Here is a 57,671-nt window from a genome sequence, read left to right on the forward strand (position 1 = left end):
CAGAATTTGCCTGGCGGCTGTAGCGCGGTGGTCCCACCTGACCCCATGCCGAACTCAGAAGTGAAACGCCGTAGCGCCGATGGTAGTGTGGGGTCTCCCCATGCGAGAGTAGGGAACTGCCAGGCATCAATTAAAGTGAAGAAGCCCATCCTGACGGATGGGCTTTTTTGCGTCTGTGCGGGGTAAAAACCGCCGGACTGAACGTATTCTGCAGGCCTGATAAGCGCAGCGCATCAGGCAACACATCTGCACATTGCCGGATGCGGCGTATTGCCTTATCCGGCCTACAGGCGCTGGACTGAATGTATTTTGTAGGCCTGATAAACGTAGCACATCAGGCAATCCCGCATCATACTGCCGGATGCTGCGCACAGCCTTGTCCGGCCTACAAAAGCCTACGCTATTTCTGACCGATAACTTGGATCTCTCCCTCGAAAATATCTGAATCCTTTCTCTGCTAATTAAAATCGTGATCTTTCCCGCACAATAAGATATAACAATTATATAACATTTAATTCACTAAAAAACACACAACCATCATTGATAAATTCACGCGATCGTTGGCAGGGGTACAATTCTAATGGCTGATAGTAGTGTAACTGAGAACGGGGCGCTGGCAGACGGCGATACCCGTCGTCGTATATGGGCGATTGTCGGAGCATCCTCAGGGAATCTGGTCGAATGGTTTGATTTCTATATCTATTCATTCTGTTCTCTTTATTTTGCTCATATCTTTTTTCCCTCCGGAAATACCACCACGCAACTCTTACAAACCGCGGGCGTGTTTGCCGCAGGCTTCTTGATGCGACCAATTGGTGGCTGGCTGTTTGGTCGCATCGCAGATAAGCACGGGCGTAAAAAGTCTATGTTGCTGTCAGTTTGTATGATGTGTATGGGATCGTTGGTGATCGCTTGTCTTCCTGGATATGAAACTATCGGTACCTGGGCTCCTGCGCTATTACTGCTGGCCAGACTATTCCAGGGGTTATCTGTCGGTGGTGAATACGGAACCAGCGCGACCTATATGAGTGAAGTAGCCGTTGAAGGTAAGAAAGGTTTTTATGCTTCATTCCAGTATGTAACGTTAATTGGCGGACAGTTACTGGCATTGCTGGTTGTGGTCATATTACAGCAAACGTTAGAAGACTCAGCGCTCAGAGAGTGGGGTTGGCGTATTCCATTTGCGTTGGGCGCCGTGCTGGCTATTGTTGCGCTATGGCTGCGTCGCCAGTTGGATGAAACCTCTAAACAGGACGTTCGCGCGCTGAAAGAAGCGGGCTCTCTGAAAGGTCTGTGGCGTAATCGCAAAGCCTTTGTCATGGTGCTTGGCTTTACCGCCGCGGGTTCGTTGTGTTTTTACACGTTCACAACCTATATGCAGAAGTACCTGGTTAACACAGCCGGTATGCATGCCAACGTAGCCAGCGGGATTATGACGGCGGCACTGTGTGTGTTCATGCTGGTACAACCGCTGTTCGGCGCCTTGTCAGATAAAATAGGCCGACGTACTTCAATGCTGTGTTTTGGCGCGTTGGCCGCGATTTTCACCGTTCCCATTCTGACAGCATTGCAAAGCGTGACATCCCCTTACATGGCTTTTGCTCTGGTGATGTGTGCCCTGTTAATCGTGAGTTTCTATACGTCAATCAGCGGTATTTTGAAGGCCGAAATGTTCCCGGCGCAGGTGCGCGCTCTGGGAGTTGGCTTATCTTATGCGGTGGCCAATGCGCTGTTTGGCGGTTCAGCTGAATATGTGGCGTTGTCCCTGAAGTCTGTTGGTATGGAAACGACATTCTTCTGGTACGTCACTGCGCTGGCAGTAGTTGCGTTTTTAGTATCGCTAATGCTGCATGGGAAGGGGAAAGGTCTGCGCCTCTAGTAATGTGCCAGTTGCCAGACAGCATAGCCGGTAGACGCGCCTGCAACATCCCAGGCGAAGTCCTTCCAGCTCCAGCCGCTCCCAGCTGGACGGCTGTCCCACAGCTCTTTTGACGCGCCCAGGCTGACTGAGAACATCAGGCCGATAGCCGCACTGCGATTGCGGCTGTTGCCCTGATGTTGGGCATATTCATTGCCGGCTGCGGCAAGCATGGCAGAGGCGATGAAGTGTTGAGCTTTGTCTTGCCCGCTCCACTGGTCGTTAGCCATGTGGCTGCAGCCAGAAATGGCCAGGATACTGGTAAGAATGAACAGGCGCACCGTTGCCTCCATATGAAAAACCCCGTCACTGGACGGGGTCTTGATTACAGAATTCGGCTAATCAATCTGTCGATACGAATACGGCGTAGTCGACGGATGAGCTTGCGTACTTTTACCGGATAGTCGGCAATGCTCTGCAGGTCGCGATAGTGCTTAACCACTGTCGTATGCGTACGGATAAGCTCCAGCTCTTTATCGCGCTGAGCGGTGAGCTCTTGCTTAGGATCGTGGATAAGGATGGCGTTTTCCAGATCCAGACGCCAGGCGCGAGGGTTAAGGTTGTTGCCGGTGAGCAGCATCCATTTATCATCAACCCACATACCTTTCAGATGATAGGTGTTGTCATCATCTTTCCATAGGCGTACGACCAACTGGTCGGTATTCACATAATACTGCAATCTGCTCAGGAAGCGGCGCAGATTTATTTCATACAGATAAGGCAGCGCGCCGATGATCTTGAATGGCTCATCTTCCGGAATGAAAAAGTCGTTGGCAGTTTTATCACCGACAATGATTTCAACCTTTTTCCCTTCACGCAGCAGTTGAATGATATTGCGCACGAGTATGGCGGGCAGGTTGAAATAAGGGGTACAGATTGTGAGCTTGTGCTCCGCGCAGGGCATAAGATGGAAAATGGTCTTATTTAACAGACTGGATTTCCCAAGGCCCACCAGAGGCGTCACCGAAAGCTGTTCGTTATCAGCATCACCCTGAAAATGGAATGACGCATCGCGCAGTTCCTGACGGTATAAGCGGATGTCGTTTTTAATTTCCGGGCTTTTCGGGCGATTAACATCATCAAGGCGGTTAACGCCGCGACCCTTCATCAGGTTCTGCGCGACCCAATCGAACATGATATCGGCCATTTGCGCATTGCGAATCAACTGATAACGGTCATATCGATATTTATCATGCTGATGCAGGTAAACATCGTTCAGACTTGCCCCGCTGTACAGGACGCTGTCATCGATAATAAAGCCTTTGAAATGCAGGACGCCAAGCGCTTCACGGGTGTTAATCGGAACGCCATAGACAGGAATATCGATACCAGGGTTTTCTTGCGCCATTCGGCAATACCAGTCAGCATTGGTATTGGATGCCGCAGCCCCAATACGACCGCGCTGGGCTCGGTGCCAGTCGACAAGCACTCGGACATCCAGTTCAGGACGCTGCCGTTTTGCCGCATAGAGAGCGTCAAGTATGCCTTTACCACCGTCATCCTGTTCCAGGTACAGCGCAATAATGCAGATCCGTCGCGTCGCGCTGGCTATTTTTTCCAGCAGAGTCTCCCTGAAATTAGCGGGAGCATAAAAGAAATCTACATCATCAACTGACTGAGAAATCTTGGGTAGTTGGGCAAGGTGTTGTTGATGTTTATTACGCTTAAATTTTGACAACATCACAGTGCATTTCTTCTCTGTTCATTGAAGGGTCCTCTGTGCTATGCAGACGACATAAGCGGGCAATGATACCACCAGTGCCCATTAATGTGGTCAACATTTCCAGTACCTTACTCACGATTCCTCACATTGGGCCAGATTAAGCGTTAGCCCAACAATTCCCTCTTCGAGCTGGACGTCAACAACAAACCCGAGTTTTCGGGCCAGGGCGACCATCCCACGATTGTTCGGCATCGTAATACCATTCAAACGTATAAGTCCGTGATCTCGAGTGTAGGCAATTAATTTTTCCATCAATCGGCGACCCAGTCCAAGCCCTTTGAGATCGGAACGAACCAATACGGCAAACTCGGCGTCAACGTTATCAGGATCCGAGATCGCTCGCGTTACGCCGAGGATCTCTTCATGATTATCTTTACAACGCACCGCAACAAAGGCCATTTCCCGATCGTAGTCGATCTGCGTCATATTGGCTAAATCTTCGTGGGTAAATTCGTTGATCTCACTGAAATAGCGATAATAAAGATCTTCTTTTGTCACTTGAGAAATGAACTGCTGTAGATGAGGTTCATCCTCCGGCAAAATGGGGCGGAACAGACAGCGCTCGCCGTTTTTCAACTCCACCCACTCTTCAAGCTGATGGGGGTAGGGACGTACAGCCAATCTGCTTTCGTTATCTCCCGTGAAAGGGGCAATGTCCAGTGTGACATCCAGTGCGGTAAATTCACCGGCGGAGGCCAGCAGCGGATGAATATCCAGACGCTGAATTTCCGGACAGTCGACGATCAGGTTGGAGACCTGCACCAGAAGTTGGCTCAACCCGGCGATATCCAATGGGCGCAGTGCGCTACGCGCGCGGATCTTTTTATTTTTGATCCCCTGGATCACCAGATAACGCGCCAGATTCATATTTAATGGCGGCAATGCCACCACGGCTTGATCTTCCGGTCGCCACTCAACACCACCTTCACCCAGCATAATCAACGGGCCAAATACCGGGTCGTGTTCAACGACGACGCGAAGTTCCTGAGCACCAGCGCGATTCGCCATACTTTGTACTAATAAACCGTGAATGCGTGCTTGTGGCCAGGCCATTTTTACCCGATCGAAAATGGCATTGGCAGCCTGCTGCACTTCTGTTGCTGTACGCAGGTAGAGCATTACCCCCTGAACTTCCGACTTATGCGGGATATCAGGAGAGCGCAGCTTGAGCGCCACAGGGTAGCCGATTTGCTCCGCGATGTGTACGGCTTCCGCGCTGTCGCTGGCGATCCACGTTGGCAGCGTATGTAAGCCATAAGCCTGTAAAATCGGCTGCACTTCATGGGTATCAAGCGATGTTGCGCCTTCAGCAATCGCCCGCTGTAACAGATTATGCGCTTCGGCGGTGTTGGAGGTCAGGCTGTCAGGCAGCGCAGGCGTTTCCCGCAGCTGCTTCTGGTTACGCCGATACTCCACCATATGCATAAATGCGGTGATAGTCCCTTCTGGCGTACGGTAGGTAGGCAGTCCGGCTTCGCTAAACAGTCTGCGGGCTTCCTGAGAGGAAAACTCTCCGCACCAGTTGGTCAGCAACGAGACGAATTTTCCTCGCGGATGATGCTTTACCGCTTCAATCAATGCCTGTGCGCTTTCGGTTCCGGGAGCGGCTGCGCTGGGTGAATGAATCACCATCAACGCGTCGAAATCCTGGCTGGCGAGCAAAATATCCAGCGTCTTAACGTAGTGTTCGCTGCTGGCGTCATCACGCAGATCCAGCGGGTTGGCGATATCAACATGTTCAGGCAATGCATCGCGTAATTTCTGGCAGGTGTCTTCACTCAACGTTGCCAACTTGCCATTTTTTGACCACAGTTCATCTAATGCCAGTGCGGCAGGCGCGGCCCCATTGCTGATGATCATCAGCCTGTCGCCACGTAGTGGACGCATGTGGCTCAAGGTTTCGACTGCTGAGAACAGCTCATGAGTGTCTTGTACGCGTAATAAACCGGCGCGCTGAATAGCTGCATCCCACGCAGGATCCATCCCGGCGCTGGTATGCAGTAAACGCTGCGCTGCAGGGCTGCGGCCGCTCTTAATCACCAGAATAGGTTTATTGCGCGAGGCGCTGCGGGCGGCGGAAACAAAGCGCCGGGCATCACTTAAATGTTCGAGATACAGCAATATCGCGCTGGTTTTGCTGTCGCGCGCGAGGTAATCCAGCAACTCATCAACGTCGATATCCAGGCTATCACCCAGCGCGATAAAGTAAGAAAAGCCCATTTCTCTCTGCTGTGCCCAGTCGAGTATGGTATTGGATACGGCGGCGGATTGAGAGATAAAAGCCAGCTTGCCGCGCTTAATCGGGACGGGGGAAAAGCTGGCGTTAAGTCCCTGCCAGGGCGCGAGAAGCCCCAGGCTGTTGGGGCCCAGCAAACGTATGTTGTAGCGTGATGCGCAGGCCAGCAGTTCTGCGTGCTGCGCCGTGGGAGCTGAGAGAATAATGCAGGTTTTACAGCCTTTCTCGCCAAGCGCTTCGAGTAACGCCAGGTTACGGCTGGCATTGGTACACAACACGGCGAGATCCGGGCTAAAAGGCAGGCTGTTGATATTGGGCCACGCCAGTACGCCCAACACCGCTTTCCATGCGGGCGTCACCGGTAAAACAGGTCCATTGAAACCGCCGGCAAGCAGGTTACGCATCATCAGGTAACCCGCGCGATTAGGCTTCATTGATGCCCCAATCACCGCAATGGATTTCGGTCGCAGTAGTGCTTCCAGACCACGCTGACTCATATCGGCTTCCTTAATGACACCAGTGACCGAATGATTTTAAACGTTTTCTGATGAATCTGCTGTGACGCTTCCCTGATGTTGAGTTTTTCCTGCCAGGTAGCGGGTTTTAAAGCGAGTAAAATGATCGCTTAACCCTTCCGCAGCTTGCGTATCTCCCGCCAGATCCAACAAGGCGATGGCCACTTCGGCAGTGCAATATTGCCCTTCGGCGTGAACGCCACGCAGGTGGTAAGCAGAAAGGCGTGATAAATCAACGGAGATTACCGGCAGGTTATCAAGGTACGGGCTTTTGCGGAACATTTTACGTGCCTCAGGCCAGGTACCATCAAGCATAATAAATAACGGTGGTTTACCGGCTGGTGGCGTGAAAATTACTTCACGCTCTTCACCCGCATAGGAGGCCGGGAATACAACCATCGGCTGGTAATCCGGATTTTTCACCAGTTCCAGCAGCGCCTGCGGCGGCTCGGTGCGTGACCACTGAAAAGCCGTGGTATCGGGCAGAATATCAGCAATTAAACGCCCCGTGTTGCTGGGCTTCATCGGCTCGGTATCAAACATCACCAGACAAAAGCGACTTTTTGCCTCAGAGGGCACCAGCGTTGCGCACAAGCAGAGTTTCTGCGGCAGCAGGCAGCGCTGACAGCGGCGAACGCGATTACCTCGGGCAAGGAAAGGACGCGTGGCGCGCGCGAGGCGCTCAGCGCGTAACTGAAGAACAGCGTTATCGGTCATGGGGAAACACGTTGAAAAACGCTATTGTCGCAGAGGTGAAAACGGGGCACAAGATGTGCCCCGTAGAGATTATAATGATTCGTTAAGCCAGCTATCAAACGGGGCTTTTGGTACAGCGCCGTTAAGCATGTCGACGATTTCACCTTTTCTGAAGATCATGATGGTCGGAATGCTGCGGATACCGAAACGGGCGCTGAGTTCACGCTCGGCTTCCGTATTCACTTTAACGAAACGCACTTTACCGCTACGCTCTTCCGCGACATCTTCAAAAATTGGGGCGAAGTTACGACATGGACCACACCAGGGGGCCCAAAAGTCAACGACCACCGGGAGATCGTCTTTTAACAGTTTATCCAGTGTTTCACCGGTCGCATTGATCACCTCCCCATCAAACAGGTCGTGACCACAGCGTCCGCATTTAGCCGCTTCCTGGACACGATCGTCGGGGATGCGGTTGATAGCCTGGCAGCTGGTACAAACGGTATTCATAACTAACCTCTGGATGAGTGGAGTGGACTTCACGGCAGGAACGCCGATATGTTTCTATTATGTTACATATTATCGGGGAGTCTGTTCTAAACAACAATGCGTTTTATTCAATGAGTACAATAGTCCTTAGCTTTTAAATGAAATAATGGCTAACGACGTGCACATCGGGTAATCTGCGCGCTTCGCGCAGAGCAGGTGGAGAAAAACATGAGCGACGAACTGAAGAACAAAAACGGCAAGGTCAAAGTGATGTACGTCCGCAGTGACGATGACTCGGATAAACGCACCCAAAATCCACGTACTGGCAAAGGCGGCGGTCGCCCCGGTACTTCCCGAGCCGAAGGCGGTCGTCGCCCTGCCCGTGATGACCGAAAGGGTCCGAACAGCGAACGCGGTCGTGAACGTGGTCGTGACCGCGATGTAGAACGTGACCGCAGACGTGAAGATTCACCGTGGCGTACCGTGTCCCGCGCACCGAATGATGACGCAGCGGATAAAGCCGATCACGGCGGTATTAGCGGTAAGAGCTTTATCGATCCTGAAGTATTACGCCGTCAGCGCGCGGAAGAAACCCGCGTTTACGGTGAGAATGCCTGTCAGGCTCTGTTCCAGAGTCGTCCGGACGCCATCGTCCGCGCCTGGTTTGTTCAGAGCGTAACCCCACGCTTTAAAGAAGCATTACGCTGGATGGCGGCAAACCGCAAAGCCTATCACGTGGTTGACGAAGCCGAGCTGGCGAAAGCCTCTGGCACAGAACATCACGGTGGAGTCTGTTTCCTGATCAAAAAACGTAACGGTACTACCGTTAAGCAGTGGGTCGGACAGGCAGGGGCGCAGGATTGCGTGCTGGCACTGGAAGATATCGCTAACCCGCATAACCTGGGCGGCATGATGCGTAGCTGCGCGCACTTCGGTGTGAAAGGCGTGGTGGTACAAGATGCGGCGCTGCTGGAATCAGGTGCGGCTATCCGTACCGCTGAGGGCGGGGCTGAGCACGTTCAACCTATCACCGGTGACAGCATCGTTGATGTACTGGACGACTTCCGCCAGGCGGGTTACACGGTTGTGATGACCTCAAGCGCGAAAGGCAAACCGCTGTTTACTACCACGCTGCCGGAAAAAATGGTGCTGGTATTAGGGCGTGAGCGTGAAGCTCTGCCAGAAGCAGCATGTTCAGCCGACGACCTGTGCGTTGCAATTGACGGCACTGGCAAGGTAGAAACGCTCAACGTTTCTGTGGCAACAGGCGTGCTGCTCGCGGAGTGGTGGCGTCAGAACAAAGCCTGATAATAAAAATGCCAGCGAATCGCTGGCATTTTTTTACTCACTTTCTGCGGGTAATACTGGCATCCAGTCAATCGGCTTTTCACCTCGTTGTTCCAGCCACTCATTCGCCAGAACAAAGTGATTGCAGCCAAAGAAACCGCGATGCGCAGAGAGCGGTGATGGGTGGGGCGCTTTCAACACATGGTGACGCTGCGTATCAATAATCGCGCCTTTCTTCTGTGCGTGAGAACCCCAGAGCAGGAAAACCACGCCTTCCCGATGTTGGTTAATCAGGCTGATGACTTTATCGGTAAATGTTTCCCACCCAAGGCTGGCGTGAGAATGTGCCTGACCGGCGCGGACGGTGAGTACGGTGTTGAGTAACAGTACCCCCTGGCGTGCCCAGCTTTCCAGATATCCGTGCGCTGGGCGCGTGAAGCCTGGAATCGTTGCCTCCAGCTCTTTGTACATGTTCAGCAACGAGGGTGGGGTGGCAATACCTGGGCGGACAGAGAACGCGAGACCGTGTGCCTGGCCTGGACCGTGGTAAGGATCCTGACCCAGGATGACAACTTTCACGTCGCCAAGCTCGGTAAAGCGAAAAGCGTTAAACACATCTTTTTGCGGCGGATAAATTGTCATACCCGACTGACGCTCGCCGGCAACAGTATGAAGCGTGTTAACAAAATAAGGCTGCTGTTTCTCTTCAGCCAGCACATCGTGCCAGGTTAATTCGGTGGCCATCTCGCTCTCCTGCGAATTTTCAATCCCCCTAGCTTAACTGCTTCTTTCGACGTCGCAAAATTCTGTACGTTTCTCAATGGTCTACCCCTTAAAGATAGTTGAAAATTTATGTAAAAAGTTTAGCTGTGTACATGGCGTAAGTTGATGTAAAACAATAAAATCCACCTATCACCACTTTTCATGTGTGGTTTTTATTGATTTAAATCAAAGAATCAAGGGTGTGTGAGGGGTATATATACACTCAAGCAACAATGGTTTTACCAATTGGCCGGATGACGGCCAACCGAGATCAAATAATTTTGCCGGGGAGGCATCAAATGATTACAGGTATCCAGATTACTAAAGCTGCAAACGACGACCTGCTGAACTCTTTCTGGCTGCTGGACAGCGAAAAAGGCGAAGCACGCTGCATCGTTGCGAAAGCAGGTTTCAATGCTGATGAAGTCGTTGCAGTCAGCAAACTGGGCGAAATCGAATACCGTGAAGTACCGGTAGACGTACAGCCGGAAGTCCGCGTGGAAGGTGGTCAGCACCTGAACGTAAACGTTCTGCGTCGCGAAACGTTGGAAGATGCTGTTAAGCATCCGGAAAAATACCCGCAGCTGACAATCCGTGTTTCTGGTTATGCAGTGCGTTTCAACTCTCTGACCCCAGAACAGCAGCGCGACGTTATTGCTCGTACCTTTACTGAGAGCCTGTAAGGCTCACGGGGAATAACCCCGTTTAGCAGAGAATCTGAAAGCGGAAGATGCCAGCGCGTCTTCCGCTTTTTTACGTCCGTTAGTAAAAGATCCTCACCGCACAATACACCAACAGCAGCGCCAGAATGATATTCAACTGTCGACCGTAACGGCGAAAAACGCGCTGAAAAAGATGGCCTGCCAGCGCCCAGCATGCATTCCCGAAGGTGCCGATCAGCGCCAACAGAATACTTACCCCAATCAGCCAGTGTGCGTCCTGAGTGTACGGTAATACAAACGTGGATAACGCGGTAATGCCGTACAAAATGATTTTCACGTTAACAAACTGCAAGCCAAAGCTTGCCCAGAAGCTAATAGGCTCTGACTGCAATCTATCGTTTGAGATCGGGCTGGTGGCGATCTTCAGCGCCAGCCACAGGATATAAGCAGCTCCCGCCCAACTGAGCCAATGGATGATGGCTGGATCCATGACCGCCAGTGAAAATGAAATCCCGGCGCACATTAGCATGACGAATAAAAAGCCCAGACTCATTCCGGCCAGTACGCGTGTACTCTGACGAAAACCGTGTGACGTCGCGGCACTGAGCGCAAGGATGTTGTTTGGTCCGGGGGTTAGCGCGGTAATCAATGTATAGGTCCAGAATGCACTTAAAAGCGTGGAGGTCACTTGTTATCTCCTGTGTTTTAGTAGACAGTACCCGAGATAAAACATTTAAAAAAATGAATGTTTTTGCATTCTGAGTTCGATATTTTCGATGGGTTGGTGCGGATGGATTTACGTCGGTTTATTACGCTAAAAACGGTGGTGGAAGAGGGCTCGTTTCTGCGGGCATCACAAAAACTGTGCTGTACGCAATCAACAGTTACCTTTCATATTCAACAGCTTGAGCAAGAACTTTCGGTGCAGTTGTTTGAAAAAATTGGTCGCCGGATGTGTCTCACCAGTGAGGGGAAACGGCTGATGCCGCATATCCATGACCTGACGCGCGTGATGGCATCGATTCGACAGTCGGCACAACAGGATGTGCAGCCGAGCGGCGATCTACGTGTCGCGACAGGCGAAACGCTGCTGGCGTATAAAATGCCACAGGTTTTACAGCGATTTAAACAACGTGCGCCTCATGTGCGGTTGTCTTTACAGTCGCTCAATTGTTATGTCATTCGTGACGCGTTGCTCAGTGATGAGGTCGATCTGGGGGTGTTTTATCGGGTAGGTAATGACGATGCCCTGGAGTTGATGCCGCTTGGCGATCAGTCACTGGCATTAGTTGCTTCGCCACTGCTTCAGCACGTTGATTTTACCCAGCATAACCAGCACATTCCTTTCAGTTTTATCATTAATGAGCCGCAATGTATTTTCAGACAACGCTTCGAGGGGCTACTGCGTAAACGACAGATTACGTTGGAAAACACCATTGAGTTATGGAGCATTGAAAGCATTAAGCAGTGCGTATCGGCAAATCTTGGGGTCAGCTTTTTGCCGCGTTTTGCCGTCGAGAAGGAGCTACGTTCAGGGGAATTGATTGAATTACCGTTCAGTGAAAATCCTGAGCTCATTACTGCATTGTGCGGTTATCATGCCGGAAAAGTCGTTAGCCCGGCGATGCGGGTGTTTCTTGAGTGTATTGAAGAGAGTTTTACATTACGTGAAAAAATGCCGGGCTAAATCGCCCGGCATTCGGTTTACTCTTTGTCGGACTGCTGAGTAGCAGCTCCGCTCGGCTTACGACGTTTGCCGATATTTTTGGCGTCGCGGTGACGTTTTTTCACCCGCGGCTTCTCTTTCTCTTTCGCCTTCTTCTCAGCGCGCTTCGCCAGCACTTTCTTAGATGGCTTACCGTTAGATTTCTCACTTGGCGCGCGCGTGGTTGGACGCAGTTCGTCTATGACGCGTGCTTTCAGCGGCTCGTCAATATAGCGGCTCGCTTTGCCGAGCAGCAGATGATCGTGCGCTTCAACCAAAGAGATCGCAGTGCCTTTACGGCCAGCACGACCGGTACGGCCAATACGGTGCAGATAGGCATCGCCACTGCGCGGCATGTCGAAGTTAAACACGTGGCTGACGTCAGGAATATCGATCCCGCGAGCGGCAACGTCGGTTGCTACCAGCACGTTCACTCGGCCATCGGTCAGGCGTTTGATCGCTTCGTTACGTTTGTTCTGCACCATCTCGCCTTCGAGATAGCAGTTATTAATGCCTGCCTGGCGCAGCCAGCCTGCCAGTTCGTGCACACGCTCGCGTTTGCGTACAAAGACAATCGAGCGAGTCGCTTCCGGCTGTTTTAACAGGTGGATTAGCATGGCAGTTTTGTGCTCGATGTCATCGGCACGGTAGTAAAACTGATGGATCTTCTTGCGTTCGCGGGTGGACGGATCCGCAGAGACTTCAACCGGATCTTCCAACAGACGCTCGGCAAAATCTTTAATCGCATCGCCTTCCAGCGTGGCAGAGAACAGCATGGTTTGCTTACGCCAGCGGGTTTCACCGGCGATATGCTCGATGTCCTGGGCAAAGCCCATGTCCAGCATACGGTCAGCTTCATCGAGAATTAGCGTCTCAACCGCATGGCAGTCGAAGTTTTCTTCTTTAATGTATTGCAGCAGACGACCCGTGGTGGCAACCACGATGTCCTGGTTTGCGCTAAAGACTTCCATGTGGTTCATGTAAGCCACGCCGCCGGTAATCGTAGCGATATCCAGATGCGTATTCTTCGCCAGTTCACGAGCGTGTTCGGCAACCTGCATCGCCAGTTCGCGCGTTGGCGTCAGGATTAAAATGCGCGGCGGACCAGATTTCTTGCGCGGGAAGTCGAGCAGGTGCTGCAACGCTGGCAGCAAATATGCCGCCGTTTTACCGGTGCCTGTCGGCGCAGAACCGAGTACATCACGGCCATCGAGCGCAGGCGGAATGGCGGCAGCCTGAATGGCGGTCGGGCGAGTGAAACCTTTTTCCTGGAGGGCATCCAGAAGGCTTTCATCGAGTTCAAGTTCGGAAAAAGTCGTTACAGTCATGTTCTACCTCTGAGTGGGGCGCTGATTATAGACGTTACGGCTGCAATCTTCATCTGTTTGTATGGATATACCTTCTCAGGTATTGTTTTTATCCTATGTTATCGTTTTTTTTCCAGGAAGGTTGTTCTTCATGCCCCAGTCTACATCCGTACTGAGACGTAATGGATTTACTTTTAAGCAGTTTTTTGTGGCACACGATCGCTGTGCAATGAAAGTCGGAACAGACGGTATTTTATTGGGGGCCTGGGCTCCCGTTGCGGGCGTAAAGCGGATCCTGGATATTGGTACCGGGAGCGGCCTGTTGGCGCTGATGCTGGCCCAGCGCACTGATGAAAACGTCATCATTGACGCCGTGGAGCTTGATGTCGACGCCGCGCAGCAGGCGCAGGAGAACATCGCGCAATCTCCGTGGATGCATCGCGTGAGTGTTCATACAGAAGATGCGCAGCAGTGGATACCGCGTCAGACCGTGCGTTTTGATTTGATAATCAGCAACCCTCCCTATTATGAACAGGGCGTGGAATGTGCTACACCGCAGCGCGAGCAGGCGCGTTATACCACCACGCTCGATCACCAGGCGTTGCTTACGCTGGCGGCGGACAGTATTACGGAAGACGGTTTTTTTTGTGTCGTGCTGCCGGAACAGATTGGGAACGCGTTTACCCAGCAGGCATTAAGTATGGGCTGGCATCTGCGATTACGTACGGATGTAGCAGAAACGGAAGCCCGACTACCGCATCGGGTATTGCTGGCATTCTCCCCGCAGGCCGGGGAGTGCTTTAGCGACAGGCTGGTGATTCGTGGGCCAGACCAACGTTACTCTGAAGGTTACACGGCGCTGACCCAGGCATTTTACCTGTTTATGTGATGACTTAGCGGCGAGAGAATGGACGGGCCTGCTTCTGGAAGCTGCTCTGGATAATCCAGCGTGTAGTGCAGGCCCCGACTCTCTTTGCGCATCATTGCGCAGCGGACAATCAGCTCGGCAACCTGCACCAGGTTACGCAGTTCCAGCAAATTGTTCGACACGCGAAAATGGGCATAATACTCGTCGATTTCCTGTTGCAGCATGGTAATACGGCGCAGAGCGCGCTCCAGGCGCTTGGTCGTACGCACAATACCGACGTAATCCCACATGAACAGCCGTAGCTCATGCCAGTTATGCTGGATAACAACCAACTCATCCGGATTTTCTACCCGGCTTTCATCCCAGCCCGGGAGCGTGCTAACGCCGCGAGCATAAGGCATGCGCCTGTCGATATCTTCAGCCGCGGACCAGCCGTAAACCAGACACTCCAGCAATGAGTTCGATGCCATCCGGTTGGCGCCATGCAGGCCGGTGTAACTTACTTCGCCGATCGCATACAGTCCGTCGACATCGGTACGGCCAAAGTCATCAACCATCACGCCGCCGCAGGTATAGTGCGCGGCAGGCACGATGGGAACCGGCTCTTTGGTTAAATCAATGCCCAGTCCCAGCAACTTTTCATAAATCATCGGGAAATGCTGACGAACAAATTCTTCCGGCTTATGGCTGATATCGAGGAACATGCAATCGGCACCCAGACGCTTCATTTCATGGTCAATGGCGCGGGCGACAATATCGCGGGGAGCCAGTTCGCCGCGCTCGTCAAAATCGGGCATAAAGCGTGAACCGTCAGGGCGCTTCAGGTGCGCGCCTTCGCCGCGCAGCGCTTCGGTCAGCAGAAAATTGCGCGCCTGCGGATGATACAGCGCTGTCGGGTGAAACTGGTTAAACTCCAGGTTGGCGACGCGACATCCCGCGCGCCAGGCCATTGCAATTCCGTCACCCGATGAAATATCCGGATTGGTGGTGTATTGATACACCTTTGACGCACCGCCGGTGGCCAACACTACCGACTTCGCATGGCAGGTTTCGACGGCTTCTTTATTACGATTCCAGATCCATGCGCCGACAACCCGACGCGTTCCCGGCAGACCGATTTTATCGGAGACAATCAGGTCGACAGCATTACTGCGCTCAAGAACCCGGATATTGGGATGATTTTGTGCCTGGCTGACGAGGGTGGTTTCGACTTCTTTGCCGGTAGCATCCGCAGCGTGCAGGATGCGTCGATGGCTGTGACCGCCTTCACGGGTCAGGTGATAACTCTCTTCGCCGTTAGGCTGAACCTGCGTATCAAATAAGACGCCCTGATCGATAAGCCATTGAACGCAGGTGCGGGCATTGCTGGCGACAAACTCAACCGCATGGCGATCGCACAGCCCGGCCCCGGCAATCAGCGTATCTTCAACGTGGGAGTCGATACTGTCGGTTTCATCGAAAACAGCGGCAATACCGCCCTGGGCATAAAATGTCGAGCCTTCGCTGACCGGCCCTTTGCTCAGCACAATAACCTGATGTTTTTCAGCCAGGCGCAGCGCCAGTGAGAGTCCGGCAGCCCCGCTGCCAATGATCAGCACGTCACAGGATAATTCAGGAGTCGTATTCATGATCTTTGTTTAATTTACTAAACAGTGTTTGGTCACCATAGCACCACATTGCGCGATACTGCACGTTTTATTTTTAAATGTGTTGCAATGACTAAACATGAAAGAAAAGCATGATGAGGGCTAAATAGGCAAAAATATTTTGTGAAGCAGGCCGTTAGCATCAGATTATGTGATGAAATAAAGTGCCCGTTGGGTTACTCTGCAAGCGGTGAAATGGGCATTTCTGTACAGATAGTGCGTTGATCGGGTTATGTAGACTTATAATGAGAGATAAGACCTGTCTACAACATGACAAACAAAAAACAATGCGTAACGGAACTTTACGAAACTTGAGCACTCTAAGCATTTGCTTGCTCATAGTGAAGCTGATGGAGTGGCGTTTCGAAGGCGCGTGGAAATTTGGTTTGGGGAGACTTTACCTCGGATGAGCGAGCAGTTAACGGACCAGGTCCTGGTAGAACGGGTCCAGAAGGGAGATCAGAAAGCCTTTAACCTACTGGTAGTGCGCTATCAGCATAAGGTGGCGAGTCTGGTTTCTCGCTATGTACCGTCGGGTGATGTACCCGATGTAGTACAAGAAGCATTTATCAAAGCCTATCGTGCGCTGGACTCGTTCCGGGGAGATAGTGCTTTTTATACCTGGCTGTATCGTATTGCAGTCAATACAGCGAAGAATTACCTGGTCGCTCAGGGGCGTCGTCCACCTTCAAGTGATATTGATGCGATTGAAGCAGAAAATTACGAAAGTGGCGGTGCGCTGAAAGAAATTTCGAACCCTGAGAACTTAATGTTGTCAGAAGAACTGAGACAGATAGTTTTCCGAACTATTGAGTCCCTCCCGGAAGATTTACGCATGGCAATAACCTTGCGGGAGCTGGATGGCCTGAGCTATGAAGAGATAGCCGCTATCATGGATTGTCCGGTAGGTACGGTGCGTTCACGTATCTTCCGAGCGAGGGAAGCTATTGATAATAAAGTTCAACCGCTTATCAGGCGTTGACGATAGCGGGATACTGGAAAAGGTATTAGGCATGCAGAAAGAGAAACTTTCCGCTTTAATGGATGGCGAAACGCTGGATACTGAGTTACTCAAAGAGCTAACTCACGACCCGGAAATGCAAAAAACCTGGGAGAGTTATCACCTGATTCGCGATTCCATGCGAGGTGATACCGCCGACGTTCTCCATTTCGATATTTCCGCCCGCGTAATGGCCGCCATCCAGGATGAGCCAGTACGTCAGACGGCGCCATTGATTCCTGAGGCCCAGCCAGCACCGCACCAGTGGCAGAAAATGCCATTCTGGAAGAAAATGCGTCCGTGGGCCGCGCAGCTTACCCAAATGGGTGTGGCCGCGTGCGTATCACTTGCAGTTATCGTTGGCGTCCAGCACTATAATGGGCAATCTGAAACGTCCCAGCAGCCCGAAACACCGGTATTTAATACATTACCGATGATGGGTAAAGCCAGTCCGGTAAGCCTGGGTGTACCTTCTGACGCGACGGCAAGTGGCGGTCAGCAACAGCAGGTACAGGAGCAGCGTCGTCGTATTAATGCCATGTTGCAGGATTACGAACTGCAACGTCGACTGCACTCTGAACAGCTTCAGTTTGAGCAGGCGCAAACACAGCAAGCCGCTGTGCAGGTGCCAGGAATTCAAACTTTAGGAACGCAATCGCAGTAATGAAGCAACTTTGGTTTGCCATGTCACTTGTGGCTGGTAGCCTGTTCTTCTCTGTAAACGCCTCGGCCAATCCTGCGTCCGGGGCGTTGTTGCAGCAGATGAATCTGGCCAGCCAGTCGCTAACCTATGAGCTGTCATTTGTCAGCATCAATAAGCAGGGTGTTGAATCCCTACGTTATCGTCATGCCCGCCAGGATAACCGTCCACTCGCGCAACTATTACAAATGGATGGACCGCGCCGGGAAGTGGTGCAACGCGGCAACGAAATTAGCTATTTTGAGCCTGGTCTCGAACCGTTCACGCTGAACGGCGATTATATCGTTGATTCTCTGCCATCCCTGATTTACACCGATTTCAAACGCCTTGCTCCCTACTATGATTTTATCTCAGTAGGCCGCACCCGTATTGCCGATCGGCTCTGTGAAGTGATCCGCGTTGTGGCGCGTGACGGCACCCGTTACAGCTATATCGTTTGGATGGACACGGAGACCAAGCTGCCAATGCGTGTCGATCTCCTCGATCGTGATGGCGAAACGCTGGAACAGTTCCGCGTCATCGCCTTTACTGTGAATAACGGTGTTAGCGATAGCATGCAGACGTTAGCAAAAGCGAATTTACCACCGTTGCTGTCGGTTCCTGCGGGGGAGAAAACCAACTTCAACTGGAGTCCGTCGTGGTTGCCGCAAGGTTTCAGTGAGGTCTCAAGCAGTCGACGTCCGCTGCCGACGATGGATAACATGCCAATTGAATCACGCCTTTATTCTGATGGCCTGTTTAGTTTCTCCGTGAACGTGAACCGTGCGACGCAGAATAGCGCCGATCAACTGCTGCGTACCGGCCGTAGAACGGTCAGCACCAGCGTGCGTGATAACGCGGAAATTACGATTGTGGGCGAGCTTCCACCGCAAACGGCGAAGCGTATCGCGGACAATATCAAGTTCAGGGCAGCGCAATGATTAAAGAGTGGGCGACGGTCGTCTCCTGGCAAAATGGTCTGGCGACGGTCAGCTGTGATGTTAAAGCATCATGTAGCAGCTGTGCTTCCCGGGCCGGATGCGGGAGCCGCGTGCTGAACAAACTGGGGCCACAGACCACGCATACCATCGTGGTGCCCTGCGACGAACCCTTGACCCCTGGTCAAAAAGTTGAACTGGGCATTGCCGAAGGTAGCCTGCTGGGATCGGCGATGCTGGTCTACATGTCTCCGTTGGCAGGACTGTTTCTTTTCGCGGCGCTGTTCCAGGTGCTGTTTGGTTCCGATCTTGCGGCATTAAGCGGCGCAGTGCTGGGGGGCGTGGGCGGATTCCTGATTGCTCGTGGATACTCTCGTAAGCTTGCTGAACGCGAAGCCTGGCAGCCGGTCATTCTGAACGTTGCTCTCCCACCCGATCTTATTCGCGTCGAAACCCAGCAGTGATATCTTTGCCTGATGGCGTTGCGCTTATCAGGCCTACAGCGTGCTCAGATGCAGACGTAGGCCGGATAAGACGTTTATGCCGCCATCCGGCAAAAGTTTCACCGACTTTGCAAAGTTGTTTCCAGTTCCCGCTATCCTTGCTCTATGAACATTTCCTCGCCTCAGCGTTGTAGTGTAGAATGCGGCGTTTCACTTAAACAGACGTTAAGCTCAGATCAGCGACTTCTCAGAGCCTGCTCCGGCGGGCGTAAGGCACAATAATTACACTATATGAAGAACATACGTAACTTTTCAATCATAGCTCACATCGACCACGGTAAATCGACGCTGTCTGACCGTATTATCCAGATCTGCGGTGGCCTGTCTGACCGTGAAATGGAAGCGCAGGTTCTCGACTCGATGGATCTTGAGCGTGAGCGCGGTATTACTATCAAAGCGCAGAGCGTGACGCTCGATTTCAAAGCATCTGATGGTGAAACCTATCAGCTTAACTTTATCGACACTCCGGGCCACGTTGACTTCTCGTATGAAGTTTCCCGTTCGCTTGCCGCCTGTGAAGGTGCACTGCTGGTGGTTGATGCCGGGCAGGGTGTTGAAGCGCAGACCCTGGCTAACTGCTATACCGCCATGGAAATGGATCTGGAAGTGGTGCCGGTACTTAACAAAATTGACCTGCCAGCCGCCGATCCCGAGCGCGTAGCGGAAGAGATCGAAGATATCGTCGGTATTGATGCAACTGATGCCGTTCGCTGCTCGGCGAAAACCGGCGTTGGCGTCACTGACGTTCTTGAACGTCTGGTACGCGACATTCCGCCGCCGGAAGGTGATCCGGAAGGCCCATTGCAGGCGCTGATCATCGACTCCTGGTTCGATAACTACCTTGGCGTGGTGTCACTGGTGCGTATTAAAAACGGCACCATGCGTAAAGGCGACAAAATTAAAGTGATGAGCACCGGTCAGGTCTATAACGCCGACCGTCTGGGTATCTTCACGCCAAAACAGGTTGACCGTACCGAGCTGAAATGCGGCGAGGTAGGTTGGTTGGTTTGTGCGATTAAAGACATTCTTGGCGCACCGGTTGGCGATACCCTGACGCAGGCGCGTAACCCGGCAGACAAACCGCTGCCAGGCTTTAAAAAAGTGAAGCCGCAGGTTTACGCCGGTCTGTTCCCGGTGAGCTCTGACGACTACGAAAACTTCCGTGATGCGCTTGGCAAGCTGAGCCTGAACGACGCCTCCCTGTTCTATGAACCGGAAAGCTCTACCGCGCTGGGCTTTGGCTTCCGTTGTGGCTTCCTTGGTCTGCTTCATATGGAGATCATTCAGGAACGTCTTGAGCGTGAATACGATCTGGATCTGATCACGACCGCGCCGACAGTAGTCTACGAAGTTGAAACCACGGCGAAAGAGACTATCTACGTCGATAGCCCGTCCAAGCTGCCGCCGCTGAACAACATCTACGAACTGCGTGAGCCGATCGCTGAGTGTCACATGCTGCTGCCGCAGGCTTACCTTGGCAACGTCATCACCCTGTGTATCGAGAAGCGTGGCGTCCAGACCAACATGGTTTACCACGGTAACCAGGTAGCGCTGACCTATGAGATTCCGATGGCGGAAGTCGTACTCGACTTCTTCGACCGTCTGAAGTCGACCTCTCGCGGCTATGCGTCGCTGGACTATAACTTCAAACGCTTCCAGGCGTCTGACATGGTACGCGTTGATGTCCTCATCAACAACGAACGTGTCGATGCGCTGGCGCTGATCACTCACCGCGACAACTCCCAGAGCCGTGGCCGTGAGCTGGTCGAGAAGATGAAAGATCTGATCCCTCGTCAGCAGTTTGATATCGCGATTCAGGCGGCCATCGGCACGCACATCATCGCGCGTTCAACGGTTAAGCAGCTGCGTAAAAACGTTCTGGCGAAATGCTACGGTGGCGATATCAGCCGTAAGAAAAAGCTGCTGCAAAAACAGAAAGAGGGTAAAAAGCGCATGAAGCAGATCGGTAACGTCGAACTGCCGCAGGAAGCGTTCCTCGCCATTCTGCATGTCGGTAAAGACAGCAAATAATCTTAAGGAGTTGGCATGGCGAACATGTTTGCCCTGATTCTGGTGATTGCCACACTGGTGACGGGCATTTTATGGTGCGTAGATAAATTCATCTTCGCGCCAAAACGCCGGGAGCGTCAGGCAGCAGCGCAAGCTGCTGCAGGTGATTCACTGGATAAAGCTACGCTGAAAAAAGTGGCACCTAAGCCAGGCTGGCTGGAAACCGGGGCGTCCGTTTTCCCGGTTTTAGCGATTGTGCTGGTGGTGCGTTCATTTATTTATGAGCCGTTCCAGATCCCGTCAGGTTCGATGATGCCGACGCTGCTTATCGGTGATTTTATCCTGGTGGAGAAATTCGCCTACGGGATTAAAGATCCGATTTACCAGAAAACGCTGATCGAAACCGGTCATCCGAAACGCGGTGATATCGTGGTGTTTAAATACCCGGAAGATCCGCGTCTGGACTACATTAAGCGCGCTGTCGGTTTACCGGGAGACAAAGTAACGTACGATCCAGTGGCGAAAGAGGTGACTATTCAGCCAGGATGCCGTTCCGGCCAGGCGTGTGAAAACGCGCTGCCGGTAACGTACTCTGATGTTCAGCCAAGTGATTTTGTGCAGACCTTTGCTCGCCGTAACGGCGGGGAAGCAACCAGCGGCTTCTTTGAAGTTCCGCTGAATGAAACGAAAGATAACGGTATTCGCCTCTCCGAGCGTAAAGAAACGCTGGGTGAGGTTACGCACCGCATTCTGACCGTGCCGATTGCGCAGGATCAGGTAGGGATGTATTACCGTCAGCCTGGTCAGCCGTTGGCAACCTGGATCGTCCCGCCGGGGCACTACTTCATGATGGGTGATAACCGTGATAACAGCGCGGACAGCCGTTACTGGGGATTTGTACCGGAAGCGAATCTGGTTGGTAAAGCGACCGCTATCTGGATGAGTTTCGATAAGCAAGAAGGTGAATGGCCGACCGGTGTGCGTTTAAGCCGTATTGGTGGAATTCATTAATTGCCGATAATCGTTCACGTTGTCGTCATTATGGCGACAGCGTGAATTATTTCTCGGATAAATTCCCGCAGACTAACGACATCCCTTGTCGTTGTGTATAGAATATTCCCCCGAAGTTTTAGGTTGGCACCGACAGGTTGCCACGGCACACGAAACAGCGTTGGTTTGTATACAAATGCATTTAGCCGGAGCCAAACGGCTAAGCGAAGTGCGTATATCAGGTCTGTTTCGTGTGCTGAATTGTTGACGCATTCATTTATTGGTATCGCATGAACCCCATCGTAATTAATCGGCTTCAACGGAAGCTGGGCTACACTTTTAATCATCAGGAGCTGTTGCAGCAGGCATTAACTCATCGGAGTGCCAGCAGCAAACATAACGAGCGTTTAGAATTTTTAGGCGACTCTATTTTGAGCTTTGTTATCGCTAATGCGCTGTATCACCGTTTCCCGCGTGTGGATGAAGGTGATATGAGCCGCATGCGCGCGACGCTGGTTCGCGGCAATACGCTGGCTGAATTAGCCCGTGAGTTTGATCTCGGTGAATGTTTACGTTTGGGGCCAGGCGAGCTGAAAAGCGGCGGCTTCCGTCGTGAATCGATTCTGGCGGATACCGTTGAAGCTTTAATTGGCGGCGTCTTCCTTGACAGCGATATTCAAACCGTTGAGCAATTGATCCTGAACTGGTATCAAACTCGTCTGGATGAAATTAGCCCAGGCGACAAACAAAAAGATCCGAAAACGCGCCTGCAGGAATATTTGCAGGGTCGCCACCTGCCTCTGCCGTCTTATTTGGTGGTGCAGGTGCGTGGTGAAGCACACGATCAAGAATTTACTATCCACTGCCAGGTCAGCGGCCTGAGTGAACCGGTGGTTGGCACAGGTTCGAGCCGTCGTAAGGCTGAGCAGGCTGCCGCCGAACAGGCGTTGAAAAAACTGGAGCTGGAATGAGCGAAGAGAAAACTTACTGCGGATTTATTGCCATCGTCGGCCGCCCGAACGTCGGCAAATCCACCCTTTTGAATAATCTGCTTGGGCAGAAGATTTCTATTACCTCACGTAAGGCTCAAACAACACGTCACCGTATTGTTGGCATCCATACCGAAGGCGCGTATCAGGCGATTTATGTTGATACCCCGGGTCTGCATATGGAAGAAAAACGTGCGATCAACCGTCTGATGAACAAAGCGGCGAGCAGCTCTATCGGTGATGTTGAACTGGTTATTTTCGTTGTCGAAGGCACCCGCTGGACGCCGGACGACGAAATGGTGCTCAACAAGCTGCGTGATGGTAAAGCCCCGGTTATTCTGGCTGTGAACAAAGTAGACAACGTTCAGGAAAAAGCCGATCTGCTGCCGCACCTGCAGTTCCTGGCAAGCCAGATGAACTTCCTTGATATCGTACCGATTTCTGCCGAAACCGGCTTGAATGTCGATACCGTTGCGGGCATCGTGCGTAAGCATTTGCCGGAGGCTATTCATCACTTCCCGGAAGATTACATCACCGACCGTTCTCAGCGCTTTATGGCCTCTGAAATCATCCGTGAAAAGCTGATGCGTTTTCTGGGTGCTGAACTGCCGTACTCCGTTACCGTGGAGATTGAGCGTTTTATCTCCAACGAGCGCGGTGGTTACGATATTAACGGTCTGATCCTCGTTGAACGTGAAGGGCAGAAGAAGATGGTTATTGGCAACAAAGGGGCCAAAATTAAAACCATCGGTATTGAAGCGCGTAAAGACATGCAGGAAATGTTCGAAGCGCCTGTTCACCTCGAACTGTGGGTGAAAGTGAAATCCGGCTGGGCCGATGACGAACGCGCGCTGCGCAGCCTCGGTTACGGCGACGACGTCTAAACACATCTTCTGAAACGCGGCGAGTATATGGAAGGATGGCAACGCGCTTTTGTCCTGCATAGCCGCCCGTGGAGCGAAACCAGTCTCGTGCTGGACGTCTTCACGGAAGAGTCGGGCCGCGTGCGCCTTGTAGCCAAAGGTGCACGTTCCAAACGCTCCAATCTTAAAGGCGCACTCCAGCCTTTTACGCCGTTATTGCTTCGCTTTGGTGGGCGTGGCGAGGTCAAAACCTTGCGCAGCGCCGAAGCCGTTTCTCTGGCACTCCCTCTTAGCGGTATCACGCTGTACAGCGGCTTGTATATCAACGAGCTTGTCTCGCGCGTACTCGAGTACGAAACCCGCTTTTCTGCACTCTTTTTCGATTACCTGAACTGTATTCAGGCGCTGGCTGGCGCGACGGGTTCGCCAGAACCTGCGTTGCGTCGCTTTGAGCTGGCCTTACTCGGTCATCTGGGTTACGGCGTGGATTTTACCCACTGTGCGGGCAGCGGCGAGCCGGTAGACGACACCATGACCTATCGCTACCGGGAAGAAAAAGGGTTTATCGCAAGCGTAGTGATTGATAACGCCACCTTTACCGGACGCCATCTGAAAGCGCTCGAATCGCGGGAATTTCCAGATGCTGATACGCTTCGCGCCGCGAAACGCTTTACCCGCATGGCGTTAAAGCCGTATCTTGGTGGTAAGCCCTTAAAGAGCCGCGAATTATTCCGGCAGTTTATGCCGAAGCGAAAATAAAAAACGAGGATTGTCATGGCCGAATTACTGTTAGGCGTCAACATTGACCACATTGCCACTTTACGTAATGCACGCGGTACCGCATATCCGGACCCGGTTCAGGCAGCGTTTATCGTTGAACAGGCGGGCGCGGACGGTATTACCGTACACCTGCGTGAAGACCGTCGCCATATCACCGACCGTGACGTACGTATTTTGCGCCAGACGCTGGATACGCGTATGAATCTGGAAATGGCGGTCACCGAAGAGATGCTGGCGATTGCCGTTGAGACTAAGCCGCATTTTTGCTGCCTGGTGCCGGAAAAACGTCAGGAAGTTACCACTGAAGGTGGTCTGGACGTCGCCGGTCAGCGTGACAAGATGCGCGATGCCTGCAAACGCCTGGCGGACGCAGGTATTCTGGTTTCGCTGTTTATCGATGCTGATGAAGAGCAGATTAAGGCCGCTGCGGAAGTTGGCGCGCCATTTATTGAAATTCACACCGGCTGTTACGCCGATGCGAAAACCGACGCAGAACAGGCCAGCGAACTGGCGCGTATCGCCAAAGCGGCGACTTATGCTGCAAGCCTTGGCCTGAAGGTGAATGCGGGTCACGGTCTGACGTATCATAACGTTAAAGCTATCGCGCGGATCCCGGAAATGCACGAGCTGAACATTGGCCATGCCATTATCGGACGTGCGGTGATGAGCGGCCTGAAAGAGGCCGTAGTCGAAATGAAGCGCCTGATGCTGGAAGCGCGTGGCTAATGGCGATTCTGGGATTAGGTACGGATATCGTGGAGATTGCCCGCATCGAAGCGGTGATCTCCCGTTCCGGCGACCGCCTGGCAAGACGTGTGCTCAGCGACAACGAATGGGCAATCTGGGAAACGCATCAGCAGCCGGTGCGTTTTCTGGCGAAGCGTTTTGCAGTCAAAGAGGCGGCAGCAAAAGCCTTTGGCACGGGTATTCGCAATGGGCTGGCGTTTAATCAGTTTGAAGTCTTTAACGACGAACTCGGTAAGCCGCGCCTGCGATTATGGGGAGAGGCGTTAAAACTGGCGGAAAAACTCGGCATCGCGCATATGCATGTGACGCTGGCCGATGAGCGTCACTACGCCTGCGCCACGGTGATTATCGAAAGTTAGATTCAGGACGTTACCGGATGGCGACGCGTAGCGTCTTATCCGGCCTACGGGTTATGCGTTTGTTGCAGGGGCAGGGCAGAGGTTTCATCGCCAGATGGCGACGCGGTTAAAGTTTATCGGCGTGGTGCATCAGCACAAACTTATCCCACAGCTGCTCTTCTGTTTCGACATGCGCCGGATCTTTCAAAATAGTATTGGGAATCGGGCACACCTTCTGGCAGGTTGGCGTGTCGTAATGGCCTACGCATTCCGTACACTTGTCGCTGTTAATCTCGTAAATGCTATCACCCATCGAAATCGCCTCATTCGGGCATTCGGGCTCGCACATATCGCAATTGATACACTTTTTAGTGATTAACAGGGCCATCAGGAAACTCTCAAAACATCACAAATCGGGCGGGCATTATACGCGCATTCTTTGCTCAGACCAGTTTTTTTACCAGTGCTTCGCTGTGGCGAATACGTTCCGGGGCATGCTCCAGATCCTGCTGCACCAGCGCCATAAACAGTAAATCAGTGAGCATCATTTGCGCATGGGTGGAGGAAATCGCTGCGCTGCGTGTGGCCTGCTCCTCGGCAATCGTGTACAGACAATGACTTGCCCGTTGCTGCAGGGCGTTCGGTGTAAATCCGGTGATGGCGAGGATTTTCGCGCCGGTGCGCAACGTTTCATCCGCAGCCAGGTTGAGTTCGCGACGCTCCCCAGTATATGAAATAGCCAGCAGCAGATCGTTGGGCGAAAGCGCCTGCACTGTCGCCAGCAGGGCGTGCATATCGCGTTCCACCACCGCATTAAAACCAATCTTCAGCAGCTTCCAGGCAAAATTCTGCGCTACCAGACCCGATGCGCCAATCCCGGTCACGATAATGCGGCGGGCTGAACGCAGCATCGTGACGCTCTCCATCAGTTTCTCTTCGCTGTTGACGTCCAGCGTCGCATGCATCGCCGCCACGTTCTCTTTAATCAGCTTCTCGCCCACCATCCGCATAGGGTCGTCACCGCGAATCTGATTATGTACCGGAATGGAATGGGGATTGGGATTGCTGGCCAACGCTTCGCTAATCGCCAGTTTGAGTGCCGGGAATCCTTTAAAGCCCATCTTTTGCGCGAATTTCACTACGCTGGACTGGCTGACACCCGCTTCAAAAGCCAGCTGTTGTGAGCTGAGATGACGCGCAGTATCCGGCTGAGCAAGAAGATAATCCGCAAGTTTTTTATCGCTTTGCGCGAGATCCGGATAACGCTGACGAATGCGAATTAAACAGTTCATGCTTTCTCCTGGCGAAAATGTGATGGCGATTACAAAACAAAATATCACTCGCCTTAGTGAATATAATATTCCATTATGACAGATTATTATGAATTAAAAATTCCTAAGGAACAAAAAATGAATCTCGGTGCGTTAGTTTCAGAAACCCGCAATCCTCAGACCATGGATCTGGATGCGCTCTCTACTCTGGAGTTGGTTCATCGTTTTAATCAACAGGATACGCTGGTAGCTGAAGCAGTAAAAGCAACTCTTCCTGAAGTTGCGCGTGCGGTCGATGCGGCAGCTGACGCGCTAAAAGCAGGTGGACGCATTATTTACATGGGAGCCGGTACCAGCGGGCGTCTTGGGGTGCTGGACGCGTCTGAATGCCCGCCAACCTTCGGCGTCCCGCACGGTCTGGTGGTTGGGCTGATTGCCGGGGGACCGGGCGCTTTACTGAAGGCGGTAGAAGGCGCGGAAGATAACCCGCAGCTAGGCGAAACCGATCTGCGTGAGCTTAATCTTACCGCACAGGATCTGGTGGTGGGGCTGGCAGCTTCTGGTCGTACGCCGTATGTCATTGGTGGGTTGAAATATGCGCGTTCGGTGGGCTGTACGACGGCGGCTATTTCTTGCAATCCGGATTCCCCTATCGCGCATGAAGCGGATATTGCCATTTCTCCGGTAGTGGGGCCAGAGGCGCTGACCGGGTCAACACGACTGAAATCCGGCACCGCGCAAAAGCTGGTGCTCAATATGATCTCCACCGGCGCGATGGTGAAATTTGGCAAGGTGTACCAGAACCTGATGGTGGATATGCAGGCAACCAACGTCAAACTGGTCGATCGGGCGTGCCGTATGGTGGTTGAAGCCACCGGCATTGCGCGTGCTCAAGCTGAAACACTGCTGAAGCAGACGGATTATGATGTTAAGCCGGCTATTTTTATGGCGCTCACCGGCCTGGATGCCGCTGCCGCCCGCGAAAAGCTTGCCGCTCACCAGGGTTTTTTACGCGCGGCGTTAGAACACTAAGAGGTGTATATGGATAAGACGGCGTTGCTGGCCAGCGACATCCTGCTGGGCGTTGGTGGAGAGAACAATATTCTGCGTCTGGAAAACTGTATGACCCGTGTCAGGGTGGAAGTTCAGGATGACGGGCAGATCGATATTCCCCGTCTCAGGCAACTGCCCGGCGTTAGCGGCTACGTGAAGCAGGGCGCACAGCACCAGATTATTGTCGGCCCTGGTAAAGCGGCCAAAGTGGTGGATGCTATGCGTTCCCTGATTGCCGATGGCGGTGAGCATGCAGATGCAAATGATATTGAGCGCACCAAGTCAGAGGTCAAAGCGAAGTACAAAGCGCCTATGAGCGATGCGCTGCGTAAGCTGGCGAACGTCTTTATCCCTCTTATTCCGGCGTTTATCGCCTCCGGTTTGATTACCGGCATTATTAACATCCTTAAGCGCCCGGATATCGTGGGGGATTTTGCGACCCACTATCCGAACATGCTGGGACTGATGGGCATATTTGGCAGCGCCGTATTTGCCATTATGAATATTCTGGTCGGGGTGAATACCGCCAAAGTTTTCGGTGGCTCCCTGGCAATGGGCGGGGTGATGGCGGGGATCCTTTCCAGCCCTCAACTGGCGCAAATTACCCTGTTTGGCGAAGCGTTGCAGCCGGGGCGTGGCGGGGTGATCGCGGTATTGCTGGTGGTCGCGCTGATGTGCTGGATCGAACGCAAATTCCGCACGCTGTTGCCAGAATCACTGGAGCTTATCCTTAACCCGCTGCTGACCACCATCATTACCGGTGTAATCGCGATTGTGGCGCTGCAACCGCTTGGCGGATGGATTTCTGAATCTATCGCTCACGGCGCATCCTGGGCTATCGATCGCGGCGGTTTTCTGGTCGGTGCCGTGCTGGCGGGAACCTTCCTGCCGTTGGTACTTACCGGGCTTCATCAGGGATTGGTGCCCATCCATGTTGAACTGGTCCAGGCGCACGGTTATAACGCGCTCTTTCCAATCCTGGCGATGGCGGGCGTTGGGCAAATAGGTGCTGCGATTGCGGTTTTGATGAAAACCCGCAATGCGCGGCTAAAGAAAGTGATCAAAGGGGCGCTACCGGTCGGACTGCTGGGGATTGGCGAGCCGCTGATTTTTGGCGTTACGCTGCCGCTGGGTAAGCCGTTTATCGGTGCCTGTCTTGGCGGCGCGGTAGGTGGGGCGCTGATTAGCTACTGGAAGGTGGCGACGGTCATCACCTTTGGCATCTCCGGATTACCGCTGGCACTGACGATTGTTGCCGGAAAAGTGATGTTCTATCTGTTAGGCTATCTGGTAGCAGTTATCGCCGGGTTCCTGTTTACCTGGCTATTGGGATTCACTGATCCAGAGGAATAAGGTTTGACCAATCACCAGCGCCGCGTTGTCTTTTTTGATTTGGATGGCACGTTACACCAGCAGGATATGTTCGGTAGTTTTATTCGTTATCTGCTACGTCGCCAGCCGCTGAACGCGTTGCTTGTGCTGCCTCTGTTACCGGTGATTGCGCTGGCGTTGCTGATAAAAGGGCGTGCCGCCCGCTGGCCAATGAGCCTGCTGTTATGGGGATGCACTTTTGGCCGCAGCGAAGCGCGTCTGAAAGCGCATCAGGCCGACTTTGTGCGCTGGTTTCGCAATAACGTGACGGCGTTTCCGCTCGTGCAGCAGCGGCTGACAACCTACCTGTTAAGCTCTGACGCTGATATCTGGCTTATCACAGGCTCTCCGCAGTCACTGGTCGAGCAGGTTTACTTTGATACTCCGTGGTTACCGCGAGTCAATCTGATCGCCAGCAAAATGGCGCGGGGATACGGCGGATGGGTACTGACTTTGCGCTGTCTGGGTCATGAGAAAGTGACACAACTGGAACGCCACATTGGCGCGCCGCTACAGCTTTACAGTGGCTATAGTGACAGTAATCAGGATAATCCGCTGCTCTCTTTTTGCCAGCATCGCTGGCGCGTCACGCCGCGCGGAGAGCTTCAGCAACTCGAATAGCCAACGCACATGCAATTTGAAGTATGACGTGTATAATGCGCCCGCTTTGATTACTGGAGTTACCCCTTTGTCAGATGTTGAATTTAGCCACGAATACTGGATGCGTCATGCGTTAACGCTGGCTAAGCGCGCCTGGGATGAGCGTGAAGTCCCGGTGGGTGCGGTATTGGTACATAACAACCGAGTGATTGGCGAAGGCTGGAACCGCCCGATAGGCCATCATGATCCGACTGCCCACGCTGAGATTATGGCGCTGCGTCAGGGCGGCCTGGTGCTGCAAAACTACCGCCTGCTAGATGCCACGCTGTATGTCACTCTGGAACCGTGTGTGATGTGCGCAGGCGCGATGGTGCACAGCCGTATCGGTCGGGTCGTTTTTGGCGCGCGCGATGCGAAAACCGGGGCTGCCGGGTCATTAATGGATGTGCTGCATCACCCTGGAATGAATCATCGGGTTGAAGTGACCGAAGGGGTACTGCGGGATGAATGCGCCACGCTGCTCAGTGATTTCTTCCGCATGCGCCGGCAGGAAATTAAGGCCCTGAAAAAATCTGCTAATCAGTAACTCTCAGCCTGATGGTGCTGCGCTTATCAGGCTACCAGGACTACTTACCCTCTTTTTTCTGCGGTGAAAACAGCAGGGAAGGCGAGTGCGACAGGTAGTTTGACGACGTCTGAGACAGAAACGTCGAAAGCGGGAATTCATCTTTACCTATTAGTTCTGCTGGCGTCACCGCCGGGTAATCCTGCGCCAGTTGCTGCGTTTCTAGCGCCTGTTTTTCTTTCTCCTGCAGATACCCCACCAGGCTGATCTGGTATTTACGGATGTTTTCCACATAGGCGTAGGCTTCGTGGCCGCGCGCATAACCATAGGTCAACTTATTGTAATATGGCTTTTGGCTGAGCAGCGGTAGTCGCTGTTTTACGTCGGACCAACTGTTCGGATTGCCTTTGGTTTTCACCGTCAGCGCCCGTGCGTCCAGCATGTGCGCATAACCCATGTTATAGGCTGCAAGGGCAAACCAGATGCGTTCTCCTTCGGGGACGGTATCCGGTACTTTGCTCATCATGTCCTGCAAATATCGCGCGCCGCCGCTGATGCTTTGTTCAGCATCGGTACGGTCGGTCAGCCCGAGACTTTGAGCGGTATTTTTGGTCAACATCATCAGCCCGCGTACGCCGGTCGGAGATGTGGCCTGCGCATCCCAGTGTGATTCCTGATACGAGATAGCGGCCAGCAGTCGCCAGTCTATCTCTTGCGCATATTTCTCAAACAGCGGCTTGAGGTCCGGCAACACGCTGTCTACGGCGCGCAAAAAGGTGCGGGTATCGACATAGTCAAAATCATCGCCATGCCCGAGATATTTCTCTTCCAGCTGTGCCAGAGAACCGTCTTCATTCATGGTGTTGAAGAAATCCAGTAGGGCGGCAGACAGCGTGTTGTCATCGTCCAGGCGACTAAACCAGGTCACCGGCTGTTCGTCAGAGACGTCCAGCGCCACGGCCAGCTCAGGATGCACGCGTTGATATAAGCTGATGGCGACAGAATCGGCTATGGTGTAATCCAGTTTTCCGGCGATTACATCATCGAGCAGTTCGGTGGTGCCCTTTTTGTCATCAACCTTCCAGCTCAGATCGGGAAATTTTTTCTCTTTTAGCTGCTGGAGGTCATTAACCACCACGTGCCCCGGGGCGATAGTCAGTTGGTTTTCGTTCACGGTGGCAAGCGTGCGCGGGCGGTATTGCCCAACCCGGTACACCAGCTGTTGTGAAACCGAATAATAGGTCGGACCTGGCTGGTAATTTTTCACCCGCTCGCTGTTATAGACCAGGCCTGCAGCTAACAGGTCGGCATTGCCGTTATCCAGGTCGTCAAAAAGCTGGCTGATGTTCTGGCGTACGGTGACTTTTAACTTCACGCCTAAGTAGTCGGCAAATTCCTGGGCCAGTTCATAATCCAGACCGAATTTTTTGCCGTTGAGGGTCGCGTAAGTTAATGGCGAATCAATGGTACTGACGCGCAGCTCTCCCCGCGACTGAATGGCGGCGATACGATTTTCGGCTTTACCGAACCAGGGAATAGATGGCCAAAGGGCCGCTGCCAACAACAGCGTCAATATGCCGATGAACAGATAATTAATCTTTAATTTTTTCAATTAGTTAATTCTCTGAACCGTACGTTGTCTCTGTCTGCTGTGGTGTTGATTAAGAAGTGAAGTCGTCATTAATGAACGGCATTTTGCTTAAACTTGCGTCAGTTGGCAACTTATTCAGAAATCTGACCGCATTTGATGATAAGTGAAGGTCGTGATTTTATTTCGACGCAAACGGTTTCGTCGGCGCGGTAGATTCTTTATAATGACGCCCGTTTCCCCCACTTGGGCACACCGAAAGCTTAGAAGACGAGAGACTTATGATGGAAATTCTGCGTGGTTCACCTGCACTGTCTGCATTCCGTATTAACAAACTGCTGGCACGTTTTCAGGCTGCCAACCTCCAGGTCCACAATATTTACGCCGAGTACGTCCATTTTGCCGATCTGAATGCACCGTTAAATGAAGATGAGCACGCGCAGCTTGCACGCCTGCTGAAATATGGTCCTGCTCTGCAAAGCCACGCCCCGGAAGGCAAACTGCTGCTGGTTACGCCTCGCCCTGGCACCATCTCCCCGTGGTCTTCTAAAGCGACTGATATTGCCCACAACTGCGGTCTGCACCAGATTAGCCGTCTGGAACGTGGCATTGCCTGGTATGTAGAAGCCTCTACGCTGACCGCTGAGCAATGGCAGATGGTGGCCGACGAACTGCACGACCGCATGATGGAAACGGTTTTCCCTGCGCTGAACGATGCCGAAAAACTGTTTGCTCATCATCAGCCAGCGCCGGTCTCCAGCGTTGATCTGCTGGGTGAGGGACGTCAGGCGCTGATCGACGCTAACCTGCGTCTGGGTCTGGCGCTGGCGGAAGACGAAATTGACTATCTGCAGGATGCGTTCACCAAACTGGGACGTAATCCGAACGATATTGAACTGTACATGTTTGCGCAGGCCAACTCTGAGCACTGCCGCCACAAGATTTTTAACGCCGACTGGGTTATCGATGGTAAACAGCAGCCTAAGTCGCTGTTCAAGATGATCAAGAATACCTTCGAAACCACGCCGGACCACGTGCTGTCTGCCTATAAAGACAACGCCGCGGTAATGGAAGGTTCTGAAGTGGGCCGCTATTTTGCCGACCACAAAACCGGCCGCTACGATTTCCATCAGGAGCCAGCCCACATCCTGATGAAGGTAGAAACTCATAACCACCCGACGGCTATCTCTCCGTGGCCGGGTGCGGCAACCGGATCCGGCGGCGAAATCCGCGATGAGGGGGCAACCGGTCGCGGTGCAAAACCGAAAGCCGGGCTGGTGGGTTTCTCCGTTTCCAACCTGCGTATTCCTGGCTTTGAACAGCCGTGGGAAGAAGACTTCGGTAAGCCGGACCGTATTGTTACCGCGCTTGATATCATGACCGAAGGCCCGCTGGGCGGCGCGGCGTTTAACAACGAATTTGGTCGTCCGGCGCTGACCGGATACTTCCGTACCTATGAAGAAAAGGTCAACAGCCACAACGGCGAAGAGCTGCGCGGTTACCATAAACCGATCATGCTGGCAGGCGGGATCGGTAACATCCGTGCCGATCACGTGCAGAAGGGCGAGATCGTCGTTGGCGCCAAGCTGATCGTCCTCGGCGGCCCGGCGATGAACATCGGTCTTGGCGGCGGGGCAGCCTCCTCTATGGCTTCCGGCCAGTCTGATGCCGATCTTGATTTCGCTTCCGTACAGCGTGACAACCCGGAAATGGAACGTCGTTGCCAGGAAGTTATCGACCGTTGCTGGCAGATGGGTGATGCGAACCCGATTCTGTTTATCCATGACGTTGGCGCGGGTGGTCTGTCTAACGCCATGCCGGAGCTGGTAAGCGATGGCGGTCGCGGCGGTAAGTTCCAGTTGCGTGATATCCTCAGCGACGAGCCGGGTATGAGCCCGCTGGAAATCTGGTGTAACGAATCCCAGGAACGCTACGTGCTGGCGGTTGCTGCCGATCAATTGCCGCTATTTGACGAACTGTGTAAGCGCGAGCGCGCGCCATATGCGGTGATCGGTGAAGCTACCGAAGAACAGCACCTGACCTTGAGCGACAGCCACTTCGACAACCAGCCGATCGACATGCCGCTCGATGTGCTGCTGGGTAAAACACCGAAAATGACCCGCGATGTGCAGACGCTGAAAGCTAAAGGCGATGCCCTGAATCGTGGTGAAATCTCGATTGCAGATGCGGTTAACCGCGTGTTGCATCTGCCGACTGTCGCGGAGAAAACGTTCCTCGTGACTATCGGTGACCGTACCGTTACCGGTATGGTTGCGCGTGACCAGATGGTTGGCCCGTGGCAGATCCCGGTCGCCAACTGCGCGGTCACTACCGCAAGCCTCGATAGCTACTACGGCGAAGCGATGTCTATCGGCGAACGCGCGCCGGTTGCGCTACTGGACTTCTCTGCCTCTGCGCGTCTGGCGGTCGGTGAAGCGCTGACCAACATTGCGGCAACGCAGATTGGCGACATCAAACGCATTAAGCTATCGGCAAACTGGATGGCGGCTGCGGGTCACCCTGGTGAAGATGCTGGCCTGTACGAAGCAGTAAAAGCCGTTGGGGAAGAGCTATGTCCGGCGCTCGGCCTGACTATTCCAGTGGGCAAAGACTCTATGTCGATGAAAACCCGCTGGCAGGAAGGTAACGAGCAGCGTGAAATGACTTCGCCACTGTCGCTGGTGATCACCGCCTTTGCCCGCGTGGAAGATGTGCGCCACACCATTACCCCGCAGCTGTCTACTGAAGACAACGCCCTGCTGCTGATTGACCTCGGTCTTGGTCACAATGCGCTGGGCGCTACGTCGCTGGCGCAGGTTTACCGTCAACTGGGTGATAAGCCTGCCGACGTGCGTAACGTTGAGCAACTGAAAGGCTTCTACGACGCAATTCAGGCGCTGGTCGCTGCGCGTAAGCTGCTGGCCTACCATGACCGTTCTGACGGTGGTCTGCTGGTTACGCTGGCGGAAATGGCCTTCGCCGGTCACTGCGGTATTGACGCTGATATCCACCCACTGGGTGACGATCGTCTGGCGGCGCTGTTTAACGAAGAACTGGGCGCAGTGATTCAGGTTCGTGCTGCTGAGCGTGAGGCGGTGGAAGCGATTCTGGCTGCTCACGGTCTGGCAGACTGCGTGCACTTCCTCGGTAAAGCCGTTGAAGGCGACCGCTTTACCCTGACCGCTAACGGCCAGCCGGTATTTAGCGAAAGCCGTACTACCCTGCGTATGTGGTGGGCGGAAACCACCTGGCAGATGCAGCGTCTGCGTGACAACCCGGAATGCGCCGATCAAGAACACGACGCTAAAACCAACGATGCGGACCCTGGTCTCAACGTTAAACTGTCGTTTGATATCAACGAAGATGTTGCCGCTCCGTACATCGCCACCGGTGCGCGTCCCAAAGTGGCCGTACTGCGTGAGCAGGGTGTGAACTCCCACGTTGAGATGGCAGCCGCCTTCCACCGTGCGGGTTTCGACGCCATCGATGTGCATATGAGCGACCTGCTGGGCGGACGTATCGGCCTGGGTAACTTCCAGGCGCTGGTGGCCTGCGGTGGCTTCTCTTACGGCGATGTGCTTGGCGCTGGGGAAGGTTGGGCTAAGTCGATTCTGTTCAACAACCGCGTCCGTGATGAGTTCGAAACCTTCTTCCATCGCCCGCAAACGCTGGCGCTCGGCGTGTGTAACGGTTGTCAGATGATGTCTAACCTGCGTGAGCTGATCCCGGGAAGCGACCTGTGGCCGCGCTTTGTGCGTAACCACTCCGACCGCTTTGAAGCCCGCTTCAGCCTGGTCGAAGTCACGCAAAGCCCGTCTTTGCTGCTTGCCGACATGGTGGGGTCGATGATGCCGATTGCCGTTTCTCACGGTGAAGGTCGTGTGGAAGTGCGTGACGGTGCGCATCTGGCTCAGCTTGAGAGCAAAGGTCTGGTGGCGCTGCGTTATGTCGATAACTTCGGTAAGGTGACCGAAACCTATCCGGCTAACCCGAACGGTTCGCCGAACGGTATTACTGCCGTGACCACTGAAAATGGTCGCGTCACCATTATGATGCCGCACCCGGAACGTGTGTTCCGTACCGTGAGCAACTCCTGGCACCCGGAAAACTGGGGCGAGGACAGCCCGTGGATGCGTATTTTCCGCAACGCGCGCAAACAGCTCGGTTAATTCGCGCAATAGTCATCAAGCCCCTCTTTGCGAGGGGCTTTTTTTTGTCGGCCGGATAAGGCGTTTAGTCAAAAACTAAAGTGTCGGGAAATGCCGACATGGGCAGGGGTGCGTTGTCTCCAAAAGGAGACATTTAATTATTTGATTTAAAATGAATTTGTTTTTAAGTGCTACGAGTGTTGCTGATTAGCGACAGAGAGAGCAAAAAACAGCCAAAATCATTATTTATGGAAGTAATGATATTTTTCATATTTATCATTGTGTTAATAAAGTGTTTTGAATATTGGCACAGATGCTGCATAATATTAACCAGTGGCTCATTCACATTCTTATGTCAGCCCCTTCGGGACGTGCTACATAAACTTCGAATGACGCACAACAAGGTGCCTGCCGTCCAACATCTGATATTAGCGTTGCTCATATCAACCTCCGGGCGAAACGTCGAGTTAGGCACCGCCTTATTCCACAACAAAGCCGGGTTAATCCCGGCTTTGTTGTATCTGGCGCTTCCCTCAGTTAGCATCATCTTATTCCTGTCCATTGAGAGTAACGCCTTGAAGCGCTGGTCAGTTTTCCCCCGATCTTTACGTCAATTGGTGATGTTGGCCTTCTTGCTTATCCTGCTGCCGTTGTTAGTTCTGGCCTGGCAGGCGTGGCAAAGTCTGAATGCCTTGAGCGCGCAGGCGGCGCTGACCAACCGCACCACGCTGATTGACGCCAGACGCAGCGAGGCGATGACCAACGTCGCGCTGGAGATGGAGCGCAGCTATCGGCAATACTGTGTGCTTGATGATCCAACGTTGGCCAGGGTCTACCAAAGTCAGCGTAAACGCTACAGTGATATGCTGGATGCGCATGCGGGGGTGTTGCCAGATACCAAGCTCTACCAGGCGTTGCGTCAGGATCTTAACGATCTCGCGCAGTTGCAGTGTAAAAACAGCGGTCCTGACAGCGTGTCGGCTGCACGGCTGGAAGCGTTCGCCAATGCCAATACCGAGATGGTGCAAGCAACGCGTACCGTGGTTTTTTCTCGTGGGCAGCAGTTACAGCAGGAAATAGCCGAACGCGGGCAGTTTTTTGGCTGGCAGGCGCTGGTACTGTTTCTCCTCAGCCTGGCGATGGTCCTGCTGTTTACCCGCATGATTATCGGTCCGGTGAAGGGCATTGAACGGATGATCAACTGTCTGGGGGAAGGGCGCTCGCTGGGGGATAGCGTATTATTTACAGGGCCACGGGAACTGAGATCCGTGGGGCAGCGAATCATCTGGTTAAGCGAACGCCTCTCCTGGCTTGAGTCGCAAAGGCATCAGTTTTTACGCCATCTTTCCCATGAGTTAAAAACGCCGCTGGCGAGCATGCGCGAAGGTACCGAATTGTTGGCCGATCAGGTGGTTGGCCCGTTAACACCGGAGCAAAAAGAGGTGGTCGGTATTCTGGATGACAGTAGCCGAAACCTGCAAAAACTGATTGAGCAACTTCTCGATTACAACCGCAAGCTGGCTGATGACGAGGTGGAACTTGACAGTGTGGAAATCGCGCCGCTGGTGGAAAGCGTTGTTTCTGCACATAGCCTGCCCGCTCGCGCCAAAATGATACATACTGATGTTGCGCTTGCGGTGAACACCTGCCTGGCAGAACCGATGCTGTTGATGAGCGTGCTGGACAATCTTTATTCCAATGCGGTGCACTATGGTGCTGAATCCGGTAACATTTGGATCCGCAGCAGTTTGCATGGCTCAACGGTATACATCGATGTAATGAATACCGGCACACCGATCCCTGAAGCAGAACAGACCATGATCTTCGAGCCTTTTTTCCAGGGTAGCCATCAGCGAAAAGGGGCGGTAAAAGGAAGCGGGTTGGGGCTGAGCATTGCCAGAGATTGCATCCGCCGTATGCGTGGCAAACTGTATCTGGTTGATGATCATGCGCAAAACGTTTGTTTTCGCATAGAACTGCCGCTAGCCACTGCGAAAAATCACTAAAATAAACTTAAGTCTGGTGAGTATGCCATACGTTGTTGTCCGAATGCTTAAACGACATTTTTTCCGTCGCGTCATCCTCGCAAGCCTGCCGTGCCTGGCGCTGGTTGGTTGTGTCCCGAACGCGGTGAATCATATTATCGGCGATCCCTCGCAGGAGAAAATTCCGCCTAATCAACTGGCGGACTACCTTGCAACCGACTGTACGGATATCTGGTCGCTGTCTGGCCAGTCTACAGAAACCAATCCGTTGTACTGGCTGCGGGCGATGGATTGTGCTAATCGCCTGATGCCGGTGCAGGCGCGTAGTGAAGCCAGCACCCTGATGACAGATACCTGGCAGGGCGCTTTCAGACGTGGAATTTTGCTCGATAATGCCAACATTACGCCGCCTGAAAGGCGGGAGACTGTTACGCGCCTCGATGCGTTAAGTCCGCAAATTCCGCCACAGGTGCGCCCGCTTTACCAGCTCTGGCGCAGCAGCCAGACGTTGCAGCTGCAGCTTGCCGAAGAGCGTATGCGCTACAGTAAACTCCAGCAGGCGTCCGACAGCGATCTTGATACGCTGCGTCAACAGCAACAGCATTTGCAATCCCAGCTCGATCTCACGACCCGCAAGCTGGAGAATCTGACCGATATTGAGCGCCAGCTTTCTACGCGCAAACCTGCCGGTAGCTACAACCCTGATGCGCCGCACGGGAACGATAAACTCACTACGCCTGATAACGAAGAAGGCGCAGCGCCGTCTGCCGATGAGGTTACGCCATGATAAGCCGTAAGCCCGCGCATTTGCTGTTGGTGGATGACGATCCGGGCCTGTTAAAATTACTTGGAATGCGACTGACCAGCGAAGGCTACAGCGTCGTGACCGCGGAAAGTGGGCAGGAAGGGTTACGGGTGCTGAACCGTGAAAAAGTGGATCTGGTTATTAGCGATCTGCGCATGGATGAAATGGACGGCATGCAGCTGTTTACTGAAATCCAGAAAGTGCAGCCTGGAATGCCGGTGATTATCCTGACCGCTCACGGCTCCATCCCGGACGCCGTTGCGGCGACCCAGCAAGGGGTGTTCAGTTTTCTCACTAAGCCAGTCGACAAGGACGCGTTGTATCACGCGATCGACGGGGCGCTGGAACAGTCTGCGCCCGCCACCGATGATAGCTGGCGCGAATCTATTGTTACCCGCAGCCCGCTGATGCTACGCCTGCTGGAACAGGCGCGGATGGTGGCGCAATCGGACGTTAGCGTCTTGATCAACGGCCAAAGTGGAACCGGGAAAGAAGTTTTCGCTCAGGCTATTCACAACGCCAGCCCGCGCAGCCAAAAACCTTTCATTGCAATCAACTGCGGCGCATTGCCGGAACAACTGCTGGAATCAGAACTGTTTGGTCATGCGCGCGGCGCTTTTACCGGTGCGGTGAGCAATCGTGAAGGGCTGTTTCAGGCCGCGGAAGGCGGCACGCTGTTTCTCGATGAGATTGGCGATATGCCTGCGCCGTTACAGGTGAAACTGCTGCGCGTATTGCAGGAACGAAAAGTCAGACCGTTGGGCAGCAACCGCGATATCGACATTGATGTGCGGATCGTTTCTGCGACCCACCGCGATTTACCCAAAGCGATGGCACGGGGCGAATTTCGCGAGGATTTGTACTATCGCCTCAACGTGGTGAGCCTGAAGATCCCGGCGCTGGCCGAGCGTACGGAAGATATTCCGCTGCTGGCGAACCATCTGCTGCGCCAGTCTGCTGAACGGCACAAACCGTTTGTACGCGCCTTTTCAACCGATGCCATGAAGCGGTTAATGACTGCCAGTTGGCCGGGCAACGTGCGTCAGCTGGTCAACGTAATTGAGCAGTGCGTGGCGTTGACCTCTTCGCCGGTGATCAGCGACGCGCTGGTGGAGCAGGCGCTGGAAGGGGAAAACACCGCGCTGCCGACCTTTGTTGAGGCGCGTAACCAGTTTGAACTCAACTATCTGCGTAAGCTGCTGCAAATTACCAAGGGCAATGTGACCCACGCGGCAAGAATGGCAGGGCGCAACCGCACTGAATTCTATAAATTGCTTTCTCGACACGAGCTGGATGCAAACGATTTCAAAGAATAAATCTGCGGAATATGTTAGCTTTATTCGATCAAAAGACAGGCGACCTTTTCAAGGAATAGCATGAAAAAGATTGATGCGATTATTAAACCCTTCAAGCTGGACGACGTCCGCGAAGCGCTGGCAGAAGTCGGCATTACCGGGATGACGGTAACGGAAGTGAAAGGCTTTGGCCGTCAGAAAGGCCATACCGAGCTGTACCGTGGCGCGGAATATATGGTGGATTTTCTGCCGAAGGTAAAAATTGAAATTGTGGTCACTGACGACATCGTTGATACCTGCGTCGACACCATTATTCGTACAGCTCAGACCGGCAAGATCGGCGACGGTAAGATTTTTGTCTTCGACGTGGCACGCGTTATTCGTATTCGTACCGGTGAAGAAGACGACGCGGCAATCTAAGCCGCGCCGTTAATTTGTTGGCCTGATAAGCGTAGCGCATCAGGCAGAGTGATTGCCGGATGGTGGCGTAAACGCCTTATCCGGCCTGCTCGCGTAATACATTACAAGACTTTGTGCGGACCGAAGCATTCGTAATGAATGTTTTCGTTTTTCACGCCCAAACCGACCAGCTGCTTCGCGGCGAACTGCATGAAGCCAACCGGACCGCACAGATAAAACTGCATCGCCGGATCGCTGATTGCGCTTTCCAGTTTGTTCAAATCCATCAGACCTACGCTATCAAACGCACCTTTCGCACGATCGGCTTCGGTTGGCTCACGATACCAGGTGTGTGCGCTAAAGCGTGGCAGCGTTTTGCCGAGTTCATTTACTTCATCAGCGAAGGCATGCACGTCACCATTTTCTGCCGCGTGGAACCAGTTAACTTGCGCCGTATGCTTCGCTTTTGCCAGCGTATCCAGCATCGCCAGCATTGGGGTTTGTCCCACGCCCGCGGAGATCAGAGATACCGGGGTGTCGGTCGCGACGTCCATAAAGAAATCGCCCGCAGGTGCGGCCAGGTGAACAACGTCGCCAACATTCGCATGGTTGTGCAGCCAGGTTGAAACCTGACCACCGTCTTCACGCTTAACCGCAATTCGGTAGCCTTTGCCATCGGGTTTACGGGTCAGTGAGTACTGACGAATTTCCTGATGCGGGAAACCTTCCGCCTTCAGCCAGACGCCCAGGTATTGCCCCGGATGATATTCAGCTACTGCGCCACCGTCGACAGGTTCAAATTCAAAGCTGGTGATAAGTGCACTGCGTGGGGTTTTTGCCACGATGCGGAAAGGACGGGTGCCTTCCCAGCCGCCATTTTTATTGGCATTTTCGCTGTAGATCTGCGCTTCACGGTTGATGAAAACGTTCGCCAGCACGCCGTATGCTTTGCCCCACGCATCCAGAACTTCCTGGCCTGGGCTGAACATTTCGTCCAGCGTTGCCAGTAAATGGCCACCCACGATGTTGTACTGCTCGGGTTTAATCTGGAAGCTGGTATGCTTCTGCGCGATTTTCTCAACGGCTGGCAACAGCGCTGCCAGGTTTTCGATATTGCTGGCATACGCGGCAATAGCGTTAAACAGCGCTTCACGCTGATCGCCATTACGCTGGTTACTCATGTTGAAAATTTCTTTCAGCTCTGGGTTATGCGTAAACATGCGATCGTAGAAATGAGCGGTCAGTTTCGGGCCTGTTTCAACCAGCAGGGGAATGGTGGCTTTCACTGTAGCGATGGTTTGTGCGTCAAGCATACGGTCTTCCTTTATCTGAGACTTTAATGATGTATGTCAAATACATCTTATAAAAAATACCCCTGCATTGTAAATGGTTCTTTGTAACTTTGCGTTGTAAAGGTTACATCGTGAAAAATCTGCATCACAAACCTGAAAAGAAATCCGTTGAAATTCAGCAGACCTTTGTTCTCCAAAGCCTTGCGTACCGTGAAGGTAATCGTTTGCGTAAAATCCTTTGTCAAGACCTGTTATCGAAGAATGATTCGGTTATACTGTTGGCCGAAGTCCTAGGGACTGCCTTTTTAGGCCGAAATTCTATTGTTAGCTGAGTCAGGAGATGCGGATGTTAAAGCGTGAAATGAACATTGCCGATTATGATGCCGAACTGTGGCAGGCTATGGAGCAGGAAAAAGTACGTCAGGAAGAGCACATCGAACTGATCGCCTCCGAAAACTACACCAGCCCGCGTGTTATGCAGGCGCAGGGTTCTCAGCTGACCAACAAATACGCTGAAGGTTATCCGGGCAAGCGCTACTACGGCGGTTGCGAGTACGTTGATATCGTTGAGCAACTGGCTATCGATCGTGCAAAAGAGCTGTTTGGCGCTGACTACGCTAACGTACAGCCGCACTCTGGTTCTCAGGCTAACTTCGCTGTTTACACCGCTCTGCTGCAACCGGGCGATACCGTTCTGGGTATGAACCTGGCGCAAGGCGGCCACCTGACTCACGGCTCCCCGGTTAACTTCTCCGGCAAACTGTACAACATCATCCCTTACGGAATTGATGAGTCCGGCAAAATTGACTACGAAGACATGGCGAAGCAGGCCAAAGAGCACAAGCCGAAGATGATCATCGGTGGTTTCTCTGCTTACTCCGGCGTTGTTGACTGGGCAAAAATGCGCGAAATCGCCGACAGCATCGGCGCATACCTGTTCGTCGATATGGCGCACGTTGCGGGTCTGATTGCCGCAGGCGTTTATCCGAACCCGGTTCCACATGCACACGTTGTAACCACCACCACCCACAAAACCCTGGCAGGTCCACGCGGTGGCCTGATCCTGGCGAAAGGCGGTGACGAAGAGCTGTACAAAAAACTGAACTCCGCAGTGTTCCCAAGCGCGCAGGGCGGCCCGCTGATGCACGTGATCGCGGCGAAAGCTGTGGCGCTGAAAGAAGCGATGGAGCCTGAGTTCAAGGTTTACCAGCAGCAGGTTGCCAAAAACGCCAAAGCGATGGTGGAAGTGTTCCTGAATCGTGGCTACAAAGTGGTTTCTGGTGGTACTGAAAACCACCTGTTCCTGCTGGATCTGGTTGATAAAAACCTGACCGGTAAAGAAGCTGACGCCGCGCTGGGCCGTGCTAACATCACCGTTAACAAAAACAGCGTACCGAACGATCCGAAGAGCCCGTTTGTGACTTCCGGTATCCGTATCGGTTCTCCGGCTGTGACTCGCCGTGGCTTTAAAGAAGCGGAAGTGAAAGAGCTGGCTGGCTGGATGTGTGACGTTCTGGACAACATCAATGACGAAGCCGTTATCGAGCGCGTCAAAGGTAAAGTGCTGGATATCTGCGCACGTTTCCCGGTTTATGCGTAAGTAATACGGATTGCCGGATGGTGGCGTAAACACCTTATCCGGCCTACAGGTCACTCACGTGTAGGCCGAATAAATGAAGTGCCATCCGGTAGTTATATTGACTTAAGCAAGATTGTTTCATCGATTAAAGCCGCCACTGGCGGCTTTTTCTTTGCCTGAATCCATTTTCTCAATAAACGTATTTCTCGGCCCTGATTCAACGTTACTGCCCCGACAATCACGCCATCCTGTAAGTTAAACCATATTGCTTTCTGCGCATCTGAATTGCCGCGTACGAGCCAGCTGTCTCCCTGCATTTCGCCAATAAACTGCAAATTATCGCGATATTGGTCGGTCCAGAACCAACCAGGCGTCTTTTGGGGCAACGGCAGGTTGAGCATTGCTGCGGCAGCAGTCTGTGCCTGAAAATTGGCGTTTTCCCAGCTTTCCACGCGTACTAACGAACCGTCAGCCAGGCGCGTTATCGCTACATCACCGGCGGCGAAAATCGCGGGATCGGAGGTGGTGCAGGCGCTGTCAACGATAATGCCGTTCGCTGTCTCCAGCCCCGCTTCACGGGCCAGCATATCGTTCGCCACGATACCGATGCCATAGATCACCGCATCAGCGGTGAGAGTTTCACCGTTTTGCAGGGTGAGCGAGAGACACTCTCCCGCTTCGGCATGCTCAATAGCGCTGTTAAGCAGTACCCGCACGCCCGCAAGTTGGTGGCGGGCTAGCAGGTAGTCGCGCACCGGAGCAGGCGCGTTGCGGCTCATGACCGTTGGCGCCAGCTCCACCACCGTCACCTGACAGCCGCGTTGAGTCGCGCTGGCCGCCAGTTCCAGACCAATGGTGCCCGCACCGACAATGACAATCGACTTGCCCGGTAACAAAATGTCGCGCAGGCGCTCGGCATCGCTCGCGTGGCGCAGGGTGAAGCAACGATCCCCCAGCTTATCCAACAGCGGATGGGGGCGTGCCGCAGCGCCCGTCGCCAGCAGCAACTGCGACCAGCGGTAGGTCTGGCCATCGGCGAGCATCAGCGTGTGAGTTGTGCGGTCAATGTGACGCAGCGTGACGCCCAGATGCAGCTGTACGTTGTGTTCCCGCCACCAGTCAGCGGGGAGTACCGGCTGAAGTTGCGGATTGTCGTCCAGTAGCATCGCTTTGGAGAGCGGTGGGCGTTCATAGGGCAGATGCTGCTCATCGGAAAACAGGTGTATTTCGCCGTCAAATCCTTGTTGGCGCAGTGCAGCGGCAGCCATAGCCGCAGCCTGGCCGCCGCCGACGATAGCGATAGTTTTTTGGATCATAACGCCTCCTCAGAGATCCAGTCCGGCGGCAACGTGACGAATACCGCGAATACCCAGACCGGCGTCGGCATTGATCATTACGCCACTTAATGTGCGGTTGTTGCGTTTTGACGCCAGCATCACATACGGGCCGGTAAAATCCGCAGGCTCAGGGAAAAACTGTAGCGGCAAAATAGCGGCGATTTTTTCCGGCGTCAGCGACTGCATAATCGATGTATCGTTTTGTCCCAGCGCCTGCGGGCCGCGTAGATCTGTCGCCATACCGCATGGACCGACACCGTTAACACGTACCTTTGGTGCCAGCTCGTAGGCCAGCTGGCGAATCAGCCCGGTAGCCGCATGTTTGCTGGCGGTATACAGAGGGCCACCGCCGCCGGGATACCATGACGCATTGGACAGGGTAAAGATGATGCTGCCTTCGCTGGCGATAAGCGCAGCGGCACAGGCTTTCGCCCCCAGCAGATAACCCAGTACGTTGACGTTAAACAGCTCATGAAAGCCGCTCTCCAGCGCATCCGCAGGCGTATTGACCAGCGAGGCATTGTGATCCCATATCCCCGCATTACCGATAAAACAGTCCAGCGTACCGTAATGCATCAGGATTTGATCCACCGCGCGCTGATAGTCGGCGTAGCAGGTGACGTTGCCTTCGATTGCCAGTACATGTTCACCAAAGCGCTGACGCAGGCTGGCAACTTTAGCTGGCGACAGTTCCAGCGTGGCGACCCGCGCACCTTCTTCGATGAAACGCTCGACCAGCGCCAGGCCAAGGCCGGAGCCACCGCCGGTGATAAAGACAACGTTATCGCGTAAATCGCTCATCTTGCGTCCTCTGGAATATCAACAAACACATCGCTACCGTCCACATATACTGCGTAAGTGGTTAGCGGATCGGTGGCGGGTAAGCACAACGCCTTGCCGGTTTTCAGGCAGAAGCTGGCGGCATGCAGCGGGCATTCCACCGTAGCGTCGTCTTCCAGATAGCCTTCCGACATCGAGGCGTTACCGTGGCTACAGCGATCGTTAATGGCATAGAACTCGCCGCCAACGTTGAACAGTGCGATGACGGGCGAGGTATCAAGCCGGAGCGCTTCACCCTCCGGCAAATCCCCTACAGGGCAGGCATAAACACGACTCATCAGAACAGTACACTCAGGTTATGGGAGGTGATCACCGCTTGATCCAGCACGATCTCACGCTCCAGCAAACGCCACTCATCGCCCGGCAAACGGCGCACTTTGTCCACGCGCATGCCGACGTAAAAGGTTTCGTCGCGCTCTTTTTGCGCGCGATACAGCAGATAATTAAGGCGCACGGCAAAGACGTCGGGAACTCCAGTTTCACTGACCTGGCAGTTGCTGATCAGGTGCCGGGTACGCGACGGCGGCTCTTCCGCCCAGGCCATGCCGGTTTCCAGCCGTGCGATACGGCGTTCGAGCTGGTCTTTGTTGTCGTTGAAAATCCAGGTGGTCGGCGGCTGCACGCCTTTGCGCCGGTCGCGCGTCTGGGCATTGACCGTCGTACGCATGGTGTAGCGAATGTCTTCATCCAGCTGTGCCAGCCAGTCGCGAAACTTCCAGTCATCCAGCAGGCTGGCTTCATGGTAGAGAAACTGCGTAATACGGTGGTGTAGTTCCAGAGAAACTAAGATGCTCATTTCATCACCTCCTGCTGGTAAGCGGCGGTTTTCTCGTGCACTTCCTGCCAGCTTTCGCTGCTGAGTAAATCGGCCCAACGCTGATACATACCGCGCGCGGCGGTTTCCGAAAAGATGTAATTGGTGATCCCCGGAATGCCGTCTTCACGACGTTTCTCCTGGCCAAGTCCCATTTCCAGACACAACCTGGTGTTGCGCGCGCGATGACCCTTCAGCAGTTTTTGAATTTCACACCAGTTTTCCGAGTCGTCCTGCTCCAGGAATCCGGCAGGACCAAAAGCCCGCGTGGCGCTGTTTTCAAACGCGGCTTTCACTTCATCAGAGGCGGCTTTATCGGTAATACAGAATGCCCACACTTCAACCTGATCCGGCCCGCGCGGATGCCAGACCCTTAAGGTGGCAGTACCGTTGAGCCAGGAAAGCGTTGGGAAAATGTTGTTGTGACCGGCCAGACGCAGGGCGCGAACCTTACCCAGACGCTGCTCGGCTTCCGCGTAGGTATCGCGGTAGTAGCTGGAGACTTCACCGTCGACCCAGACGTTGGCATCGGGATTCTCGGTAAAGAAAAATCCGCTGCCGTGCCCGTCCTGCCCGAACTGCAGCGCATCTTTGGCGGTTTCCCACACCGGGCGGGCGGTTTGCCCGTCGCCCAGGCGCTTGTCGCTGCCGTCGTCTTTTGCCCCCAGCACCTGTACGGCCGAGGCATGGCTGAACAGCGCGTGATACTGATCGCTGGCAAACTGTTCGGCGGGGAATTTCCAGTTACAATCGATGGTCCACTTCTGTACGCCACCGACGATTTCGGTGCCGCCTTCACGACGATCGAGTACGCCGTCGAGATACCAGGCGATGTCGCCGAGATAATCGCGCAGCGCAGGCGCGGAGGTATCCCAGTTACCGAAAATCAGTCCCTTGTAGCTCTCGACGCCAGGAACTTCGTTCAGCCCCCAGTGCGATTTGCACAGTCCTTGCGGGTAGGCGCGCGGTTCCAGCGGGACGTCGATCAGCTCGCCGTTAATACCGTACGACCAGCCGTGATACGGGCAGGTGAAGGCGCGTGTGTTTCCGCAGTCGGCGTAGCTGACGCGCATTGCGCGGTGGCGACACTGGTTGAGAAACGCTTTGATGCTGCCGTCCTTCTGGCGAACCACCACAACCGCATCTTCGCCCATGTAGGTGTTAAAAAAATCACCGGGTTTGGGGATTTGGCTTTCGTGGGCGAGAAATAACCAGCAGCGTCCGAAGATGCGTTCCAGTTCCAGTTGGTAAATTTCAGGGTCGGTATAAATTCGTGGGGTTACGCGACCGTTTTGCGTGTCGATCAGTTGGTAGATGTCTAAATTTGAGGGTGTGGTCATATTTTTTAATCCTGAAAGCTAAGATGTATTGACCTTCTTTTTTTGTACACTAAGGATGTTGCTGGTTAGTTATCAATCTGTGAAATAGTAAATTTCTACCAGTTGAGACATTTTTTCGATAACAAGGAGAAGGGCATGGAACTGAGGCACTTACGCTATTTCGTAGCGGTGGCGCAGGCGCTGAATTTCACCCGAGCGGCAGAAAAGCTGCATACCTCTCAGCCGTCGTTAAGCAGCCAGATCCGCGATCTGGAAACTTGCGTGGGCGTTCCGTTGCTGGTGCGGGATAAACGAAAAGTTGCGCTGACGGCGGCGGGAGAATGCTTTTTACAAGATGCACTGGCGATCCTCGAACAGGCGGAAAACGCCAAAGTTCGTGCCCGTAAAACGGTGCAGGAAGATAATCATTTCGCCATCGGTTTTGTCCCTTCCGCAGAGGTGAATCTGCTACCGAAGGTGCTGCCTCTGTTTCGTTTAAAGCAACCGGATACACACATTGAGCTGGTGAGTCTGATCACCACCGAGCAGGAAGAGAAGATCCTATGCGGAGAGCTGGATGTGGGCTTAATGCGCCACCCGGTGTACAGTCCGGATCTCGATTATCTGGAGCTGATTCATGAACCGTTAGTAGTGGTTTTACCGGTGAACCATCCGTTAGCTAATGAGCAAGTAATCTCCGCAGAACAACTACATGGCGTCAATTTTGTCAGCACCGATCCGGCCTACTCCGGCGCGTTAGCGATGATTGTCAAAAACTGGTTTCAGCAGCAAAAAAGCCAGCCCAACATTGTGCAGGTGGCAACCAACATTCTGGTGACCATGAACCTGGTCGGTATGGGGCTGGGGGTGACTTTGATACCCGGTTATATGAATAATTTTAATACCGGGCAGGTTGTTTTCCGTCCTATTGTTGGCGATGTTCCGACCATTGCGCTGTTGATGGCGTGGAAAAAAGGCAAGCTGAAGCCCGCCCTGCAACATTTTATCGAACTGGTTCAGCACCAACCGATGATATGAGCTGTTATTTCACTAAAACGGTGATGGTCGCAGTACCGCTAATTTTACCGGGGGCTGGCGTGCCGCCGAGCAGATTAATCGGCCAAGCCTCCAGGTTGATGGTACCCCGACCGGAAGCATCGATACCGATAAACCCACTTGTGAACGGAATACTGATGTTGACACCGTTGATACGAGCCATTCTCACGCCGATGTCCGGGGTGTTATCGGCTTCCCGACGGCGGGCGACTAATGTGTACTGATCAATCACATCATCGCCATCAATCCTCATTTCCATGTCATTTTTAATACTTGAGGTATCGCCGCAGTCATACTGAATGTCAAAACTGACCGGCGTATAGCCGTCCGGCATTTGGTTTTTGGTAGTGAAACGGCTGGCGTTGATAAAACCAAGATCGACCTGAATCACGTCCCCCTGGTTTATTTTACAGCTCTGAGGCACGGTGATGCTTCCCTGGATGCGCAACTCGGCGATTTCTTCCATGCTGCTTATTGGCGGGGTGCTGGACGAATTGCTCCATCCGGCCTGTACTGAGGCGACTAGCGTGTTCGGAATCACCAATTCACCTAAGAAGGGTTTGGTGACGTACAGCGTAAAACGAGTACTTGCGCCAATCGTCACCGGTGCAGCGCGGGTCTCCGCCGGATCGGCGGTACACACGCTGCCTTTGCTGCTGCTGGTGCTGTAAGAGCCACTTTCCTTGATGGGCTTAGCGTTCTGCGGTGTGATGGCCGTAGCACCGGGAATATCATCAACTTCGACTTTAATATCCAGATTATCATTCAGATGGTAAAACTCGCTGAGTTTATCGTTTCCAGATAACGTGCTGGTGACCGTATAGAACAATGCCACTTTGCCACCCGCGTCACAGTTGCAATCTATTTGATAAGCATTACCTGAGAGCGGCGTCGGCAGATCCAGCGAGATTCCCGCGACATTCTGTGCTTGCGTCCAGTCGCTGGTTACATTGGCGTTAAAGCTGCCCGTTGCGGAGCAGGTCCCGGTCGCTGCGTAAACCGGGGCGATAGATAGCGCCAGCAGCGCGGTGGCAATTCCATTTTTTATCCACGGATTCTTTATTGACATAGTGCGTTCCCATTTTGTATTGCGGCGCTGCGATCGGCATTATCCGGCAGACTGAAGGTGAAATGGCACTGTTGATCAGGCTGATTACCCCAGCGCACGGCCCAGTTCTGTGGTTGATTGTTCACGCCAGTGATATACAGCACACCGCCTTCATCGACGATGCTTTGTTGCGTCTGGCTGCTGGCTACTGCGCCGAAGGGCAGCGCTTTTCCTCGTGCATCGACGAGTTTTAGCAGCACGCGGTAGCCGGTCTGAGCAATAAAGTGCGCCGTTACGGCAGCACCGCGATTAGGCACCACGGTGCGCACCGTTTCGGTGACGTCGACGTTATCCGGCATCATAGTGGTATCAAGAGAGATGGCGTTTTCCTGATACGCAGTCAGATAGGGGATCACGGCATAGCCAAAATAGTCGGTGGCAATGCCGGGGTAGTTTTTCACCCGGATACCCGCCGCGCCGTTGGCGTCAATTAGCGCAAAGGCATTACCCAGCGACTGCGACAGGGTCACGCCGTGGCTATGGGCGACAATACCGCCAGAGAGGCCGTAGCTCATCTGACGGCTATCGCTGCTATAGTCGTAGCCGGCACTCATGGTGCCATAGGCAGAACGATAGCTGCCGTACAGGCTGCTGCTATCTTCACCACCACCTTCGTTCTGCCGTTGCTTCAGGTTATAGGTCAGCCGACGGTCCTCCAACAGCGAACCGTTGATGCCCACTTCGTGCTGAGTTGCGCGATCTCGCTGAACGGTGGTACGCCATGTTGCCTGTGCATGTGACAGCCAGCGATCCAACGGTACGCTCAGGCTGAGCGAAAGCGTACGGTCATTGTCTCTGTCCTGCGAATCGGTAAACTGGCCGCTGAGGTTATAGCTCACGCCCCACAAATTACCGTTCAGACCGATGGACAGGTTTTTATCCTGTCGCCCGCGATCCCAGTACTCCTGCTGCGAGCCGGAGGCGTAGAAGCTGATGTCGGCAAATAGCGACTGGTTGACGGTGAACTGAGCTTCATTGCGCAGGCGGTCACCGGCATTGATATCCTTCTGGTTGGCATCGGAGAAGTTGAAATAACCGCTGTTGGTGTAGCGGTAGTAGCTTAGTGACACGCTGGTGCCGCTTTCTGGTAGATCTTTGATGTACTGGGTGCGCCAGCTGTAGCCGCGATAGTTTTCATTGTTATCAAGCCGGGCGTCCGCGCGGCTGACGTCCATCGACACTGCCCCCAGTACACCGAGCGTAGAGCCGATTCCTAGCGCCAGGCCCCGGTAATCCTGCGAGACGTTCAGACCACCGTATAGCGTGAACGCGTTGTTCAGGCCATAGCTGGCGGTGCTTTCAAGGAACTCAGGCTCGTTGCTATCCTGCGAACTGGCGGCGCGAAACCGTCCGGCGGTGATGCTGTATTTTAAATACCCTGGTCTTTGCATCTGCGGCAGTGCGGAGAATGGTTGGACGAAATGGCGTATGCTGCCGTCGGCTTCTTCGATAGTAACGTCTAAGTCACCGCTGAACGCAGAAGGGTAGAGATCGTCGATTTCAAAAGCTCCCGCCGGAACGCTGCTTTGATACAGGGTGTAACCGTTTTGCCGTACCGTGACGATAGCGCTGGAGTTCGCAATGCCGCGAATGGTCGGCGCAAAACCGCGCTGGCTGTTGGGCAGCATGGTTTCATCGGAGTAGATTCGTGCGCCGGTAAACTGATAGCTGGAGAACACTGAGCCTTCTGTCGCGCTTTGTCCTATCACTAACTGGGATTTCAGACTTTTGATATCTCGTTGCAGCCAGCTATTAATGCTATCCCAGTGGGCGTCGTTATTGTTATGCGTCCAAGTGGAATAGTTACGTAGCCGCCATGGACCTATATTGGCGCCATTCTGCATATTCAAATACTGCCGCTGGTTGTTATCGTTGTCGTACTGGTTTTGTGAACCGCTAAAGTTGTAGTTGGTGAACAGAACCGGCGTCCCGTTGTCCCAGCGCGCGGGATCAACATAGCCGCGGGCGTCACGGTAAAGGGCAATCTGCGGCACGCTGAGATTCAGTCGACTATGGTTGATATCAAATTGCGAGACGCTGCCGGGAATCACTTGCGCCAGATTGGCAATTATCGTGGCGTTGTCCTGCTCCTCCAGTTGCGGATAGTTGTCGATTTTAAAGCCCAGTTCACGAAGTTGCCCGAGGGTGAACTGAGGGATCAGTTGTCGGTTTTTACCGGCAATGAACGGAAGCTTACGCTGGACGGTTTTCTTGTTGTTTATATACACATCAACAATATACTCGCCTGGAAGTTGGGCGTTATTTTGCGAAAACACCGCCAGATCTACCGCCTGCTGACCGCTCTTCTCCGTTTCCAACAGGGCAGGATCAAAGTAGAAATCACCGGCCCAGACATGGCCGGAGGCCAGACATCCGTTGATGATTACACAGTGCAGCCAGAAGGCGAGCGGCTTCACGGCTGATAAATGCGGCGTTCTTTGCACCATTTTGCTTGTCATTCCCTGAGAGCTATTATTTTTCGTGAGGCGCAGCTTATTGTAGTGTCCGGATTTCCGTCTTAGTGGCGCCGCCGTAGTCGTTGATGGCAGCCCACTGCACCGTTTTCCCTGCGGCAGCGGGGACCGCAAGCCGCTTATGCTCGCCGGGAGCGATATAGTCGATTTTATTAGTGAGATCGGTTTTCCCTAACGCCAGACCGGCAAATACGATGTGATAAGCCGATGGGTTATATATATCTAACTCATTATTGCTATATTTATATTCGAGAGATTTATAAGCATCGTAGGGCTTGCCGACTAAATTCGTAGGGCGATAGAATAGTTTTATTCGCGTTTTAAATACCAGTGTCAGCATATTATTATTTGTGTCGTCTGATTGTTTTTTGGCCGGAATGGCGCGAACGTTAATAAAAAATAGTGATTCTTTATCATTAATGATATTTTTAGGTGATTTTATTATTCGCAATGATGAATCGCTGTTGGCATCGAGGCGGAAAAGTGGTGGCGTAATAATGAAAGAGCCGCGCTCAGTTCCCTGTGCATTGTCGACCCACGACTGCAATAAATAAGGCAGATTCTCGCTGCGGTTTGCCACCGGCAGTGCGGCTTCTTTTTTCCCAGCATCGTAGATGACGCGAGTTCTCTCCAGCACAATCCCGCCAGCCAGGCACTGATTAACCCAGCCGCCCAGCAGCATCGATAATACGAGAATAGTGTGTTTTTTCATCACAGTCACTCTTAACCAGTATCAGAAAGCGTCCCTTTTCATCCTTGTGGGGAGAAAAGAGACGGCGTGTGGGGATTAGCGGTAGTCGATGGTGACGTCAACGCTGGCGTTGGCTTCACCTGGTGTGATCTGTGGAGAGGTGACGGTAGACACATAGTAAGCTTGCAGCCCTACCGTCGCCGTGCCGTCTGCTTCAGGTGTGAAGCTGATTTTTGGTCCGGTGAGCTTATTCAGCGACATTTGCTTGCCGTCGCTGGCTCTGTCGATACGAATACCCACGCCGGTTGCGGCGGTATCCAGGCTGGTAGGGGCGACCAGATTGTCGAAGCCAACCACGGTACCGCCAGCGCGCGTTTCCAGCCATAGTTGGAACGAGTTGTCCGTAGTGCCATCAACGTGCTCCCACGGAGTGGTCGGGCAGTTTTTTAACGGAATATCAACCGGAATTGCCGGGGAACGATCACCGACTTCCTTAAACTGGTTAGCGGCGTAATGGCCCAGTTCCACGTTGATGACATCACCATTGGCGAATTCACAGGTGTTGGTTAGAATTTCACCCGTAAATTCAATGGTACCGTCCGTCGCCCATGCGCTTCCCGCAGAAAGTATTAGCAGACTAGCTGTTATAGATTTTGTGATTTTGTTCATTAAATTCCCTCTTATCTGATAATAGTATCGGTAATTAAATTTTTGAAAATACGCAGATTAAATTTAATTACGGGGTAATGGTATTCGATATACGCTGGTAGTCATATTACGGAGTGAAATTTTCAGATTATATTTATTAATAATAAAAGAATTATCTGTTGTGTTGTTAAATAACATTAAATTATTGAGAGAACGAAGTATTGTAAGCACGAATGTTGGCTGCACAAGTATATACTTGTGATGATATTAAATGTTTTGATATTCAGTTGAGTGTTATTTTCTAAAACCCATTCTCTTCATTGTATTACTGTTTTTCATCCCATTATATTTTCTGCTTAAAAATCATACAGATGTAAACGATTGCGGATGCATATGGCAAGCTGTGTTGATTAAAGGTGATGTTTGTCACAATTATCTCGTAAATGTGAACGGTAGTACTCTTCAGAATGTGGTTTGAGTCATTAGACTAGGGCTTCCAAAACGGGAGGACCCATGGCTTTGCATTCCACGCGCTGGCTGGCGCTCGGTTATTTCACCTACTTCTTTAGCTACGGTATCTTTCTGCCTTTCTGGAGCGTCTGGCTCGAAGGGCTGGGGCTGACGCCGGAAACCATCGGTTTACTGCTGGGGGCGGGGCTGATTGCCCGTTTTCTCGGTAGTTTGCTGATTGCGCCGCGTGTGAGCGATCCCTCCCGGCTGATCTCAGCGTTACGTATTCTGGCTCTGTTGACGCTGGTGTTTGCGCTGGCCTTCTGGGCAGGAACCAACGTGGCGTGGCTGATGGTGGTGATGGTCGGCTTTAACCTGTTTTTCTCACCGCTGGTACCGCTGACCGACGCGCTGGCCAACACCTGGCAGAAACAAATCACCATGGATTACGGTCGGGTGCGACTGTGGGGATCCGTGGCTTTTGTGATCGGCTCCGCGCTGACCGGCAAGCTGGTGAGCCTGTTTGACTATCGGGTGATCCTGGTCCTGCTATCGCTTGGCGTCGCCTCGATGCTGCTGGGCATGATGATTCGCCCGAGCGTGCAGCCAGCGGGTGAAAACCGTCAGCAAGAGAGCGCTGGATGGCCCGCCTGGCGCGCGCTGATAACCCAGAGCTGGCGTTTTCTTGCCTGCGTGAGTCTGCTACAGGGTGCGCATGCTGCGTATTACGGTTTCAGCGCCATCTATTGGCAGTCTGCCGGATATTCCGCTTCTGCGGTGGGCTATTTATGGTCATTAGGCGTGGTGGCGGAGGTGATTATTTTCGCGCTTAGCCACAAGCTGTTCCGTCGCTTCAGCGCCCGCGATCTGCTGCTGCTTTCCGCCGTTTGCGGGGTGGCGCGTTGGGGATTGATGGGCTGGAGCACCGAGCTGCCGTGGCTGATCGTGGTGCAAATTCTCCATTGCGGAACCTTTACCGTCTGCCACCTGGCGGCAATGCGTTATATCGCGGCACGCCAGGGGAGTGAAGTTATTCGTTTGCAGGCGGTGTATTCCGCGGTGGCGATGGGCGGCAGTATCGCCATCATGACCGTATTCGCCGGCTATCTGTACCAGAATCTGGGCAGCGGTGTGTTCTGGGTGATGGCGCTGGTGGCGCTCCCGGCAATCGTTCTGCGTCCGAAGGTGGTGGCGCAGCCTGCAACGTTATGATTCGAGGATTTTGCGGATCTGCTGCTGCTGATGCGGCGTAAGCGCCAGATCCGCATGAATCAACGGGGGTGAAAACAGCGGTAGCGGCGTGGTGTACGGCGTAATAATCAGCGTTACACCGCGCGGAGCCCCCTCTTTTTGAAAGTCCTGCATCGGCATATGTTTTACGTTGAGCGGCAGCAGCGTCAGTTCGCGCAGCTGTTGCTCTATATGCACTTCAAGTTGTTCGTTACTACCGGTCAGCAAGATGATCTGCTTTTCGTGCAAATCCTTCTCCTGCATCAGCCAGGCACCGAAAATAACGGCCACCAGCCCAATCTCTTCTTCTGAAAACTGTACATCGTATTCCGCTTCGAAGCCGTGAATCGCCTCGCGGGTAGTACGAACCAGCCGGGGATAAAGTCGGCTGAACTCCTCCGGCAGCGTGTTATCAATGCCGATGGCAAACACGCTGCGGTTCAGTGCCTGAGCCAGATGGATATACAGCTGGTCATTCAGCCCTTGCTCATCGCTGAAGCGCACGTTGCCATACTCGCGAAAACGCAGCACCAGCCGCGCAATAGCAAGACGCAGGCGGCGATCCTGTTGGTGATTATCGCGAATCGGGTCGGGGATGCGGAGCATTGAGAACAGCAACGCCATAAACAGTGATTCGCCTAGCGGCGCACTTTGCATGACGTGGCGCTGCCAGTGACGGCCAATTTCCTCGGCAAGCGGATATTCCGCACTGGATTGCGCCCAGCGTTGCTGGAGTGGGTTAAATTCCGGGGTGATCCCCGCGTGGTGCTGTAGCAGGCAATACTGTAAATACAGGCGCAGGAACTGGATGTCACGGCACTCAAACGGCTTCTGCAAGCGCCGGGAACACAGATTAATGAGCGCATGTAGGTTGGTGTCGTCATACAGCGTACGTGCGATACCCCGTTGTTTAAGTTCCGCTTTTAACGCCGGGGTAAACTGCTGGGCGATAAAGGCAGGGCAAATCCGCAGACCACGGCGCAGCCACTGCAACAGACACAGACGTTGATTTAGTGGGGTTCCTTCGATCGTATAGGCGCCATTCTGCGCAGTGGCTATCGCGAGTCGGTGATAGCGCTGGATTTCGAGCCCTGCGCCAATAATATCTTCCTGAACCGTGGCATCATCGACACCGTTGAGACTGCTGAAGGTTTGTGTAGTCGCGATTTGCCCCGGCAGGAAAAGCGTCAGCAGCACCTGGCAACGGCGCTGGGGAGCGGAAAGTACAGATGGTGGGGCAAGCGTTGACATCATCTGTAGGATCTCCCGTGAGTATGTTTGATAAGAATAGCTAAGGTTTGCTCATAGATTTGGAGAATGGAATGCTTTCCACCAGGAATGCAGGGGAGCGTCACAGAATTTTTAACGTGCGGAACAGATAGCGGTAGTGGAACGCAGCGCGTTAATCCGCTTTTTCACTGTTTTATCTTTTGGTTAGATATAAAAAAATCGGCAGATTGCGCAATGACGTACTGTTAATGCTCCTGTATCAACATATGTTGGCGGAGCATAATGAATATGTTTTCTCCGAGAAAAGGTTCCGTTCACCTTATGTGCATCGCTTCTCTGTACACTGAACGGCAGTGAACGTGTTAAGGGTGCTATCGTCGCACCCTTAACAATCCCGGCTCCCGGCGGGGAAATTGCCGCTCCGCGGTGCCCTCCGCTTATTCCTCCTGGCTACCGGGCCGGGCGCAAGGAAACTTCCCTGTAAAGCGCGCCCTGAGCCAGCATCCATGCTGGCTCTCCCGGCCTTACGGAAACACGTCGGCAATTTTCAGCCGGACCAGCTCACACCCCACCTTCTGCGTTTTTTGTTAAAACAGCAAAACAGATTTAACTGGAAGTCAGAGCGTTGAAGCGATGACCCCGGTCCGGCTGAAAATCGATGAGGCGTTGACGGCTGACCGGGACTGCCCGCAGGGATGCGGGCAGAGGGGACGGCCTGCATGGATGCAGGCTCGGCCCCGACCCGACAGGCAGGCGGAATAAGACGAATAGCTCGCGCAGCGACGATTTTCCCGCCGGGAGCCTGGGATGCAAGGGAGGCGGCGGTGAACCTCCCTTGCACGTTCACGGGTATAGCGATATCAGAGAAGCGA

52 protein-coding genes and 1 rRNA gene are annotated in these 57,671 nt (G+C 53.3%); 30 read left to right on the plus strand and 23 right to left on the minus strand.

What is annotated here, in order from left to right; translation table 11 throughout:
* The first annotated feature begins 9 nt into the window (after window positions 1-9).
* Both rrf and BZK41_RS21105 read left to right on the plus strand, forming a co-directional pair.
* A 5S ribosomal RNA gene (gene rrf, locus BZK41_RS21100) occupies window positions 10-125 on the plus strand.
* A 455-nt stretch (window positions 126-580) separates the two neighbouring features.
* Window positions 581-1,879, plus strand: a complete 1,299-nt coding sequence (locus tag BZK41_RS21105) for an MFS transporter (protein ID WP_079939462.1) — start codon at window positions 581-583, stop codon at window positions 1,877-1,879.
* Here the strand turns inward: BZK41_RS21105 and BZK41_RS21110 are convergent.
* The 5 genes from BZK41_RS21110 to trxC form a co-directional block, all read right to left on the minus strand.
* A complete protein-coding gene (locus BZK41_RS21110; RefSeq protein WP_079939520.1) occupies window positions 1,876-2,199 on the minus strand; it encodes a YfiM family lipoprotein in 324 nt (107 codons plus the stop codon). The genes BZK41_RS21105 and BZK41_RS21110 overlap by 4 nt on opposite strands.
* 44 nt (window positions 2,200-2,243) lie before the next feature.
* Window positions 2,244-3,599, minus strand: coding sequence for a CDP-diacylglycerol--serine O-phosphatidyltransferase (gene pssA / locus BZK41_RS21115; RefSeq protein WP_079939463.1), 1,356 nt, complete (start codon window positions 3,597-3,599; stop codon window positions 2,244-2,246).
* Window positions 3,600-3,713: 114 nt separating this feature from the next.
* Window positions 3,714-6,374: a protein lysine acetyltransferase gene (pat, locus tag BZK41_RS21120; RefSeq protein ID WP_079939464.1), complete on the minus strand. Its 2,661-nt coding sequence runs from the start codon at window positions 6,372-6,374 to the stop codon at window positions 3,714-3,716.
* Between the two features lie 36 nt (window positions 6,375-6,410).
* Window positions 6,411-7,109, minus strand: coding sequence for a tRNA-uridine aminocarboxypropyltransferase (tapT, locus tag BZK41_RS21125; RefSeq protein WP_079939465.1), 699 nt, complete (start codon window positions 7,107-7,109; stop codon window positions 6,411-6,413).
* 69 nt (window positions 7,110-7,178) lie between these two features.
* On the minus strand, window positions 7,179-7,598 hold the full coding sequence (gene trxC / locus BZK41_RS21130) for a thioredoxin TrxC (RefSeq protein ID WP_003037559.1): 420 nt from the start codon (window positions 7,596-7,598) through the stop codon (window positions 7,179-7,181).
* 207 nt (window positions 7,599-7,805) lie between these two features.
* Between trxC and BZK41_RS21140 the strand changes: the two genes are divergently transcribed.
* Window positions 7,806-8,885, plus strand: a complete 1,080-nt coding sequence (locus tag BZK41_RS21140; RefSeq protein WP_048234691.1) for a tRNA/rRNA methyltransferase — start codon at window positions 7,806-7,808, stop codon at window positions 8,883-8,885.
* 33 nt (window positions 8,886-8,918) lie between these two features.
* Here BZK41_RS21140 and ung read toward each other — a convergent pair whose 3' ends face one another.
* Complete coding sequence (gene ung, locus BZK41_RS21145) at window positions 8,919-9,608, minus strand: uracil-DNA glycosylase (RefSeq protein WP_079939466.1); 690 nt, start codon at window positions 9,606-9,608, stop codon at window positions 8,919-8,921.
* A 317-nt stretch (window positions 9,609-9,925) separates the two neighbouring features.
* Between ung and grcA the strand changes: the two genes are divergently transcribed.
* Complete coding sequence (gene grcA, locus BZK41_RS21150) at window positions 9,926-10,309, plus strand: autonomous glycyl radical cofactor GrcA (protein ID WP_003037563.1); 384 nt, start codon at window positions 9,926-9,928, stop codon at window positions 10,307-10,309.
* Window positions 10,310-10,388: 79 nt separating this feature from the next.
* Here grcA and eamB read toward each other — a convergent pair whose 3' ends face one another.
* Window positions 10,389-10,976 carry a cysteine/O-acetylserine transporter gene (gene eamB / locus BZK41_RS21155; RefSeq protein ID WP_079939467.1) on the minus strand — a complete coding sequence of 196 codons (588 nt, stop codon included), beginning with the start codon at window positions 10,974-10,976 and terminating at the stop codon, window positions 10,389-10,391.
* 102 nt (window positions 10,977-11,078) lie between these two features.
* Between eamB and BZK41_RS21160 the strand changes: the two genes are divergently transcribed.
* Window positions 11,079-11,975 (plus strand): LysR family transcriptional regulator, encoded by an 897-nt coding sequence (locus BZK41_RS21160; RefSeq protein WP_139762641.1) that lies wholly within the window; start codon window positions 11,079-11,081, stop codon window positions 11,973-11,975.
* A 17-nt stretch (window positions 11,976-11,992) separates the two neighbouring features.
* Here the strand turns inward: BZK41_RS21160 and srmB are convergent, their stop codons facing one another.
* A complete protein-coding gene (srmB, locus tag BZK41_RS21165) occupies window positions 11,993-13,321 on the minus strand; it encodes an ATP-dependent RNA helicase SrmB (RefSeq protein ID WP_079939469.1) in 1,329 nt (442 codons plus the stop codon).
* A gap of 130 nt (window positions 13,322-13,451) precedes the next feature.
* On the opposite strand from srmB, the gene trmN reads away from it, so the two are divergent.
* A complete protein-coding gene (gene trmN, locus BZK41_RS21170; protein WP_079939470.1) occupies window positions 13,452-14,189 on the plus strand; it encodes a tRNA(1)(Val) (adenine(37)-N(6))-methyltransferase TrmN in 738 nt (245 codons plus the stop codon).
* On the opposite strand, the gene nadB is transcribed toward trmN, so the two are convergent.
* A complete protein-coding gene (gene nadB / locus BZK41_RS21175; protein WP_003037572.1) occupies window positions 14,174-15,796 on the minus strand; it encodes an L-aspartate oxidase in 1,623 nt (540 codons plus the stop codon). The genes trmN and nadB overlap by 16 nt on opposite strands.
* 305 nt (window positions 15,797-16,101) lie before the next feature.
* On the opposite strand from nadB, the gene rseD reads away from it, so the two are divergent.
* The 12 genes from rseD (at window position 16,102) to acpS (ending at window position 25,672) form a co-directional block, all read left to right on the plus strand.
* On the plus strand, window positions 16,102-16,224 hold the full coding sequence (gene rseD, locus BZK41_RS27085; RefSeq protein WP_223306697.1) for a rpoE leader peptide RseD: 123 nt from the start codon (window positions 16,102-16,104) through the stop codon (window positions 16,222-16,224).
* On the plus strand, window positions 16,221-16,796 hold the full coding sequence (gene rpoE, locus BZK41_RS21185; protein ID WP_003037573.1) for an RNA polymerase sigma factor RpoE: 576 nt from the start codon (window positions 16,221-16,223) through the stop codon (window positions 16,794-16,796). Before rseD ends, rpoE begins: the two co-directional genes overlap by 4 nt.
* 31 nt (window positions 16,797-16,827) lie before the next feature.
* Window positions 16,828-17,478 carry an anti-sigma-E factor RseA gene (gene rseA, locus BZK41_RS21190; protein WP_008785497.1) on the plus strand — a complete coding sequence of 217 codons (651 nt, stop codon included), beginning with the start codon at window positions 16,828-16,830 and terminating at the stop codon, window positions 17,476-17,478.
* Window positions 17,478-18,434, plus strand: a complete 957-nt coding sequence (gene rseB / locus BZK41_RS21195; protein WP_003037575.1) for a sigma-E factor regulatory protein RseB — start codon at window positions 17,478-17,480, stop codon at window positions 18,432-18,434. Before rseA ends, rseB begins: the two co-directional genes overlap by 1 nt.
* Entirely contained in the window at window positions 18,431-18,895 is a 465-nt protein-coding gene (gene rseC / locus BZK41_RS21200) for a SoxR-reducing system protein RseC (RefSeq protein WP_003037576.1), read from the plus strand. Before rseB ends, rseC begins: the two co-directional genes overlap by 4 nt.
* Before the next feature lie 270 nt (window positions 18,896-19,165).
* Entirely contained in the window at window positions 19,166-20,965 is a 1,800-nt protein-coding gene (gene lepA, locus BZK41_RS21205; RefSeq protein ID WP_003037577.1) for a translation elongation factor 4, read from the plus strand.
* Between the two features lie 15 nt (window positions 20,966-20,980).
* Window positions 20,981-21,955, plus strand: coding sequence for a signal peptidase I (gene lepB / locus BZK41_RS21210; protein WP_079939471.1), 975 nt, complete (start codon window positions 20,981-20,983; stop codon window positions 21,953-21,955).
* 269 nt (window positions 21,956-22,224) lie between these two features.
* The gene (gene rnc / locus BZK41_RS21220) at window positions 22,225-22,905 is read left to right on the plus strand and encodes a ribonuclease III (protein WP_003037579.1); all 681 of its coding nucleotides are present in this window, start codon (window positions 22,225-22,227) and stop codon (window positions 22,903-22,905) included.
* Window positions 22,902-23,807: a GTPase Era gene (era, locus tag BZK41_RS21225; protein ID WP_003037581.1), complete on the plus strand. Its 906-nt coding sequence runs from the start codon at window positions 22,902-22,904 to the stop codon at window positions 23,805-23,807. Before rnc ends, era begins: the two co-directional genes overlap by 4 nt.
* Window positions 23,808-23,834: 27 nt before the next feature.
* The gene (recO, locus tag BZK41_RS21230; RefSeq protein ID WP_079939473.1) at window positions 23,835-24,545 is read left to right on the plus strand and encodes a DNA repair protein RecO; all 711 of its coding nucleotides are present in this window, start codon (window positions 23,835-23,837) and stop codon (window positions 24,543-24,545) included.
* Between the two features lie 15 nt (window positions 24,546-24,560).
* Window positions 24,561-25,292: a pyridoxine 5'-phosphate synthase gene (gene pdxJ / locus BZK41_RS21235; RefSeq protein WP_079939474.1), complete on the plus strand. Its 732-nt coding sequence runs from the start codon at window positions 24,561-24,563 to the stop codon at window positions 25,290-25,292.
* Complete coding sequence (gene acpS / locus BZK41_RS21240) at window positions 25,292-25,672, plus strand: holo-ACP synthase (RefSeq protein ID WP_079939475.1); 381 nt, start codon at window positions 25,292-25,294, stop codon at window positions 25,670-25,672. The genes pdxJ and acpS overlap by 1 nt, the downstream gene beginning before the upstream one ends.
* A 106-nt stretch (window positions 25,673-25,778) precedes the next feature.
* On the opposite strand, the gene BZK41_RS21245 is transcribed toward acpS, so the two are convergent.
* On the minus strand, window positions 25,779-26,039 hold the full coding sequence (locus tag BZK41_RS21245; RefSeq protein ID WP_003037590.1) for a YfhL family 4Fe-4S dicluster ferredoxin: 261 nt from the start codon (window positions 26,037-26,039) through the stop codon (window positions 25,779-25,781).
* 55 nt (window positions 26,040-26,094) lie between these two features.
* The gene (locus BZK41_RS21250) at window positions 26,095-26,943 is read right to left on the minus strand and encodes a MurR/RpiR family transcriptional regulator (RefSeq protein WP_032944256.1); all 849 of its coding nucleotides are present in this window, start codon (window positions 26,941-26,943) and stop codon (window positions 26,095-26,097) included.
* Between the two features lie 117 nt (window positions 26,944-27,060).
* Here BZK41_RS21250 and murQ point away from each other — a divergent pair, with 117 nt between their 5' ends.
* The 4 genes from murQ to tadA are packed head-to-tail and all read left to right on the plus strand — an operon-like array spanning window position 27,061 to window position 30,532.
* Window positions 27,061-27,954, plus strand: coding sequence for an N-acetylmuramic acid 6-phosphate etherase (murQ, locus tag BZK41_RS21255; RefSeq protein ID WP_079939476.1), 894 nt, complete (start codon window positions 27,061-27,063; stop codon window positions 27,952-27,954).
* Window positions 27,955-27,963: 9 nt separating this feature from the next.
* Entirely contained in the window at window positions 27,964-29,328 is a 1,365-nt protein-coding gene (locus BZK41_RS21260; protein WP_079939477.1) for a PTS transporter subunit EIIC, read from the plus strand.
* 3 nt (window positions 29,329-29,331) lie between these two features.
* Window positions 29,332-29,967, plus strand: coding sequence for a phosphatidylglycerophosphatase C (yfhb, locus tag BZK41_RS21265; RefSeq protein WP_079939478.1), 636 nt, complete (start codon window positions 29,332-29,334; stop codon window positions 29,965-29,967).
* 28 nt (window positions 29,968-29,995) lie between these two features.
* Complete coding sequence (gene tadA / locus BZK41_RS21270; protein ID WP_071845284.1) at window positions 29,996-30,532, plus strand: tRNA adenosine(34) deaminase TadA; 537 nt, start codon at window positions 29,996-29,998, stop codon at window positions 30,530-30,532.
* Between the two features lie 40 nt (window positions 30,533-30,572).
* On the opposite strand, the gene mltF is transcribed toward tadA, so the two are convergent.
* The gene (mltF, locus tag BZK41_RS21275) at window positions 30,573-32,123 is read right to left on the minus strand and encodes a membrane-bound lytic murein transglycosylase MltF (RefSeq protein ID WP_079939479.1); all 1,551 of its coding nucleotides are present in this window, start codon (window positions 32,121-32,123) and stop codon (window positions 30,573-30,575) included.
* 257 nt (window positions 32,124-32,380) lie between these two features.
* Here mltF and purL point away from each other — a divergent pair, with 257 nt between their 5' ends.
* The 5 genes from purL (at window position 32,381) to glnB (ending at window position 40,752) form a co-directional block, all read left to right on the plus strand.
* Window positions 32,381-36,268 carry a phosphoribosylformylglycinamidine synthase gene (gene purL / locus BZK41_RS21285; protein WP_079939480.1) on the plus strand — a complete coding sequence of 1,296 codons (3,888 nt, stop codon included), beginning with the start codon at window positions 32,381-32,383 and terminating at the stop codon, window positions 36,266-36,268.
* Between the two features lie 554 nt (window positions 36,269-36,822).
* Window positions 36,823-38,253 carry a two component system sensor histidine kinase QseE/GlrK gene (gene qseE / locus BZK41_RS21290; protein WP_139762642.1) on the plus strand — a complete coding sequence of 477 codons (1,431 nt, stop codon included), beginning with the start codon at window positions 36,823-36,825 and terminating at the stop codon, window positions 38,251-38,253.
* 22 nt (window positions 38,254-38,275) lie between these two features.
* Window positions 38,276-39,019, plus strand: coding sequence for a two-component system QseEF-associated lipoprotein QseG (gene qseG, locus BZK41_RS21295; protein ID WP_079939482.1), 744 nt, complete (start codon window positions 38,276-38,278; stop codon window positions 39,017-39,019).
* Window positions 39,019-40,353, plus strand: a complete 1,335-nt coding sequence (glrR, locus tag BZK41_RS21300; RefSeq protein ID WP_304502732.1) for a two-component system response regulator GlrR — start codon at window positions 39,019-39,021, stop codon at window positions 40,351-40,353. Before qseG ends, glrR begins: the two co-directional genes overlap by 1 nt.
* A gap of 60 nt (window positions 40,354-40,413) precedes the next feature.
* Window positions 40,414-40,752 carry a nitrogen regulatory protein P-II gene (gene glnB, locus BZK41_RS21305; protein ID WP_002914032.1) on the plus strand — a complete coding sequence of 113 codons (339 nt, stop codon included), beginning with the start codon at window positions 40,414-40,416 and terminating at the stop codon, window positions 40,750-40,752.
* A 101-nt stretch (window positions 40,753-40,853) separates the two neighbouring features.
* On the opposite strand, the gene hmpA is transcribed toward glnB, so the two are convergent.
* Window positions 40,854-42,044 carry an NO-inducible flavohemoprotein gene (gene hmpA / locus BZK41_RS21310; RefSeq protein ID WP_079939483.1) on the minus strand — a complete coding sequence of 397 codons (1,191 nt, stop codon included), beginning with the start codon at window positions 42,042-42,044 and terminating at the stop codon, window positions 40,854-40,856.
* Window positions 42,045-42,369: 325 nt separating this feature from the next.
* Here hmpA and glyA point away from each other — a divergent pair, with 325 nt between their 5' ends.
* Window positions 42,370-43,623: a serine hydroxymethyltransferase gene (gene glyA / locus BZK41_RS21315; protein WP_003835277.1), complete on the plus strand. Its 1,254-nt coding sequence runs from the start codon at window positions 42,370-42,372 to the stop codon at window positions 43,621-43,623.
* 92 nt (window positions 43,624-43,715) lie between these two features.
* Here the strand turns inward: glyA and hcaD are convergent, their stop codons facing one another.
* From hcaD to hcaE, 5 genes are read right to left on the minus strand one after another with little or no spacing between them, the layout of a single operon-like run.
* Window positions 43,716-44,918 carry a phenylpropionate dioxygenase ferredoxin reductase subunit gene (gene hcaD / locus BZK41_RS21320; protein WP_079939484.1) on the minus strand — a complete coding sequence of 401 codons (1,203 nt, stop codon included), beginning with the start codon at window positions 44,916-44,918 and terminating at the stop codon, window positions 43,716-43,718.
* Between the two features lie 9 nt (window positions 44,919-44,927).
* The gene (gene hcaB, locus BZK41_RS21325) at window positions 44,928-45,740 is read right to left on the minus strand and encodes a 3-phenylpropionate-dihydrodiol/cinnamic acid-dihydrodiol dehydrogenase (RefSeq protein WP_079939485.1); all 813 of its coding nucleotides are present in this window, start codon (window positions 45,738-45,740) and stop codon (window positions 44,928-44,930) included.
* Complete coding sequence (hcaC, locus tag BZK41_RS21330) at window positions 45,737-46,057, minus strand: 3-phenylpropionate/cinnamic acid dioxygenase ferredoxin subunit (RefSeq protein ID WP_003037633.1); 321 nt, start codon at window positions 46,055-46,057, stop codon at window positions 45,737-45,739. Before hcaC ends, hcaB begins: the two co-directional genes overlap by 4 nt.
* Window positions 46,057-46,575, minus strand: a complete 519-nt coding sequence (hcaF, locus tag BZK41_RS21335) for a 3-phenylpropionate/cinnamic acid dioxygenase subunit beta (RefSeq protein ID WP_079939486.1) — start codon at window positions 46,573-46,575, stop codon at window positions 46,057-46,059. Before hcaF ends, hcaC begins: the two co-directional genes overlap by 1 nt.
* Window positions 46,572-47,933, minus strand: a complete 1,362-nt coding sequence (gene hcaE, locus BZK41_RS21340; protein ID WP_079939487.1) for a 3-phenylpropionate/cinnamic acid dioxygenase subunit alpha — start codon at window positions 47,931-47,933, stop codon at window positions 46,572-46,574. The genes hcaF and hcaE overlap by 4 nt, the downstream gene beginning before the upstream one ends.
* Before the next feature lie 135 nt (window positions 47,934-48,068).
* Between hcaE and hcaR the strand changes: the two genes are divergently transcribed.
* On the plus strand, window positions 48,069-48,950 hold the full coding sequence (gene hcaR / locus BZK41_RS21345) for a DNA-binding transcriptional regulator HcaR (protein WP_079939488.1): 882 nt from the start codon (window positions 48,069-48,071) through the stop codon (window positions 48,948-48,950).
* A 4-nt stretch (window positions 48,951-48,954) separates the two neighbouring features.
* Here the strand turns inward: hcaR and BZK41_RS21350 are convergent, their stop codons facing one another.
* The 4 genes from BZK41_RS21350 to BZK41_RS21365 all read right to left on the minus strand — a co-directional run bounded on the left by BZK41_RS21350 (window position 48,955) and on the right by BZK41_RS21365 (window position 53,910).
* A complete protein-coding gene (locus BZK41_RS21350) occupies window positions 48,955-50,037 on the minus strand; it encodes a fimbrial protein (protein ID WP_079939489.1) in 1,083 nt (360 codons plus the stop codon).
* Complete coding sequence (locus tag BZK41_RS21355) at window positions 50,028-52,523, minus strand: fimbria/pilus outer membrane usher protein (RefSeq protein ID WP_079939490.1); 2,496 nt, start codon at window positions 52,521-52,523, stop codon at window positions 50,028-50,030. The genes BZK41_RS21350 and BZK41_RS21355 overlap by 10 nt, the downstream gene beginning before the upstream one ends.
* 46 nt (window positions 52,524-52,569) lie before the next feature.
* Window positions 52,570-53,262 (minus strand): molecular chaperone, encoded by a 693-nt coding sequence (locus tag BZK41_RS21360; RefSeq protein WP_079939491.1) that lies wholly within the window; start codon window positions 53,260-53,262, stop codon window positions 52,570-52,572.
* A gap of 75 nt (window positions 53,263-53,337) precedes the next feature.
* On the minus strand, window positions 53,338-53,910 hold the full coding sequence (locus BZK41_RS21365) for a fimbrial protein (RefSeq protein ID WP_079939492.1): 573 nt from the start codon (window positions 53,908-53,910) through the stop codon (window positions 53,338-53,340).
* Between the two features lie 492 nt (window positions 53,911-54,402).
* On the opposite strand from BZK41_RS21365, the gene BZK41_RS21370 reads away from it, so the two are divergent.
* Complete coding sequence (locus BZK41_RS21370) at window positions 54,403-55,551, plus strand: 3-phenylpropionate MFS transporter (RefSeq protein ID WP_079939493.1); 1,149 nt, start codon at window positions 54,403-54,405, stop codon at window positions 55,549-55,551.
* On the opposite strand, the gene csiE is transcribed toward BZK41_RS21370, so the two are convergent.
* The gene (csiE, locus tag BZK41_RS21375) at window positions 55,546-56,823 is read right to left on the minus strand and encodes a stationary phase inducible protein CsiE (protein ID WP_079939494.1); all 1,278 of its coding nucleotides are present in this window, start codon (window positions 56,821-56,823) and stop codon (window positions 55,546-55,548) included. The two genes, BZK41_RS21370 and csiE, sit on opposite strands and share 6 nt — an antisense overlap.
* Window positions 56,824-57,671 lie beyond the last annotated feature (848 nt).

Source organism: Citrobacter sp. A316, from assembly GCF_002042945.1.
Lineage (GTDB): Bacteria > Pseudomonadota > Gammaproteobacteria > Enterobacterales > Enterobacteriaceae > Citrobacter > Citrobacter portucalensis.

Coding starts and splice junctions, on each gene's coding strand:
- qseG (WP_079939482.1), top strand. CDS start 38,276: ATGCCATACGTTGTTGTCCGAATGCTTAAACGACATTTTTTCCGTCGC.
- BZK41_RS21365 (WP_079939492.1), bottom strand. CDS start 53,910: ATGAACAAAATCACAAAATCTATAACAGCTAGTCTGCTAATACTTTCT.
- rseB (WP_003037575.1), top strand. CDS start 17,478: ATGAAGCAACTTTGGTTTGCCATGTCACTTGTGGCTGGTAGCCTGTTC.
- recO (WP_079939473.1), top strand. CDS start 23,835: ATGGAAGGATGGCAACGCGCTTTTGTCCTGCATAGCCGCCCGTGGAGC.
- glyA (WP_003835277.1), top strand. CDS start 42,370: ATGTTAAAGCGTGAAATGAACATTGCCGATTATGATGCCGAACTGTGG.
- rpoE (WP_003037573.1), top strand. CDS start 16,221: ATGAGCGAGCAGTTAACGGACCAGGTCCTGGTAGAACGGGTCCAGAAG.
- srmB (WP_079939469.1), bottom strand. CDS start 13,321: ATGACTGTAACGACTTTTTCCGAACTTGAACTCGATGAAAGCCTTCTG.
- pdxJ (WP_079939474.1), top strand. CDS start 24,561: ATGGCCGAATTACTGTTAGGCGTCAACATTGACCACATTGCCACTTTA.
- nadB (WP_003037572.1), bottom strand. CDS start 15,796: ATGAATACGACTCCTGAATTATCCTGTGACGTGCTGATCATTGGCAGC.
- lepA (WP_003037577.1), top strand. CDS start 19,166: ATGAAGAACATACGTAACTTTTCAATCATAGCTCACATCGACCACGGT.
- rseA (WP_008785497.1), top strand. CDS start 16,828: ATGCAGAAAGAGAAACTTTCCGCTTTAATGGATGGCGAAACGCTGGAT.
- BZK41_RS21160 (WP_139762641.1), top strand. CDS start 11,079: ATGGATTTACGTCGGTTTATTACGCTAAAAACGGTGGTGGAAGAGGGC.
- hcaD (WP_079939484.1), bottom strand. CDS start 44,918: ATGATCCAAAAAACTATCGCTATCGTCGGCGGCGGCCAGGCTGCGGCT.
- BZK41_RS21355 (WP_079939490.1), bottom strand. CDS start 52,523: ATGGTGCAAAGAACGCCGCATTTATCAGCCGTGAAGCCGCTCGCCTTC.
- hcaB (WP_079939485.1), bottom strand. CDS start 45,740: ATGAGCGATTTACGCGATAACGTTGTCTTTATCACCGGCGGTGGCTCC.
- BZK41_RS21140 (WP_048234691.1), top strand. CDS start 7,806: ATGAGCGACGAACTGAAGAACAAAAACGGCAAGGTCAAAGTGATGTAC.
- BZK41_RS21250 (WP_032944256.1), bottom strand. CDS start 26,943: ATGAACTGTTTAATTCGCATTCGTCAGCGTTATCCGGATCTCGCGCAA.
- murQ (WP_079939476.1), top strand. CDS start 27,061: ATGAATCTCGGTGCGTTAGTTTCAGAAACCCGCAATCCTCAGACCATG.
- BZK41_RS21105 (WP_079939462.1), top strand. CDS start 581: ATGGCTGATAGTAGTGTAACTGAGAACGGGGCGCTGGCAGACGGCGAT.
- BZK41_RS21360 (WP_079939491.1), bottom strand. CDS start 53,262: ATGAAAAAACACACTATTCTCGTATTATCGATGCTGCTGGGCGGCTGG.
- BZK41_RS21350 (WP_079939489.1), bottom strand. CDS start 50,037: ATGTCAATAAAGAATCCGTGGATAAAAAATGGAATTGCCACCGCGCTG.
- grcA (WP_003037563.1), top strand. CDS start 9,926: ATGATTACAGGTATCCAGATTACTAAAGCTGCAAACGACGACCTGCTG.
- rnc (WP_003037579.1), top strand. CDS start 22,225: ATGAACCCCATCGTAATTAATCGGCTTCAACGGAAGCTGGGCTACACT.
- trxC (WP_003037559.1), bottom strand. CDS start 7,598: ATGAATACCGTTTGTACCAGCTGCCAGGCTATCAACCGCATCCCCGAC.
- hcaC (WP_003037633.1), bottom strand. CDS start 46,057: ATGAGTCGTGTTTATGCCTGCCCTGTAGGGGATTTGCCGGAGGGTGAA.
- BZK41_RS21370 (WP_079939493.1), top strand. CDS start 54,403: ATGGCTTTGCATTCCACGCGCTGGCTGGCGCTCGGTTATTTCACCTAC.
- rseD (WP_223306697.1), top strand. CDS start 16,102: ATGCGTAACGGAACTTTACGAAACTTGAGCACTCTAAGCATTTGCTTG.
- BZK41_RS21245 (WP_003037590.1), bottom strand. CDS start 26,039: ATGGCCCTGTTAATCACTAAAAAGTGTATCAATTGCGATATGTGCGAG.
- tapT (WP_079939465.1), bottom strand. CDS start 7,109: ATGACCGATAACGCTGTTCTTCAGTTACGCGCTGAGCGCCTCGCGCGC.
- hcaE (WP_079939487.1), bottom strand. CDS start 47,933: ATGACCACACCCTCAAATTTAGACATCTACCAACTGATCGACACGCAA.
- lepB (WP_079939471.1), top strand. CDS start 20,981: ATGGCGAACATGTTTGCCCTGATTCTGGTGATTGCCACACTGGTGACG.
- trmN (WP_079939470.1), top strand. CDS start 13,452: ATGCCCCAGTCTACATCCGTACTGAGACGTAATGGATTTACTTTTAAG.
- pat (WP_079939464.1), bottom strand. CDS start 6,374: ATGAGTCAGCGTGGTCTGGAAGCACTACTGCGACCGAAATCCATTGCG.
- glnB (WP_002914032.1), top strand. CDS start 40,414: ATGAAAAAGATTGATGCGATTATTAAACCCTTCAAGCTGGACGACGTC.
- hcaR (WP_079939488.1), top strand. CDS start 48,069: ATGGAACTGAGGCACTTACGCTATTTCGTAGCGGTGGCGCAGGCGCTG.
- purL (WP_079939480.1), top strand. CDS start 32,381: ATGATGGAAATTCTGCGTGGTTCACCTGCACTGTCTGCATTCCGTATT.
- hmpA (WP_079939483.1), bottom strand. CDS start 42,044: ATGCTTGACGCACAAACCATCGCTACAGTGAAAGCCACCATTCCCCTG.
- era (WP_003037581.1), top strand. CDS start 22,902: ATGAGCGAAGAGAAAACTTACTGCGGATTTATTGCCATCGTCGGCCGC.
- acpS (WP_079939475.1), top strand. CDS start 25,292: ATGGCGATTCTGGGATTAGGTACGGATATCGTGGAGATTGCCCGCATC.
- csiE (WP_079939494.1), bottom strand. CDS start 56,823: ATGATGTCAACGCTTGCCCCACCATCTGTACTTTCCGCTCCCCAGCGC.
- rseC (WP_003037576.1), top strand. CDS start 18,431: ATGATTAAAGAGTGGGCGACGGTCGTCTCCTGGCAAAATGGTCTGGCG.
- BZK41_RS21260 (WP_079939477.1), top strand. CDS start 27,964: ATGGATAAGACGGCGTTGCTGGCCAGCGACATCCTGCTGGGCGTTGGT.
- hcaF (WP_079939486.1), bottom strand. CDS start 46,575: ATGAGCATCTTAGTTTCTCTGGAACTACACCACCGTATTACGCAGTTT.
- pssA (WP_079939463.1), bottom strand. CDS start 3,599: ATGTTGTCAAAATTTAAGCGTAATAAACATCAACAACACCTTGCCCAA.
- ung (WP_079939466.1), bottom strand. CDS start 9,608: ATGGCCACCGAATTAACCTGGCACGATGTGCTGGCTGAAGAGAAACAG.